The following is a 57,468-nucleotide window of genomic DNA, read 5'->3' as shown; positions in this document are numbered from 1 at the left end:
AAGTACGCAGCCTCGAACGCGATGAAGGTGATGATGGCCGACACCTCCGCGCCGATCGGGCGGCCGATGAACATGGGCACCAGCAGGAAGAACCACAGGATCACCATGACCAGCGGAATCGAGCGCATGCCGTTCACGTAGATGGTGGCGGGCACGTCCAGCCATTTCTTGCCCGACAGGCGCATCAGCGCCAGCACCGTACCCAGCAAGATGCCGCCCGCCGTGGCGATCACCGTGAGGATGAGGCTGAAGTACAGCCCCTTGAGCACGAAGTTGCTGAACAGCTCCCACGTGAAGAAGGACCAATCGATATTCAGGTTCATGTCAGTGCCCTCCCCCGCCCGCGGCAATCATGCCCGGCACACGCGAGCGCTTCTCGATGAAGGCCATGATGCGGTTGATGGCGAAGGCCGAGACCACGTAGAGCGCGGTGACGGCCAGGTACACCTCGACGCCGCGCGAGGTCTCCTCCTGCGCCTGCATCGCGAACATGGTCAGTTCGGCCACCGACACCGCGAAGGCCACGGACGAGTTCTTGAACACGTTCATGGTTTCACTGGTGAGCGGCGGAATGATGATGCGAAACGCCATGGGCAGCAGCACGTAGCGGTAGTACTGGAACGTGGTGAAGCCCAGCGCCATGCCCGCGTAGCGCTGGCCGCGCGGCAGCGCCTGGATGCCCGAGCGCACCTGCTCGGCGATACGCGCCGAGGTGAAGAACCCCAGGGCGAAGACCACCAGCACGAAACCCGGCAGCGACTTCATGGCCGGGAAGATGGCGGGCACCACGTGGTACCACATGAAGATGTGCACCAGCAGCGGGATATTGCGAAACAGCTCGACCCAGGCATTGCCCAGGCGCACGATCCACGGCCTGTCGGGCAGGGTGCGCAAGGTGCCGATCAAGGCGCCGACCACCAGCGCGACGGCCAGCGACAGCAAGGAAACGGACACCGTCCAGCCCCAGGCCGACAGCATCCAATCGAGGTAGGTGATGTCGCCGCCTTTACCAAAACAGCTTTGCCCGACCTCTTGGGTAATGGTGTCCTGGCAGAACACCTGCCAATCCCAATTCATAGGAGCACCCCTTCAGTTCATCAATCCAGGCTACCGCGGTGGTTTCGCATTTTCCCGCAGCAACAACAAAAAACGCCCCTTCCGGCCATACGGCTGAAGGGGCGGCGCATCGGATGCGGCTTACTTGACTTCGTACGCCTCCATGGGCTTGTCGTTGGGGTTGGCCCATGCTTCCTTGGTGGCTTCGGACAGCGGCAGGCCGATCTTCACGTTGGCCGGCGGGATGGGCTGCATGAACCACTTGTCGTACAGCTTCGCCAGCGAGCCATCGGCGATCTGGCGCTTGATGGAGTCGTCCACGGCCTTCTTGAAGGCCGGGTCGTCCTTGCGCAGCATGCAGGCAATGGGCTCCACGCTCAGCACTTCGCCAACGATCTTGAAGTCGGCGGGGGTCTTGGACTTGGAGATGTTGGCGGCCAGGATGGAGCCGTCCATGATGAAGGCGTCGGCACGGCCGGTTTCCAGCATCAGGAAGCTGTCGGCGTGGTCCTTGCCCATGACTTCCTTGAACGTCAGGCCGTCGGCGCGCTTGTTCTTGCGCAGCGTCTGCACCGAGGTGGTGCCCGTGGTCGTGACGATGGTCTTGCCGTTCAGGTCCTTGATGCCGGTGATGCCCGACTTGGCATTCACGGCAATGCGCACTTCTTCCACATAGGTGGTCACGGCGAAGGCCACGTCCTTCTGGCGCGCGGTGTTGTTCGTGGTCGAGCCGCACTCGATGTCCACCGTGCCGTTTTGCATCAGCGGAATGCGGTTCTGCGAAGTGATGGGCTGGTACTTGACCTCCATCTTGGCCAGGCCCAGCTGCTTCTGGATATCGCCCAGGATGCGCTCACCCATTTCGGTATGGAAGCCGACGTACTTGCCGTTGCCCAGCGTATAGCCCAGGCCCGAGGACTCGCGCACGCCCAGCGTGACGGCGCCCGACGACTTGATCTTGGCCAGCGTATCGTTGGCCTGTGCCAAGGCGCTACCTGCGGCCAGGACGGTAATGGCGGCGGCCAGCAAATGCTTCTTCATGTGACATCTCCTTATGGGTGAAGCGAAAAGCGAAGTGTATTGAATCGAAACCGACACCAGGTACTGCAGGTGGCTCCCTCTGCACAGCCCCTCTCCCGGATCCCGATGCAGGCCCGTATTGTGCGTGCTTCAGCGGTCAGAAGGGGACTTTATCGGTAGGGTATTTCCAGAAGTCCCGCAGCAGATAGCTCACCGGCAGGTTCAGTGCGCGGCGGGTGGGCGGGATCGGGCGCATGAACCACTTGTCGTAGATCGCATAGATCTCCTGGCTCACGATCAGGCGCCGCATTTCCTCATCGACCAGGCTCTTGAACTCGGGGTCGTCCAGCGGCAGCATGATGGCCAACGGCTCCGTGGTCACGAAGCGGCCTACCACCTTCAGCGCCTGGGGATCGGGCCGGTTCGCGGCCAGACCGTACAGCAGCACGTCATCCATCACGAACGCCTCGGCCTGCCCCTTTTCCACCATGACCACCGCGGCCTCGTGGTCCGGCGCCTCCAGCATCTGGATGCGCATGAGCCGCTCGCGGTTGGCCCGCTCCGCGGCCTTGAGCGGCGTCGTGCCTTGGTGGACACCAGCTTCTTGCCCTCCAGGTCCTCCAAGCGGCTGACCGTGCTGGCCGCGGGCACCAGCAGGCGGGCCCCCGTGATGAAATGCGGAATGGTGAAGGCCACGTCCTTGCGGCGCTCGGCATTGTTGGTCGTGGAGCCGCACTCCATGTCGGCCTTGCCCGTCTTCACCATTTCGATGCGGTTGGCGGGCGTGACCTGCAGCAGCTGCACCGGCATGTCCTTCATGCCCGTCTTCTTGCGCACCACTTCGGCGATGCGCAGGCACAGGTCAAGGGCATAGCCCACGGGCTTGCCGTTGTCCACATACGAGAACGGCACCGACGATTCCCGGTGCGCGATCACCAGGGCGCCGCCGCCGCGCACACGCTCCAGCACGCCCGCCTGCGCGGCCACGGCGCAGCACAGGGCCGAGACGGCGCCCAGCGCCCTCATCCGATGCATGAATTCCATCCAGAGCCTCCTGTTGCATGCACAAACGAAGCAATCTCTGCGCCAGGCCATGCACATGGCCGCCCGCGAGTGCACTCATCGCAACCCGCTCGCCGCCATTCACATCTGGTTGCAGACGCCCTACTGTCGCACCGGCGCTCAATCCAGCGTCAACGGCGTGGTTTTGCGGGCATGCCGCGCCTGCGCCGCTGCTGGCGGCCCGGGAGGGACGATCCGTTCAGATCGGCTTTTGCCCGCTTTGGGCCTGCAGGTAGGTCCACAGCGACTGCGCGAGGCTCTTGGCCGGCTCCTTGCGCGACGGCTTCTCGCGGTAGGCCCGCACCTCCATCACCATCTGCAGATCCACCACACCGGGCAGCACCGCGCTCACCAGCTTGCGCGCGCGCAGCTCCTTCTTCACCGCGCTGTGCGGCAGGAAGGCCACGCCATGCCCTTCCAGCGCCATGGCCTTCAGGCCCTCGGCCATGTCGGTCTCGTACACCCGTTCCAGGTGGATGGCCGTGCCGGCCTGCTTGAGGATCAACTCCGTCACCCGCCCCAGATAGGCCCCCGGGGCATAGCCCAGGTAGGGCAGCGGCTCGCCCGCGCGCCCCGGCAGGCAAAACAGCGGCTGGCCATCCGGGCCCGCCTTGGAATAGGGCGCCAGCACCTCCTGGCCCAGCGTCACCATCTCGTAGCGGTCCGGGTCGAGCTGGAACGGCTGCGAGGGATGGTGGTAGGCGATGAGCAGGTCGCACCCGCCTTCCACCAGGCGCATCACGGCGTCATGCACGTTAAGCGCGATCAGCCGGCTCTTGAGCGGCCCAAAGTCCTCGCGCAGCCCCGACACCCAGGCGGGAAAGAAGGTGAAGGCCAGCGTGTGCGGCACGGCGAACTCGATCATGTCGGTGCCAGCGCTGGTGTGCGCACGCAGCATGGCGCGCGTGTTCTGCAGCGCCTGCAGCACTTCCAGTGCCTGGTCGTAGAGCGTGTTGCCCGCCGCCGTGAGCCGCGTGGGGTAGGAACTGCGGTCCACGAGATCCGTGCCCGCCCATGCCTCCAGCGCCTGGATGCGGCGCGAGAAGGCCGGTTGCGTCACATGCCGCAACTGGGCCGAACGGCTGAAGCTGCGCGTTTCTGCCAGGCTGACGAAGTCTTCAAGCCATTTGGTTTCCATGCCGCGCATTATCGTGCGGCGCGTCCGCGGGCAATGCCGGCGCCGCCGCCCCCGGGAACACCCTGCGCCGGGTGCTGCAGAGTTTGATAGCACAATAAGGCCTTCCGCGCCCACAGCGCTCCCCCATCGTCCAGGCCCCCGGTGCACAACACTGGCCGGCAGAGTGACCCGTCTTCCATGTTTGACTCATCCGTTCTCTGCCCCCATGTCCTCCCCACCCACACCCGGACCGACCGACGGCACCGGACCGGCTGGCGCGCCCGTCTCTAGCGACGACGCCCCTCGCTCCCTGCGCATCGAGGACTGGCTCACCGTCATCGTCATGGCGGCGCTGGCATTGATCACGTTCGCCAACGTGATCGTGCGCTACTTCACCAGTTCCTCGTTCGCCTGGACCGAGGAAATCTCCATCTTCCTGATGATCGTGCTGGCCCTGGTGGCCGGCTCCGCCGCCGTGGCGCGCGACCGCCACATCCGCATCGAATTCTTCTGCGAAAGCGGCTCGGCCGCCCGCCGCCGGCGGCTGGCGCAGCTCGGCGCGCTGATGGTGGCCCTGTTGTTCGCCGTGATCGCCGTGCTCAGCGTGCGCGTGGTCTGGGACGACTACCGCTTCGAGGAAACCTCGCCCGGCATCGGCGTGCCACAGTGGTGGTACTCGGTCTGGCTGCCCGTCCTCTCGCTGCTGATCACCTGGCGCGCCATCGGCCTGTTCATCCGCCGCTCGCGCCAGCCTGACGTGGAATACCTCGGCGACGATGCGGACGATGCCGCGGGGGAGCGCCAGCCATGATCGCCACCCTGCTCTTCGTCGCCTTCCTGGTGCTGATGTTCGTGGGCGTGCCCATCGGCGCGGCCCTGGGCCTGGCCGGCGCGGCCGCCATCGCGCTGGCCAATGCCGAAACGCAGTGGTTCGGCCTGCTGGCCGTGCCGCAGAACTTCTACGCCGGCCTGGGCAAGTACCCGCTGCTGGCCATACCGATGTTCGTGCTGGTCGGCTCGATCTTCGACCGCTCGGGCGTGGCGTTGCGCCTCGTCAACTTCGCCGTCTCCATCGTTGGGCGCGGGCCCGGCATGCTGCCGCTGGTGGCGATTGCCGTGGCCATGTTCCTGGGCGGCATCTCGGGCTCGGGCCCGGCCAACGCGGCCGCCGTGGGCGGCGTGATGATCGCCGCCATGAGCCGCGCGGGCTACCCCGGCAGCTTCTCGGCCAGCGTGGTGGGCGCGGCGGCGGCCACCGACATCCTGATCCCGCCCTCGGTGGCCTTCATCATCTACTCGGTGCTGGTGCCCGGCGCCTCGGTGCCGGCGCTGTTCGCGGCCGGCATGGTGCCCGGCGTGCTGGCCGGCATCGCCCTGATCGTGCCCGCCGTGTGGATGGCGCGCCGCCACAAGATGGGCGCGCTCGAGGCCGACATGCCGCGCCCGCCGTTCTGGCGCAGCCTGCGCGAGGCCTCGTGGGGCCTGGCGGCGCCGGTGCTGATCCTGGGCGGCATGCGCGCGGGCTGGTTCACGCCCACCGAGGCCGCCGTGGTGGCCGTGTTCTACGGCCTGTTCGTGGGCATGGTGATCCACCGCACGATCAAGGTCCGCGACCTGTTCACCATCCTGCGCGAGGCGGGCGAGCTGTCGGCCGTGATCCTCATCGTGGTCTCGCTCGCGGGCATCTTCGCGTTCTCGCTGTCCACGCTGGGCGTGATCGACCCGGTGGCGAAGGCCATCGTCAACTCGGGTCTGGGCGAGTACGGCGTGCTGGCGCTGCTCATCTTGCTGCTCATCACCGTGGGCATGTTCCTCGACGGCATCTCCATCTTCCTGATCTTCGTGCCGCTCTTGCTGCCCATCATGCAGCACTACCACTGGGACCCGGTGTGGTTCGGCGTGATCCTCACGCTCAAGGTGGCCCTGGGCCAGTTCACGCCGCCGCTGGCCGTGAACCTGATGGTGTCGTGCCGCATCGCCGGCGTGCGCATGGAGTCCACCGTGCGCTGGGTCGGCCCCATGCTGCTGGCCATGTTCCTGGTGATGGTGATCGTGATCGCCTTCCCGCAACTCGCCCTGTGGCTGCCCGCCCGGCTGGGCTATTGATTTCTTTCCAAGGAGACCTTTCCCATGAAACTGCGTACCTTCCTCGCCTCCGCCGTGGCCGCCGCCGCCGCCGTGGCCTTCAGCACGCCCGCGCTGGCACAGAACTACAAGAGCGAGTACCGCATGTCGCTGGTGCTCGGCACGGCCTTCCCCTGGGGCAAGGGCGGCGAGCTGTGGGCCAACAAGGTGCGCGAGCGCACCAACGGCCGCATCAACATCAAGCTCTACCCCGGCGTGTCGCTGATCCAGGGCGACCAGACGCGCGAGTTCTCCGCGCTGCGCCAGGGCGTGATCGACATGGCCGTGGGCTCCACCATCAACTGGTCGCCCCAGGTGAAGGCGCTGAACCTGTTCTCGCTGCCCTTCCTGTTCCCCGACTACGCGGCCGTGGACGCCGTGACCCAAGGGGAAGTCGGCCAGCAGATCTTCAAGACGCTGGACAAGGCCGGCGTGGTGCCCCTGGCCTGGGGCGAGAACGGTTACCGCGAGATCAGCAACTCCAAGCACGCCATCAAGAGCCCCGCCGACCTGAAGGGCATGAAGATCCGCGTGGTGGGCTCGCCGCTGTTCCTCGACACCTTCACCGCCCTGGGCGCCAACCCCACGCAGATGAGCTGGGCCGACGCCCAGCCCGCCATGGCCAGCGGCGCCGTGGACGGCCAGGAGAACCCCGTGTCGGTCTACATGGCCGCCAAGCTGCACACCGTGGCGCAAAAGCACGTCACCATGTGGGGCTACATGAACGACCCGCTGATCTTCGTGGTGAACAAGGACGTGTGGAACAGCTGGACGCCGGCCGACCGCGAGATCGTCAAGCAGGCCGCCATCGACGCGGGCAAGGAAGAGATCGCCATCGCGCGCAAGGGCATGGTCGAAGAAGGCAAGCCGCTGCTCAAGGACATCGCCGCCAACGGCGTGACGGTGACCCAGCTGAGCCCCGCCGAGCGCGAGGCCTTCGTGAAGGCCACGCGCCCCGTGTTCGACAAGTGGAAGGGCCAGATCGGCGCCGACCTGGTGAGCGCGGCCGAGAAGGCCATCGCGGCGCGCAAGCAGTAAGCCCCCGCGGCGCCCGGCCCGCGGGCGCTATCTCCAACAGAGCGGCCGGCGCCCTTCCCAGGGGCGTCGGCCGCTTTGCTTCATTCGCCCCCGGCCCGGGGCGCCGGGTGCTTGACGGCGTTCTTGGCCAGCTTGCGCCGCACGGCCGCCTCCAGGTCCACGCCCGTGTGGTCGGCCAGCTGCAGCAGGTACAGCAGCACGTCGGCCATCTCGTCGCCCGCGCGCTCATGCGCCTCGGGGGCCTGAGTGAAGCTGCGCGACTGCTCCGGCGTGAGCCACTGGAACAGCTCCTGCAGCTCGGCGGCCTCCACCATCAGCGCCATGGCCAGGTTCTTGGGCGTGTGGAACGGCTGCCAATCGCGCGCGGCGGCGAAGGCACGCAGCTCACGCTGCAGGGCGGCGACATCCATGCTCACGGGTCGATACTCCTATTTTTATAGCTTATTGCGCTTGATACACGGGCGCTACATGCCATTTTGACCATCACTTTGCTGCAAGGCCCACATGCGCGCATAGCGCCCGCCCTGGGCCAGCAGCCGGGCATGCGTGCCGCGCTCGATGATGCGGCCGGCCTCCATGACCAGGATCTCGTACGCGTCGACCACGGTGGACAGGCGGTGCGCAATCACCAGCGCCGTCTTGTTCTGCGCGGCGCTGTGCAGCTCGGCCTGGATGGCGCGCTCGTTCGCCGAGTCCAGCGCGCTGGTGGCCTCGTCGAAGATCAGGACGGGCGGATTCTTGAGCAGCGTGCGCGCAATCGCCACGCGCTGCTTCTCGCCGCCCGAGAGCTTGAGCCCGCGCTCGCCCACCATGGTGTCGTAGCCCTTGGGCGTGGCGGCGATGAAATCGTGGATATGGGCGGCGCGCGCCGCGGCCTCGACCTGCGCGCGCCCCGCGCCGGGGCGGCCATAGGCGATGTTGTATTCCACCGTGTCGTTGAACAGCACCGTGTCCTGCGGCACGATGCCGATGGCCTGCCGCACGCTGGACTGCGTGACGCCGCGGATGTCCTGGTCCCCGATGGTGATGCGCCCGCCCTGCACGTCATAGAAGCGAAACAGCAGCCGCGCCAGCGTGCTCTTGCCCGAGCCCGAGGGGCCGACCACGGCCACCGTCTTGCCCGCCGGAATCTCGAAGCTCACGCCATGCAGGATGGGCCGCGCGGGCTCGTAGGCAAAGCGCACCTCCTCGAAGCGCACGGCGGGCTGCGCGGGCAGCGCCAGCGGCTGCGCGCCGGGCGCGTCGGCCACCTCGCGCTCGCGGTCCATGAGGGTGAACATGCGGTCCAGGTCGGTGAGGCTCTGCTTGATCTCGCGGTAGATCACGCCCAGGAAGTTCAGCGGAATGTAGAGCTGGATCATGAAGGCGTTGACCATGACCAGGTCGCCCAGCGTCATGCGCCCCTCGACCACGCCCTGCGTGGCGCGCCACAGCATCACCACCAGGGCCGTGGCGATGATGAGCTGCTGCCCCGTGTTGAGCAGCGACAGCGTGCTCTGGCTCTTGAGCCGCGCGCGGCGCAGCCGCTCCAGGCTCTCGTCGTAGCGGCGCGCCTCGAAGGCCTCGTTGTTGAAGTACTTGACGGTCTCGTAGTTGAGCAGCGAGTCGATGGCCTTGGTGTGCGCGGCCGAGTCGAACTCGTTGGCCTGGCGCCGGTATTGGGTGCGCCATTCGGTCACCGTGACGGTGAAGACGATGTAGATGGCCAGCGCCGCCAGCGTGATGCCGGCGAACCAGATGTCGAACTTCACGGCCAGGATGCCGAGCACCAGCGCCACCTCGATCAGCGTGGGCAGGATGCTGTAGAGCGAGTACGAGATCAGCGACTCGATGCCGCGCACACCGCGCTCGATGTCGCGCGTCATGCCGCCCGTCTGGCGCTCCAGGTGGAAGCGCAGCGACAGCGCGTGCAGATGCTCGAAGGTGGACAGCGCGATGGAGCGCGCCGCGCCCTGCGTGGCCTTGGCGAACACCAGCTCGCGCAGCTCGGTGAACAGCGACGTGGACAGCCGCAGGCCGCCATAGGCCAGCAGCAGCCCCACGGGCACCACCAGGATGGCGGCGGGGTCGCCCGGCTTGAGCGACAGGGAATCGACCAGGTCCTTGAGCAGCACCGGCACGCCCACGTTGGCCACTTTGGCGCCGACCATGAAGGCCAGCGCGGCCAGCACGCGCCACTTGTACTGCCACAGATAGGGCAGCAGGCGGCGCAGCGCCACCCAGTCGGAGCCGCGGGGGGACAGGTCGGAAGGCAAGGGAGCGGTGTGGGAGCCGGCGCGGCGCATGGGCGTGAAGGGAGCGTAGAGGGGGCGTGAAGGTTCGCGCCGATTGTGCCGCGCCCAGCGCGCCGCCGCAGGAGGCGGCAAAACCATGGCGCCCACGGGCCCGCCGGTCTGGCCCGACAATGCAGGGCCCGCGCCGCACCCGCCGGCGCCCCCCAACCCTCCATCACCATGACCGATTCCACCGCCCTCACCCAACTGCCCACCGACAAGGAACTGGTGCTCAAGGTCATCCCCATGCCCGCCGACACCAACAGCAACGGCGACATCTTCGGCGGCTGGGTCATGGCGCAGGTGGACCTGGCCGGCTCCGTGCTGCCCGCGCGCTACATCCAGGGCCGCATGGCCACGGTGGCCGTGAACGAGTTCATCTTCAAGCAGCCGGTGCGCGTGGGCGACCTGCTGTCGTTCTTTGCCGAGGTCACGCGCATCGGCAACACCTCCATGACCGTGCAGGTGGAGGTCTATGCCGAGCGCATCCGCACGCAGGGCCGCTACGTGAAGGTGACCGAGGCGCGCCTGACCTATGTGGCCATCGACGCCTCGGGCCGCCCGCGCCCCATTCCCAAGCAGGCGGACGCCACGGACGGCACGGCCGCCAGCGCGGCCGACTGAGCACAAAAAAACCGGGAGCGCCTGACGGCCTCCCGGTGCTGTGCGGTGGACGCGGGAATGCCCGCCCCCGCCCGCGTGGGCTGCCGCCCTCAGGCCGCAGCGAGTGCCGGCGATGGCGCCGCCGTCTGCGCCTGCGCGGCCTGCGCGCGCGCGCCGCTCACGCCGACCACGATCTCGCCAGAAATCTGGCCGCCCTCCTCGATCACCACCTTGCCGTAGCGGATCTTGCCGCTGACCTTGCCGGTGCTGAAGATCACCAGCTTCTGGCGCACGGTGAGCGTGCCGTCGAACTCGCCGCGGATCTCGGCGATGTCGATCTCCGCGGAGCCGTGGAAGGCGCCCTGCTCGGAAATCTGGATCACGCGCGAGTCCATGGTGGCCTCCACGGTGCCCTCGACGACCAGGGTGTCGCAGTCCGTGATCTCCACGCCCTTGAGCTTGATGTTGGGACCCACGGTGAGCTTGCTGCCGCCTTCGGCGGTGCTGGTGCTGGAGGTGCTGGTGGAAGCAGGCTTGTTCACGGCGGCGGTACTGTTGACCATGCCGGCGGCAGCGCTGCCACCCAGCACGGAAGAAGGTTGACGGGGCTGGAACGCATCGGGTTCGCGTTTGCCAAAGAAGGGGTTCTGCACGGCCATCGGATCGGATCTCCTAGAAAAGACCCGCCGATGCTAGAAGTGGCAGCGCGGCAAAACCGCCCGTGTTACGCAAGAACGGTAACCAAACCGCTCTATCGTTGCATGCGCTTGCAGGGCTTTCAGCATCACACAGCATGTGGCAGCCGCATGACGCGGACGGCCCCGCCCGGCCCGCTGCGCAGCAGCCGCTACGAGACGATGTAGGCCGCCGCGCCGGTCGACAGCAGCTCGCCCTGCGGCCCCAGGAATTCCATGCGCGTGGTGGCCACGCGCGAGCCCAGGCGCAACACCTCGGCGCGCAGCTCGAAATGGCTGCCGATGCCGGGGCGCAGGTAGTCGACGCGCAGGTCGATCGTGCCCAGCCTGGAGAAGCGGTGCAGGCGCTCCATCGGCGCCTCGTCCATGTGCTTGGCGCCGATGGCGGCCATCACGGCCAGGCCGGCCATGGCGTCCAGCCCCGCGCTGATCACGCCGCCATGCAGGCGGTTGTAGGCGAAGTGGCCCACCAGCTCGGGCCGCATGTCGATGCGCCCCGCCACATGCGCGGGCTCCAGCCGCGTGATCTTGAGCCCCAGCAGATGGTTGAAGGGAATGCGTTCCTCGAAGATCTGCTGCAGGCCGGCGATGAATTCGGGTTCGAAGGCCAAGGGTGGCGTAGTGGATGGGCTCATGACAGATGTAACGCTACATTATTAGGAGCAACTTGCGCTTGATGGGCGGGCGCCAGAGGCACTTTTCATTCAAACCAGGCATCGCCCACCGAATGGCAGCGGGCGATGCCCCTGCGGGCAACTCCAGACTTCGGCAGGTGCTGAAGTCCGGGCGGCGCTTGTGGCGAAAACGCTTGCTCCGCTGCGCGGCGCTGCCCCTGCGGGGCAACCAGACTTCAGCAAGTGCTGAAGTCCGGGCGGCGCTTTTCCATGAACGCGGTGAAGGCCTCGCGGGCGGCGGGCTCGCGCAGCATGCGGCCGAAGCTCTGGCCCTCCTCGGCCATGCGCTCCAGCACGGCGGTGGTCTGGCTCTTCTTGAGCAGGCGCTTGGTCTCGATCAGCGCCGACAGCGGCTTGGCCGCGAGCTTGCGCGCCTGCGCCTGCGCCACCATGTTGCATTCGGTGGGCGGCACCACGCGGTTGACGAAGCCCACCTCCAGCGCCGCCTCGGCCATGAAGGGCTCGCCCAGCAGCAGCGCCTCGGCCGCACGGTGGTAGCCCATCATCTGCGGAGCGAGCAGGCTGGACGCCGCCTCGGGGCACAGGCCCAGGTTCACGAAGGGCATGGAGAACGCCGCGTTGTCGCCCGCGTACACCAGGTCGCAGTGCAGCAGCATAGTGGTGCCGATGCCCACGGCCGGGCCGCACACGGCCGCCAGCACGGGCTTGGGGAAGGTAGCGATGGCGCGCAGGAAGCGAAACACGGGCGCGTCCTGCGCGGCCGGCGGCTGCTGCAGGAAGTCGCCGATGTCGTTGCCGGCGCTGAAGATGGCCGCGTCGCCCTGCAGCACCACCACGCGTGCGGCGGGGTCCTGGGCGGCGGCCTCGAAGGCATCGGCCAGCTGCGCATACATGGCGCTGGTGATGGAGTTCTTCTTCTCCACGCGGTTGAAGGTGATGGTGGTCACGCCGTCTTCGGCGTGGATCAGGATGTCGCTCATGGCTGTTGCTCCGGGGTTCATTCTTTGTAGTAAACGATCTGGTGGCTGGTGGCCAGCATGGCGCCGGCCTCGTTCCACAGCTGCACGGTCTGGTCGAAGAAGCCGTTGCGGAACTCCTGCGCGCGCGCCTGCCCCAGCAGGTAGCCGGTGCCGGTGTCCGCCAGCAGGTCGCCGCCCGCGTGGAAGTACACGGTGATGGACACGGTGCCCGCCGGCACCTGGCGCGCGCGGCGCAGCCACACGCGCGGGAAGAACACATCGGCCAGCGCGGCCAGCGCGCAGAAGTCCAGCGGCCGCGCCGGGGCGTCGCGCATCCACAGCTGGGACAGGCTGGTGTCGCCGCTGTCGTCCCACTGCTCGGGCAGCGCGCCGCTCACCGGGCGCATCTCGTAGCGCTTGAGCCATTCCGAACGGAACGCGGGCTTGATCTGCTTGCACTGCGCGGGCCCGGGCACCGCGGGCATGGGCGTATCGGCCGCGCCCCAGGTCTCGCGCCGCGCGGCGGTCACCACCGTGGCCGTGGTGGTCACCACGGGGGCGCCGTCGGCCCCGGCCTGCAGGATGGACAGCGTCCAGTGCTGCGTGGACCGGTTGGTGCGCACCGGCGTGGCCTGCAGCGTGAACGGCCCCTCGGCCAGCGCGCCGGCATAGTTCACCGTGAGCGACAGCGGCTCGCCCAGGCGCTCGGGGTGCTGCATCACGGCCTGCAGCAGCGTGGCCGCGGTGATGCCGCCAAACGGCCCCACCATGTTCCAGTAGGCCGGCGTGGTGTGGCCGGTGTACTGCCCGGCCCCTTGGGGATGGCTGGACGTGAGCGCCAGCGCCTCGTCCAGGGGGTGAATGCTGTGGTGGTGCGAAGTCATGGGACCAAGTGTGCCGCGATTTGCCTCACGCCGTGGTCGCGCCCACGACGCGCTGCCCCGACGCCTGCGCCAGCGCATCGAGCTGCGCCACCGCGCGCGGCCACAGCGTGGCCTGGAAATCGTCGCGGAAGAAGCCGAAATGCCCGATGCGCCGTGCCTGCACGTCCTGCGGCGCGATGCGCTCCAGGCTGCGCGGCGCGTTGGCATACAAGGCCATCAGGTTCTGCGTGCCGCGCCAGGTCATCAGCTCGTCATCGTGCATGGACCAGGCATGCACGGGAAAGCGCACGGCGCCATAGCTGCGCTGCACGGCCTCGCCCTCCGCCCCCACGCTGTAGCGCGGGTGCAGGCACCAGCGGCGCCACTGCAGCATCACGCCCGCGGGCAGGTCGCCCACCGTACGCAGGCGCCGGCCCGGAAAGTAGCCGCACAGCCGCACCGACAGCGGCACCAGCACATGCCAGAAGGCCGGCATGGCACGGCGGATGCGCGGCGCGTTGTCGCGCCAGTAGCCGCTGCCCGCCGCCACGCTGAGCAGGCCGCTCACGCGCGCATGCCCGCGCAGCAGCCCCGGCAGCTGCGCCCCCAGGCTGTGGCCAACGAGCAGCAGCGGCCGGCCGGGCAGCGCCTGCGCGGCATGGGCGATCACGGCGTCGTAGTCGCGCGCCCAGTCGAACAGGTCGGCGCGCACCTCGCGCACACGGCCCTGCAGCGACTCGCCATGCCCGCGGTAGTCGAAGGTGGTGACCCGAAAGCCCTGGCCGGCCATCCAGGCGGCAAAACGCGCGTAGAAGGTCTGGCGCACGCCAAAGGCGCCGCCGATGACGATGCTGGCGCGCGCCGGCTGCGGCGGCTCGTACACACGCAGCGCCAGGGCCGCGCCATCCACCTGCAAGGTCTGCTGTTGCATGCCCGTTGTCTCCTGCAAGGCGCCGGTCTGCGCCGGCTTGCTGTGTCATGACCATCGCCGCCCAAGGGACGGGGCGGCGCCCTGGGGCTAGACCCGCTCGAAGATGCCCGCCGCGCCCTGGCCCATGCCCACGCACATGGTGACCATGCCGTACTTGAGCTGCTTGCGGCGCAGCGCGTGCACCACCGTGGCCGAGCGGATCGCGCCCGTGGCGCCCAGCGGGTGGCCCAGGGCGATGGCGCCGCCCATGGGGTTGACCTTGGCCGGGTCCAGGCCCAGCGTGTTCACCACGGCCAGCGACTGGGCGGCGAAGGCTTCGTTGAGTTCGTACCAGCCGATGTCGTCCTGCGTGAGCCCGGCATAGCGCAGCGCGGCCGGGATCGCCTCGATGGGGCCGATGCCCATGATGGCCGGCGGAACGCCCTTGCTGGCATAGCTCACGAAGCGCGCCAGCGGCGTCAGGCCGAAGCGCTTCACCGCTGTCTCGCTGGCCAGGATGAGCGCACCCGCGCCGTCGCTGGTCTGCGAGCTGTTGCCCGCCGTCACCGTGCCGCGCGCGGCGAACACCGTGCGCAGCTTGGCCAGGCCCTCCAGGCTGGTGTCGGGGCGGGCGCCTTCGTCCAGGGACACCGTGCGGGTCTTGGTGATGACCTCGCCCGTGGCCAGGTCGGCCGTGCGGTCCGTCACCTCGATGGGCGTGATCTCGTCGGCAAACTCGCCGGCCTGCTGCGCGGCGATGGCGCGGCGGTGCGACTCGAGCGCGAACGCATCCTGCGCCTCGCGGCCCACCTTCCACTGCTGCGCCACCTTCTCGGCCGTCAGGCCCATGCCGTAGGCGATGCCCACGTCGCCGTCGCGCTCGAAGATGCTGGGCGACAGGCTGGGCGCGTTGCCCATCATGGGCACCATGCTCATGCTCTCCACACCGGCGGCGATCATCACGTCGGCCTCGCCCACGCGGATGCGGTCGGCCGCCATGGCCACGGCGCTCAGGCCCGAGGCGCAGAAACGGTTCACGGTGATGCCGCCCACACTGGTGGGCAGGCCCGCCAGCACGGCGCCGATGCGCGCCACGTTCAGGCCCTGCTGGGCCTCGGGGATGGCGCAGCCGCAGATGATGTCCTCGATGGCCTTGGGGTCCAGCCCCGGCGCCTGCGCCAGCGCGGCGCGCAGCGTGGTGGCCAGCAGGTCGTCGGGGCGGTAGTTGCGGAAGTAACCGCGGTGCGACTTGCCGATGGGCGTGCGCGTAGCGGCGACGATGTAGGCGTCTTGCACTTGCTTCATGGTCGGTGTCTCTTTCAGTTGCGCACGGGTTTGCCGGTGTTGAGCATGCCCAGGATGCGTTCCTGGGTCTTGGGGTGCTCGATCAGGGCGCAGAACGCCTTGCGCTCCAGCGCCATCAGGTATTCCTCGCTCACCAGCGTGCCGGCGTCCACGTCGCCGCCGCAGACCACCTCGGCGATCAGCGTGGCGATGTGCTGGTCATGCTCGCTGATGAAGCCGCCGTCGCGCATGTTCACGAGCGAGCCCTTGATGGTGGCGATGCCGCTGCGCCCCGCCACGGGGAACAGGCGCTTGTGCGGCGCGCGCCAGCCCCCCTGGGCCATGGCCCTGGCCTCGTTGATGGCGACGAACAGCACCTCGTCCCGGTGCGGCACGATGAGGTCGCTGTCCAGCAGGTAGCCCAGCTTCCGGGACTCGAGGGCGCTGGTGCCCACCTTGGCCATGGCTGCGGCGGTGAAGCCCTCGGTCAGGAAGGGCAGGATGTCCTTGCCCGTGCTGGCGGCGGCGTTCTCGGCCGCGCGGCGGGCGATGTAGGTCAGGCCGCCGGCGCCGGGCACCAGGCCCACGCCGACCTCCACCAGGCCGATGTAGCTCTCCATGTGGGCCACGCGGCGCGCGCTGTGCACGGCCAGCTCGCAGCCGCCGCCCAGCGCCATGCCGTGGATGGCCGAGACCACAGGCACCTGGGCGTAGCGCAGGCGCAGCATGAGGTTCTGCAGCTCATGCTCCACGCCTTCGATGGCGGCGATGCCCGCGACCACGTAGGCGGGCATGGTGGCCTGCAGGTCGGCGCCCACGCTGAACGGCGCGTCGCCCGACCAGATGACCATGCCCTCGTACTCGCGCTCGGCCAGGTCGACGGCCTCCATCAGCCCTTCCATCACGTCGGGGCTGATCGCGTGCATCTTGCTCTGGATGCTGGCGATGAGCACCTTGCCGTCCAGCGTCCAGGTGCGCAGCGCATCCGTGTCGCTGATGGTGGTGCCGGCCTTGCGCCAGTCGGGCAGGTTGTCCTCGCCCAGCAGCCTCTCGGGGAAATGCTGTCGTTCGTACACCGGCAGCTGGCGGCGCGGCACGAACTTGCCTTGCGACGGGCTCCACGAGCCCTGCGCCGTGTGCACGCCGCCGGCGTCGGCCACGGGGCCCTTGAACACCCAGTCGGGCAGCGGCGCCTGGCACAGCGCCTTGCCGGCGGCAATGTCCTCCTGGATCATCTGCGCCACCTCCAGCCAGCCGGCCTCCTGCCACAGCTCGAACGGGCCCTGGCTCATGCCGAAACCCCAGCGCATGGCCTGGTCCACGTCGCGCGCGGTGTCGGCAATCGTTGCCAGGTGCACGGCAGCGTAGTGGAAGCTGTTGCGCAGGATGGCCCAGAGGAACCGGCCCTGCGGCCCCTCGGCGTTGCGCAGCAGCTTCAGGCGCTCGGCCGCGGGTTTCTTCAGCATGCGGCCATAGACCTCGTCGGCCTTGGCGCCGGCGGGCACGTATTCCTCGCTCTCCAGCTCGAAGCGCAGGATGTCGCGGCCCACCTTCTTGTAGAAGCCTGCCTTGGCCTTCTGGCCCAGGTTGCCGAGTTCGATGAGCTTGCTGAGTACGGCGGGCGTGCCGAAGCTGCCGTAGAACGGGTCGCTCTGCTCGTTCAGGTTGTCCTGCAGCGTCTTGATGACGTGGGCCATGGTGTCCAGGCCCACCACGTCGGCGGTGCGGAAGGTGCCGCTGCTGGCGCGGCCCAGCTTCTTGCCCGTGAGGTCGTCCACCACGTCGAAGGTGAGGCCGAAGTTCTCCACCTCCTTCATCGTGGACAGCATGCCGGCGATGCCCACGCGGTTGGCGATGAAGTTGGGCGTGTCATGCGCGCGCACCACGCCCTTGCCCAGGCCGCTGGTGACGAAGGCCTCGAGCTGGTCGAGCACCTGTGCTTCAGTGGTGGGCGTGTTGATCAGTTCCACCAGCACCATGTAGCGCGGCGGGTTGAAGAAGTGGATGCCGCAAAAGCGCGGCTTCACGCTCTCGGGCAGCGCCTCGGACAACTGGGTGATCGACAGGCCCGAGGTGTTGGAGGCCAGGATGGCGTGCGGCGCGACATGGGGCGCGATCTTCTGGTACAGGTCGAGCTTCCAGTCCATGCGCTCGGCGATGGCCTCGATCACGAGGTCGCACTCGCCCAGCAGGGCCATGTGTTCCTCGTAGTTGGCCTGCTGGATCAGGTCCGCGTCTTCGGCCACGCCCAACGGCGAGGGCTTGAGCTTCTTCAGGCCTTCCACGGCCTTGGTGACGATGCCGTTCTTCGGGCCTTCCTTGGCGGGAAGGTCGAACAGCACCACCGGCACCTTCACGTTGACGAGGTGGGCGGCGATCTGCGCGCCCATCACGCCTGCGCCGAGCACGGCGACTTTCTTGACTTGGAATCGGGACATGGTTGATCTTCGATGAGTGGTTACTGCATGCGCTGCCAGGTCTGGGTGCGCCAGAAGGGGCCGAGGTAGCCGCGCACTTCCAGCCGCTTGCCGCCGTCGATGGGCGTGAGGCTGGCGCGGTATTCCTTGCCGTTCTCGGGGTCCAGGATCTTGCCGCCCTCCCAGACCTCCTTGCCCTCGGCCTGCTGGCCGCCGCGCAGGATCTCCAGGCCCGCGATGGGCTTGTCCTTGCGGTCGTCCCTGCACTCGGTGCAGGTAGCGGCGGGGTCGGTATTCTTCTTGAGCGACTTTTCGATGCGCCCGCTCAGGGCGCCGCCGCTGTCGCCGATGCGGATCTCGGCCTTGGCCTCGCCCGTCTTGTCGTCCACGCTGCGCCACAGGCCCGCAGGGGTCATCTGGGCCCACGCGGGGCCGGCAATAGCTATTAAAACAATAGCATTTAGCGCTTTCCTCATAAGGGCTCCAGTGCTAAAACGTTCAAAACAGGCCGGGACCGTCAGCGTGGCGCTCAGGCCAGGGCCGCGTCGGTGTCCATAAGCACCTTGGAGCCAGCGCGGGCGGTGCGCATCAGCGTGGCCGTCTCGGGGAACAGCTTGGCGAAGTAAAAGCGCGCCGTCTGCAGCTTGGCCACGTAGAACGGGTCGGTGTTGCCCGCCGCGATCTCGCGCAGCGCCACCTGGGCCATGCGCGCGAACATGTAGCCGAACACCAGGTGGCCGGCCACGCGCAGGTAGTCCACGGCGGCGGCACCCACCTCGTCGGGGTTCTGGAAGCCGCGGAAGCCGATCTCGGTGGTGAACTTGGTCATCTGCTCGCCCAGGTAGGCGATGGGGTTGATGAACTCGGCCATCTTCTCGTTCACGCCTTCCTCGGCCACCAGCTGGGCTACGAGCTTGCCGAACTTCTTGAGCGTGGCGCCGTTGTTGCCCAGCACCTTGCGGCCCAGCAGGTCCAGCGACTGCACGGTGTTCGTGCCTTCGTAGATCATGTTGATGCGGTTGTCGCGCACGTACTGCTCCATGCCCCATTCCTTGATGAAGCCGTGGCCGCCGAAGACCTGCATGCACGCGTTGGTCGCAACATGGCCGTTGTCGGTGATGAAGGCCTTGACGATGGGGGTCAGCAGGGCGACGAGTTCGTCGGAGTCCTTGCGCACCTTCTCGTCGGGATGGTGGTGCGCCTTGTCCAGCAGCAGCGTGCAGAAGATCTGCAGCGCGCGGCCGCCCTCGGCGTAGGCCTTGGCGGTGAGCAGCATCTTGCGCACGTCGGGGTGGACGATGATGGGGTCTGCCTCCTTGTCCTTGGCCTTGGTGCCGCTCAAAGAGCGCATCTGGATGCGGTCCTTGGCGTAGGCCAGCGCGTTCTGGAACGCCACCTCGGTCAGGCCCAGCGACTGGTTGCCCACGCCCAGGCGGGCGGCGTTCATCATCACGAACATGGCGGCCAGGCCCTTGTGGGGCTCGCCCACCAGGGTGCCGATGGCGCCGTCGATGGCGATCTGCGCCGTGGCGTTGCCGTGGATGCCCATCTTGTGCTCCAGACCCGCGCAGTAGATCGGGTTGCGCTCGCCCAGGCTGCCGTCGGCATTCACCCGGAACTTGGGCACCACGAACAGGCTGATGCCCTTGCTGCCCTTGGGCGCGTCCGGCAGGCGGGCCAGCACCAGGTGCACGATGTTGGCGGTGAAGTCATGCTCGCCGGCGCTGATGAAGATCTTGTTGCCGGTGATCTTGTAGCTGCCGTCGGCCAGCGGCTCGGCCTTGGTGCGCAGCAGCCCCAGGTCGGTGCCGCAGTGGGGCTCGGTCAGGCACATGGTGCCGGTCCACTCGCCGCTGGTCAGCTTGGGCAGGTACAGCTTCTTTTGCTCTGGCGTGCCGTGGGCGTGCAGGGCCTCGTAGGCTCCGTGCGACAGGCCGGGGTACATGGTCCAAGCCTGGTTGGCGCTGTTGAGCATCTCGTACAGGCACTGGTTGAGCACGAAGGGCAGGCCCTGGCCGCCGTATTCTGGCTCGCACGACAGCGCGGCCCAGCCGCCTTCCACATATTGCGCGTAGGCCTCCTTGAAGCCCTTGGGCGTGGCGACCTCGTGGGTCTGCTTGTCAAGCGTGCAGCCCTCCTCGTCGCCACTGATGTTCAGCGGAAACGCCACGCCCGCAGCAAACTTGCCCGCCTCTTCCAGCACCGCGTTGACGGTGTCCGCATCCACCTCGGCATGCCGCGGCATGGCCTTGAATTCATCGGTCACCGCGAAGACCTCATGCAGGACGAATTGCATGTCGCGCAGCGGCGGCGTGTAAGTAGGCATAGCTTGGCTCCTGAGATGTGGGGAAGAGAAAACGGGTGAGGTCGAAAAACGGGGGGCGGCTCAGCCGCCCCTGAAAGACGGGTCGGCGCTGTAGCGCGCCAGGATGTTGTCGAAACCGGTGTGCGCGCGCTCGATGGAGCCCGGCGTGTGCAGGAAGCGCGCCTCGTAGTGCAGCGCCAGGATCAGGCCGTGGATCTCGAAAAGCATCTGGTCCTCGCTCACGTCGGCACGGATCTCGCCGCATTCCTTGCACTGCTGGATGGCGCGCTTGATGGCCGCCTGCCAGGTCTGCACCGAGTTGGCCAGCGCATCGCGCACGGGGCCGGTGCGGTCATCGAACTCGACGGCGCCGCTGATGTAGATGCAGCCGGAGTCGATCTCGATGGAGGTGCGCTGCATCCAGTTGCCGAACAGCGCCCGCAGACGCATCACGCCGCGCGGCGCCTGCAGGGCGGGGTAGAACACCTCCTGCTCGAAGCGATGGTGGTATTCGCGGATCACCGAGATCTGCAGTTCCTCGCGCGAGCCGAAATGCGCAAACACCCCCGACTTGCTCATGCCCGTCACGTCGGCCAGCGCGCCAATGGACAAGCCTTCCAGACCGATATGCGTGGCCAGGCCCAGTGCCGCGTCGATGATGACGGCCTTGGTCTGCTGCCCCTTGTGCAGCGCCCGGCCGTCACGGCGGGGTGCGCGGGTGGCCTTGGGAGAGGGGGTCGATACCGGCATGGGTCAAAATAAAACGAACGATCGTTCTATTTTGCACAAAAGTATCCGGCAACACCAGTTTTTCATCGAACGCGTGAAGCGCCCAGGGGTAAATACCTAGCCGTGCGGCGCCAGTCCGCCACATCCGCTTGCACCGGCGCCCGCCAACGAACGGCACTTCGCCGCGTCGGCGGTGGGTCTACAGCATCAGCGCGAGGGTGGCGTCCAGATGCTCGGTGGGCAGACGGCGGAAACCCGTACGCGCGTAATGCTGCAGGCGCCCGCGGATCAGGTCGCCCAGCGCGGCAGCACGTACCTGCGTCAGCACGGTGGGCGCGGCAACGCCGTCGGCCTCGGCCATGGGGCGCAGGCACTGGCGCAACGTGGCCTCGATCTTGTCGAAGAACAGGTTCATGCGCTGCTGCAGGCGATCGTTCTCGAACACCAGCGCATCGCCCACCATCACGCGCACCATGCCGGGGTTGCGCTCGCCAAACTGCAGCACCATGGCCGTGATGCGCGCCGCGCGCTGGGCTCCATCGGTCTCATCGCCGCGCTCCATGATCTGGTGGACCAGGGTGAACACGCTCTGCTCGATGAAGTCGATCAGGCCCTCGAACATTTGCGCCTTGCTGGCGAAATGGCGGTACAGCGCCGCCTCGCTCACCGACAGCCGCGCCGCCAGCGCCGCCGTGGTGATGCGCTCGGCGCCCGGCTGCTCCAGCATGGCCGCCAGTGTCTGCAGGATCTGCTCGCGCCGCTCGCCGGGCCGCGGGCGGCGACGTGCAGCGGGCGCGTCGTCGGACGTGGAGGGCTCGGCGGTGACTGGCATGAATTCAGACATGGAGGGCAACAAGTGTGTGCAATTGATTCTCGCACAGCATAACAACTCCCCCAAAGGCAACGAAAAGCCCCTTCCTTGCTCACAAAAAAATAGCTGCACACGCCCTATACATGGGCGTTGCAGCCATATTTCTTGGTGCGAGAGGTCTCTTGGCCTCTCCCCGGCCCGTACCGGGACAGAGGAATCCGCAGGTCAGTGGCTGCGGATCATGGTGCCGTAGGCCTGGTCGGTCAGGATTTCCAGCAGCATGGAATGCGGTACGCGGCCGTCAATGATGTGCACCGCGTTCACGCCCGCCTTGGCCGCGTCGAGCGCCCCACTGATCTTGGGCAGCATGCCGCCCGAGATGGTGCCGTCGGCGAACAGCGCATCGATCTCGCGCGCCGTCAGGTCGGTCAGCAGGTTGCCGGCCTTGTCCAGCACGCCGGGGGTGTTGGTCAGCAGCACCAGTTTTTCGGCCTGCAGCACCGTGGCGAGCTTGCTGGCCACCACGTCGGCGTTGATGTTGTAGCTCTCGTTCTCTTCGCCGAAGCCAATGGGGCTGATGACGGGGATGAAGGCATCGTCCTGCAGCGCCTTGACCACGCTGGGATCGATGGCCACGATGTCCCCCACCTGGCCCACGTCGTGCTCGACGTTCGGGTCCTTGTTGTCCACCATCTTGAGCTTCTTGGCGCGGATCATGCCGCCGTCGCGCCCCGTGAGGCCCACGGCCTTGCCGCCGGCCTGGTGGATCAGGCCCACGATGTCCTGCTGCACCTCGCCGGCCAGCACCCATTCGACCACTTCCATGGTCTCGGCGTCGGTCACACGCATGCCCTGGATGAATTCACCCTTCTTGCCCAGGCGGTTGAGGGCCTGCTCGATCTGCGGGCCGCCGCCATGCACCACCACCGGGTTCATGCCCACCAGCTTGAGCAGCACCACGTCTTCCGCGAAGTCCGCCTGCAGGGCCGGATCGGTCATGGCGTTGCCGCCGTACTTGATCACCATGGTCTTGCCATGGAACTTGCGAATGTAGGGCAGCGCCTGGGCCAGGATTTCAGCCTTGTCGCGCGGGGCAATCGAAAGAAGGTCGGTCATGTCAGCGGGCTAGTGCGGCAACGTGGAACAAAGAGGTCCGAATTGTGCCGCATCTGCCGACTACGCCCACGCTCAGAACCGCAGCCAGTCCGGTACCTTGAAACGCACGATGCCGATGTAGGCCGCCACGTAGGTCACACCGAACAAGCCGCAGAACGCCATGAGCACCGGCGTGTTGTTCCAGAACAGTACGGCCGGCATCACCGTGAGCATGGTGAACGCCCACAGATAGGGCGATGTGCGGTTGTTGCGCTTAAGCATGCGCCGTGCCTCGTCCTCGTGGAACACGCCGCGCACGATGCGCCGATAGATGAGTTGGTGGAAATGCAGTGCATCCGCCATGCCCGGCGAGGCACCCCGGGCCAGCTTGCGGTAGATGGAGAACATGGTTTCCCACACCGGATAGATCAGCAGCAGCATGGGGAACCAGGGCGACACCTCCGCATTGCGCTGCACCAGCGACAGGCTGGCCAGTGCGATCACCACGCCCCAGATGTAGGCCCCGCTATCCCCGGCGAACAGCATACCGCGTGGGTAGTTCCACACCAGGAATCCGACGGTGGCCGCTGCCAGACACACAAGCAGCGAGGCCAGCGCGCGGTCCCCCACCTGCAGACACACATGGGCAAGAGCCAGGCAGATGATCAGGGCCACCATGCCCGCCAGGCCGTTGTAGCCGTCGATGATGTTGAAGGCGTGCGGCAGCCCCGCAATGGCCAGCAGCACGATACCCACCCCCAGCCAGGGCACCTGCAGCAGCAGGGCGTCCAGCCACGGCAGGCCCAAGCGCGTCACGTTCAGCTCCAACAGCCACACCGCCAGACCGCCGGAAATCAGCGTGAGCAGCAACCGGTAGCGCACCGACAGCCGCTGCGTCATGTCCTCGGCGATGCCCCCTAAGGCGGCGGGCAGCAGCACCGCTATCCAGGAAATTCCCCAGAGCCCCAGGCGCAGCGAACCCGGATCGCCTGCCCGCGTCTGCCAAATGCCCAGCAGCCAACTGACCACCATGCCGACCAGCAAGGCCAACCCGCCCAAACGCGGCACCTCGCCCACGTGGAAACGCTGCGGCATGGCATCGCCGTATTCAACGGTGCGCCCCCCCAGCCACCGGATAGTGGCCGCCGCAACGACCACGGTGACGATGAAACTGACGAGAGACAACCAAATCATGAGACGCCGATGTTAAGTGCCGCTTCGTCGCAGGCGGGTATCACAATGCAAAAAAACACAGGTTTACACCCCCAGCACTCGGAAATACTCCGCACCGACCCGCTCCCAGGTGTAGTGACTCCGCGCCAACGTGCGCATGCGATCGCCCACCGCCTCGGCCTGCTCGCCCCCCAGACCGTCGACCGCCGCCGCCAGCCCGTGCGCATCCGCAAAATACCAAGCCTGTCCCTGCGTGGTGTAGCGGTTGAAGAGACAGTCATAGGCCGCCACCGGCACGCCGAAGTGCATCATTTCCACCAGCGAGGGATTGGTCCCCCCAGCAGAGTGGCCATGGACATACAGGCTGGCGCCCTCCCGCAGCGTCCGGAGGGCCCCCGGGTCGTATTCGGGATCGGCCAGCGTGATGTGGCCGTACCCGCCATAGCGCTTGCGCATCTCCCGGCCAAAGGCGCTGGCGTCCCAGTTGCCCACGAAGACCAGGGGCAGCACCGGGTGGCGCGCGAACGCCTCGAGAATCATCTCGACGTTGTTCTCCGGCTCGATGCGGCACAAGGCCAGCGCATAGCGGGACGGCAGCACCGTGCGCCAGGGGCGGCGCGGGGATTGCACCGCGTGGTCGCCCCCATAGGCGATCACCGTGCAGGGCCGGCCGTAGCTGCGCGCAACATGCTCTGCCACGCCTTCGTTGTCCGCGACCACCACATGCGAACAGCGCACGGCCAGCCACTCTGACAGGCGCAGGAAGATCCCGGCCAGGCGCCCCCATTTGGCCCTGCGCCACTCTATCCCATCGATGTTGGTCACCACCTTGGTATGGCCCAAGCAGCGTAGCAGAGGCAGGGCCACGGCACCCGAAACACCCAGCAGCAGCACGGCATCCGCCCGCTCCCGCCATGCCAGCCACAGCGACCACGCATCGTAGGCAATGCTCGACACCCCGTTGGCAGACAGCGGCAGATGACGCAAACGTGCGCCATGAAAACGCCGCGCGCTCTCCGGTGGCACGGGTCCGCTGCAAAAGATCGTCAGCACCACCTCCAGGCCCTGCCGTTCCCGATGCACGGCCAGGTTCTCCGCCAGCGTCTCAAACCCGCCATAGGCCGCCGGCACACCGGCGCACCCCACAACCGCCACCGTGCGCGTCACGCTTGCCCTCCGAGTACCGCCGCACGGATGGCTGCCTGGAAGGTTTCCGGGGACAATTCCCGCGCCCTGCTCCGGCAGGCAGCCGAAAGCCGCATGCATAGCGCTGCATCGCCCGCCAACTGCGCCACGGCAGCCCGCAAGGCCTCAGCATCGCGCGAGTCCACCAGATAGCCCTGCGCCCCGTCCTCCACCAATTCGGCAGGCCCTCCCACCGGCGGGGCAATCACGGGAACGCCGAAGCTCATGGCCTCCAGCAGCGTCAAGCCAAAGGTTTCCTGACATACGTCCACACGCGACAGGTTCACCACCAGCCCCGCACGGGCATAGATGGCGGACACATCCGCAGCGCCCGGCACGATCTGCAGATTGCCCGGCACGTCACGCCCTTGCAGGTAGGCGCTCACGGCTGCGGCATCATCGCTGGCCGCCAACACAAAGTGCAGCCGGCTGTCGCCCGCAAAGGCCCGCGCCAGCTGTAGGAACTCGGGCACGCCTTTGTAATCTCGCAGGGAGCACAGCATGCAGACCCGAAACACGCCGTCGCGCCTGGGTGTATACGCGCTGTGCATGCCCTTGGCGAACAGCACCTCGTCCACCGCGTTGTGCACCACGCGAGCCTCCGGCACGCCCAGAGCCTGTCGCTGGAACTCCGACACGCAGATCACCGTATCCGCCGCCCATCGTGCCACCGCCAGCAACAGCCACTGCAGCAACCGCGGCTGCAGCGAAGCCTCATGCACATGCCAGACCACGCGCCGCCCGCTCAGCCTGCCATACAGAGCGGCAGCGAACGGCAGCAGCGTATTCACATACAGCACCGCATCCCGCTCGATGTCCCGAGCCCGGCACAGCTGGCACAGCAAATCGGTCTGGCTGGTCAGCCAGCGCCACAATGTTGCCCAGCGGTTGCGCCCCCGCCGGTATGCATAGCGCCGCGCCTGCGGTACAGACTCCCCCAGGAAGCCATCACCACCACTCCCCAGGTACAGCACCTGGCGGGGCTCACGCTCCGCGAGGGCTGCCATCACGCCCCCCAACACCCGCGGGCTGCCGGAACGGTCATTCAGCAGGTGGGCGAAAACGATCATGGAAACCTGGTTGGCGGGGCATGGCACCCGATTATCGGGGTGCGGGGCAGGCCGACCAGCGTTGCGATAATCCAGCGATGACACAAAACATCGAGGATCTGCACGTCTACCTGCGCAGCATTCGTCCCAATGAACGCACCTCCCTCTCCGTACTGGCCAGCCTGGTGCATGAAGGCGCCACGGTGCTGGACCTGGGCTGCGGCAGCGGCGCCCTGGGGCAGTATCTGCGGGAAACCCACCGCTGCACCTGCGACGGCCTGACCTGGAGCGAGGCGGAGGCCGCGCTGGCGCGCCCCCACTACCGTCACGTTGTGGTTGCAGACTTGGAAGCATGCGATTTGCTTACAACATTTACTGCGCAGCACTACGATTACATAGTGTGCGCCGACGTGCTGGAGCATCTGCGCGCCCCCGAGCGTGTTCTCGCTGCCTGCCGAGACCTGCTCAAGCCCTCGGGTCGGCTATTGATATCGGTCCCCAATGCGGGCTACGCCGGCTTGGTGGCCGAACTGCTGCAGGGCGAGTTTCGTTACCGCGAAGAAGGCCTGCTGGACCGCACCCACCTGCGCTTTTTCACCCGCCGTTCGCTGGCTCGCTTCATGGGAGAACAGCGCTGGGCCGTGGACTCGCTGGACACTATCCACCGGGAGATGCCCGAATCGGAATTCAAGACCCAATTCGACCAGTTGCCCCCCTCCGTTGCCCGCTACCTGCTGGCGGCGCCCGATGCACTTACCTACCAGTTCGTTGGGGCAGCCCACCCGGTGGACATGGCAGCCCCAGAACAACTGGACACGCCCCCAACCGCCGAAGCCCAGGCGCTTTTCACAGCCCAGCTTTATCTGGGCCAGGGCGGCAGCTACGCAGAAGACCGCAAACTCACCGCCCGCGGCATCATTGGTCAGGAGCGCCAGACATTGCGCTTTCCCATTGCCGCGGCAGAAGCACCCACGACCCATCTGCGGCTCGACCCCGCAGACCGTCCCGGTTTCCTGCATCTCTACGCCATCAGCCTGCGCGACGACCAAGGTGTGGAGCGCTGGCGCTGGGATGCATCCAGCGCAACCGGCGAGCTTCTAAGCGAAGCACTCCATCGCCAGATGGAATGGCAGTCACCGCTGGCCCCCGCCGCCCCCGCGTCGCTTCTGCTGCTCACCGGCGACGACCCATGGTTCCAGCTGCCTGTCGATCCCCAGACCGTGGCGGACGCCACGACCGCCGGAGGCTCCCTTGAAGTGGAAGTCGGCTGGCCCATGTCTGCGGACTACCTGGCCCTCTCTGCCACGGTGCGGCCATTGCAGGACCAGATCGACCAAACCCAGCGACTGGCGCACGCCGCGCAAGACCGCCTGAAGGGTGAGATGGGCCACCTCGAGAGCCAGCTGAGCGAAACTCGCGACGCCCTCGCAGTCGCCCATGGCGCCAATGCGCGCCTGCACGAGACGAACGATCTGCTCATGGCGCAACGGTCCGAACTGCGCGAGGAGTCCTCCCGGCTTCAGCGCAACGCCGCACGCCAACACTACGACCTCGCTCGCCTGCAAAATGACTTCTCGCGCCTGCAAGCCGAACATGGCGCACTGGTGGCCCAATTCAAAACCCTGGAAAACTCGCTCGTGTACCGCGCCACCCGCCCGCTTGCCTCCGCCAAACGGGGACTGAACCAGCTTCTGGGGCGCACGGCCGCCCCTTCCCCAGCTGCCGCCCTGCCCAGCCAACACCCCCTGCCTCCCACGCCCCACCCCGTGGATGTGATCGTGCCCGTCTACCGCGGCCTGGCAGATACCCAGCTGTGCATCGACTCCGTGCTCGCCTCGCCCCTGCGCGCGGCCTACCGGCTCATCGTCATCAACGACTGCAGCCCCGAACCCGAGGTGACGCAATGGCTGCGCGAACGTGCGGCACAGGACGCGCGCATCACCTTGCTGGAAAACAGCGAGAACCTGGGCTTCGTTGGCACCGTCAACCGCGGCATGGCACTGTCGGACAGCAACGACGTGCTGCTGCTCAACAGCGACACCGAGGTCGCCAACGACTGGCTGGACCGCATCCGCGCCGCCGCCTACGGCGACGCACGCATTGCCAGCGTCACCCCCCTGTCCACCAACGCCACCATCTGCAGCTACCCGCGCTTTTGCGAAGACAACCCCCTGCCACCGGGCTACGACACCGCGCGGCTGGACGCGCTGTGCGCCCGCACCAACCCTGGTGTCGTGGTGGACGTACCCACCGGCGTGGGCTTTTGCATGTACATCCGCCGCGACAGCCTGCACGCCCTCGGGCTGTTCGACACCGAGCATTTCGGCAAGGGCTATGGCGAAGAAAACGACTTCTGCCAACGCGCGGTCCATGCCGGCTGGCGCAACCTGCACCTGCTCGACACCTTCGTGCTGCACACCGGCGGGGTGAGCTTTGGCGACAGCAAGAGCCCGCGCGAGCGCGCCGCCATGGAGACCCTGGCGCGCCTGCACCCGAACTACGCCCGCGACGTCCATGCCTTCGTGCAGGCCGACCCGGCCCGCCCCTACCGGCTGGCGCTGGACGTGGCGCGCATCCTGGACGGCCATCTGCCCGTAGTGCTGGCCGTGCTGCACGACCGCGCCGGTGGCACGGTGCGCCATGTGCGCGAGTTGTCCACGCATCTGGCCGCTCACGCGCAGTTCCTCACCCTGACACCCGCCCCCGGCCACAGCGTGGCGCTGCGCATGGCCTCCGAGCGCGAAGGCTTCGAGCTCTGCTTCCGCCTCGACGACCAGTTCGACGAGCTGCTCGGCGTGCTGCGCAGTCTTGGCGTGTGCCATGTGCATTACCACCATCTCCTGGGCCATGGCCAGCAGGTGCGCGACCTGCCCGCCCTGCTGGACGTGCCCTACGACTTCACCGCGCACGACTTCTACAGCTACTGCACCCATATCACCCTCACCGGGGACGAGGAGCGGTTTACGGGCGATGCCGCGCCCGGCCAATGCAACTGCTGCACGCCCGACATGGCATCCCCCATGGGGGGCAGCGTCGCCCAGTGGCGCAGCGCCAACGCCCTGCTGCTCAACGGCGCCCGCCATGTGTTCGCCCCCAGCCACGACACCGCACGCCGCATTGCCGGCCTGGTGCCGGCGGCCAAGGTACTGGCCGTACCACATACGGACGTGGCGCCCGATACCGACCTCCCGGCGCCGCAGCCGCGGCCGCTGCCCGCAACGCAGGCCCTCAAGGTCGTGGTGATCGGCGCCCTCAGCGTCATCAAGGGCGCCGATGTCCTGGAGGCCGTGGCCCGTGAGGCCGCTAAACGGCAAGCTCCCGTGGAATTCCACCTGCTGGGCTACGCCTATCGGCAACTGCAGACGCAGCCCAAGGCCCACCTCACCGTACATGGCGCCTACACGGAGGAAGACCTTCCCAGGCTGCTGGCCTGGCTACAGCCCGACATCGTCTGGTTCCCCGCGCAGTGGCCCGAGACCTACAGCTACACACTCAGCGCCGCCCTCCAGGCCGGCCTGCCCGTGGCCGTGCCCGACATCGGAGCCTTCGCCGAGCGGGTGGCCACGCGCCCCTGGAGCTGGGTATGCGACTGGAACCTGGACACCAAACAGTGGGTGGAGTTTTTCACCACCCTCCGCACCGAACATTTCGCACAGGCCATCCCCCCCGCGCTGCCGGCGGTGCAGACAGTAGATCCCGTACAAAGCCAGCCGGACGCCTGGGGCTACCGCAGCGATTATGTGACGGACCTGCCCCCGCGCCGCGCGGAGGGCGCCGGCCTGGACCACGCACAGCTCCTGCGCTATCTGCCGACCCCCACGCCCACGGCGGCGGCACGCTCCCGATTGTTCAGCGCACTGGTCTATCTGCGCAGCCTGCCGGTCCTGCGCAGCGTGGCTCGGCGCATCCCCGCGCATTGGCAACGCAAGGTGAAGAGCAGGCTCATCGCCTGACTGCGGTCGCCATCAAAAATATAGCTGCATGCGCTTATGGAGCAAGGGATTAACGAACAAACCAGCTCGAATTCCTTACCCAGAAAGCGCAAGCAGCTATTTAATTAATAGCGAAACTTACTTACTCAACAGCAGAAAGACCTCGTTGTTGAGCAACCAGTCATCGGGGTACTGTCCGCGTAGCGCGGGCGGAATTTCCATGTCCACATGCCGGCGCTCCTGGCGAACCACCCGGAAGCCCACGCCGGTGGCGTAGTCCACCAGCTCGTCCGCCGTCAGGCGATTCAAGGCCTGGTATTCCTTGAACACGAAGCGCTTGTAGCCCTCCACGCCAAAATCCGCGAACCCGAAGTCCACCTCTGCGGCATCGATAGGCCCCTCGTGCGCCTCGATGATCTTCCACAGCTCGTCCTCGGACGCCGTGAGGTGGTGCCAGGGTACATCGTCATAGCGGCGCAGGTGGGAACCGTAGGGCGAATAGAACAGCGGCTCGATCTGAATGAAGAAATAGCCTCCCGGCCGCAGGCAGGCGTGCAGATCCCGCAGGATCGGCGTCAGCTGCTCGCGCTGCACATGCTCGAAAGTGGACCAGCTCATGATGCCGTCCACCCCTGCATGGCGCCCCGCCAGAGGGGCGCCCGGGCGGATGGTCTCGAAAGTCAGCGCCGCCGGCACCCGCGACATGCCCAGCTGCTCGCGCGCGATGCGCGGCAGCTTGGCATATTCCTGGCGGATATCCACGCCGTGGATGGCCGTCGCACCCCGCCGCAGCACCAGGGCCAGGTCGGTGATTCCGTCGCCACAGCCGAAGTTGAGCAAACGCGCCCGGGGCCAGTCCAGCACGTCGCCCATCCAATGGTTCACGACATCGGCGGCATACTCGAAATGGGCGCGAAACCACTCATCGGTGATCCTCCCCGCGTCCCAGGGAGCCTGGCCCCACAGGCGTTCCTGCCAACGATTCCACCAGTTCGTCAAGATACCCTCCCTGTCAGGCCTGCCCGCATACGCGTCCATTCAAAGCCTGCGCAGCACATAAGCGTCCTGATGGTTCCAGAAATGCACGAGCGACCGGTGCACCAGAGCGTCCGGCCCCCATGTCTCGGCAATGCGGCCCAGCACGAAAGCCTCCGACGTGAAGGCCGTTCCGTACTCCTGCGCATCGATGGCCTTGGACTCGCTGGACGGAGCGAAGAAAAAGCCCTCCCCATCCAGCGCCACGCTGTCAAAGCGGGCGGCCTTCTCCCCATGGGTGCTGAACACCAGCAAGCCCCCGGGGGCCACCGCATTGCGCAGCACCTGCAGCCAACGCGACCAGGTACTGCGCGGCAAGTGGCTGAACAGCGACAGCACGAAAACCAGATCGTATTGGCGCGGCCACTGCACCGCCTCGGGAAGGCTGGCGGACAAAAAGCCCTGCACGCCGAACGTCTCGCGCGCGAAAGCCACGGCGTCCGGCACCACATCCGACACCGTGATGCGCTGCGCCCCCATGGCCTTGACCAGATGCCGGGTGAAGCGGCCGTGCCCGCTGGCGAACTCCAGCATGTTCTGCGTCTGGAGCAAGGGCTGGTCCACCGCCTCCAGCAACAGCATCAGTTCACTGAGAGTGCGCCACCCGTCTGCAAAATAGTCACGCAGCGGATTCACGCTGGAGGGATGCCCAGCGAAGAAGCCAAAAATATCGTCGTTGGGCGAAATGCTGCAATCCAGTCCCGTCATGTTGGAGAAGGACCCCACAAGTCCCTCCCGCTCGATGATGGCATGCGCCTGCAGCAGAACATCCCGCTCATCCCGTGCACGCGCCAGCACCTGCGCCGCGCCGGCGCGGTCACCACCCTCGAGCAATTGCTTGGCTTCCAGCAAAAGCCTTTGACCGGCGCTTGAGCCAGTCTCACCGCCAACAGAGATATCAGTCGTCATAGGAAAAAACAGCAACCGCGCCCGCCGTAGCAAGGCGCACAACACATCAACTCACCAGCCTGCGCACACCCGGCAGATGAAACAGGCACAACGATGTCGCAACCGACAACGCATATACCAAGACAGTGTGCCCCACCCACCATGAGCCAGCGTCGCTCAACCCATACCCCCAGCGTGCCAGCATGTCTATCCAGAACGGGTGAACGGCATACACCCCCAGAGTGGATGCCCCCAGGCGGTCCACCCAGGCAGGAAGCCTCTCACAAGGAATGCGCATCACCAGCAAGAACAGGCTGAACGTCAGCGCCATGGCGAACGGACTGCGATTGCTGTAGAACAGCACAAACGCCCAATCCTTCAGCCACGGATAGGACCACGCCACACCCATCGCCATGCAGACGACGGCCAGCACCGCCATCCCCACCAGCCCCCCCGTCGGCACCCGCACGGCCTTGCGCAGAAAGTAGTACCCGGCCAGCAGATACACCACGAAGAAAGGCACCAGCCCCAGGAAACTGGCATGTGACAGGCCCTGCAATGTCTGCGCAGCGGAAGCGCACCAGGTCAGCACTGCGGCCACCACGACCACATACCGCCAGCCAGCCCCTTCGCCCACCCCCAGCACCGCAAAACGCACGGCGGGCAATATGCAGTACAGCCCGAGCATCATGAACAAAAACCACAAGTGGTACCACGGGCTGCCCAGCAGCAAATCCCGCGCAATCACTCCCGCAGTAACACCGCCCCACATCCATTGGCGCCACGCGAAATAGAACGCCGACCAGAAAATCACGGCCGGCAACAGCCGCCCCAAACGCTGGCCCACGAAACGGCATGGCGCCTGCTCAGAAGAGCGCCCCAACAGCACCGCCCCAGCCACCATGGCGAACATCGCGCTGCCGAACCGCCCCGCGGCATCGCCGACGTTGGCCATCCACCAACCCAGACTGTGCACATCCACCTGGGATGCCCGCCAGACAGCCGTGTGCACGACAATCACCGCGAGCGACGCCAGGACCTTCAACAGGCTGAGCCGCCGGTCCACCCCCACGCCGCGCGCCGCCACCATCGCCGTACAAGGCCTCGCCGTCGCGCCGCCGCTCACTCCCCTCAGCTCCAATGGTGGGGCAAGCGCACCAGCCCCGGCAACGGCTTGGGGAAGACAAAGCGGAAATGCAGGAACTGAAACCACTCGTCGTACACCGCCAAGCCCGTCGCATCGAATAGGAACGCGCTGATCACATAGTCACCGCTGTGCAGCGGCAAGTCGGGAAACGTCAATACCGACCGCCAGCTTCCATCGGGCTGCCGCTGAGGAAACGCGCCATCCTCATGGGTGGCCAGTGACGTGATGCCCACCCCCTTGGACTGCTCGATCATGAAGCCAATATGCGGGCGCTCCTCGCCGCGTCCACGGGCCGTGATGACCACCACCAGATCGTTGCCCTGCAGCAGGGGAGGCTGGCCGCCCTCGGGTTGGCCCAGGTTCTGCACGTCCACCGACAAGATGCACGCGGCTCCCTGGTCCACAGCCGCCACAGGTGCTGCAGGTGGCGGTGCTTCATCTGGCTGCGCAGCCACAGTCGCGGCGTCGGGCCGTGCAAAGGGCACAGGCTCTACTCCGTCACCGTCGGCCAACGCCTGGCGCTGGCGCGTATGCAGGTCGTAGGCCGCCAACACCGGCTCGGTCGGCCCAAACTGCGCCACCTCGCCATTGCGCAGCCACAGTGCTGCATCGCACAAATGGCGGACATGGTAGGGGCTGTGCGAACAAAAAAGTATGGTGCAGCCATTGTTGCGGAACGCCATGATGCGCTCTACGCATTTCTTCTGGAAATGCTGGTCTCCCACGGCCAACGCCTCATCGATGATGAGCACGTCGGGCTGCACCGCCGTCACCAGCGCAAATGCCAACCGCACCGTCATGCCAGACGAATAGGTCTTCACCGGACGGTCCAGCGCCTCGCCCAGTTCGCAAAACTCGACGATCTCCGGCTCCAGCCGCGCCATCTCCGCGCGATCGATGCCGATCAGGCTGCCCCCGAAGTACAGGTTGTCGCGTCCGCTGAAGTCCGGATGGAATCCTGCCCCCAGCTCCAAAATGGCAGTCACCCGCCCCACACGGTGCACAACGCCAGACGAGGGCTGCAAGGTACCCGCCAACAACTTCAGCAGCGAACTCTTGCCAGCACCGTTGTCACCCACCACCCCGATGCACTGCCCCCGGTGCAGCTCGAACGACACATCGCGCAACGCCCAATGGCTGCGGTGCGTCGCCTTGCCCGTCAGCAAAGCCTTCAGCCGCGCACGCGCCGACGGGTACAGCTTGTACTCCTTGCAGACGTGCTCCACCCGCAGTACTGCTCTCGCGGCCTCATTGGCCGTTGCCACGGAAGCGGTTCCGTCCGTCATAGCCAATCCACCAACTGATCACGGCTGCGCGCCACCAGCACATTCAATACCAAGGCAATTGCGCCCACCCAGGCCAGGCCCACCCACCACACGCTGGCAGGCGGCCACGCCCCCAGCAACAGCACCTGCTGATACCCCTGTACCAGCGCCGTCATAGGATTGAGCCACAGCACCCAGCGCCAGCCCTCCGGAAACAGATTCAACGGAAAGAGAATGGGCGACAGGTAAATACCCACCGACAGTAAAAAACCCACCATTTGCACCGTGTCGCGCAGCGCTGCCGCCAAAATGGCCAGCAGATAGCCCAGCAGCCAGCTCAACAGCAGCTGCAGTGCCAACAAGGGCACAAACGCCGCCAGCGGCAGTCCCAAGCCGTGCACCGGTGCATAGGCGGCGGCCAATGCCAGCATCAGGGGCCCGAAGATCACCGCACTGGCCAACACCGAGCGCGTTGTGAACAGAATCGGCGGCAGGGGATTCTTCTGCAGCAAGCCGCCCGCCTCTATCAGGCTGTTCATGCCGCGCGAGACCGCATCGCAAAATGCCATCCACGGCAGGGCGCCCACAATGAGAAATGTGCCCACCGCGCGCGCGGGGGCACCCTCTGCAAGACGCATGGCAAACACAATGTCGAACACTAGGTAATAGGCTGCCACCGTCAACAAAGGCTGCAGATAGAGCCACAGAATACCGACAGCCGTGCCAGCGTGCCGCGCCGCCACTTCACGACGCGTGAGTACGCGCACCAGCCCTCGCGCGCGCCATACGGCACGCGCGTCACTCCAAAGATAAGTCAGCATTCCATCCAGGCGTTGCCGCAACAAAAAAGGTCCGCGAAGTTACCACGCCCGTGGCAACTCCGCGTATCTTTCATTCAGGGCTGCTAGCGCGCTCCTGACAGCGTCTTACTTGCCGGTCGCTGGAGCCGCCAGCTTGCCTGCCGTGGCCGGCTTGGGCTGCGCCTCGTAGGTCGCCGCCAGCGCCTTGATCGCCTCGTCGTTCACCTGGGTCTGGGCCTGCAGTTTCTGCGCCTCGTTCACACGGCCCTGCTGCATGGCCGTATCTTTCACCTCTTGCACGAGCTGGTCGCGCACCTCTTCAAACGGACGCTGACCGGCGGGGCGGCGCGCCTGCAACTGGATGATGTGGTAGCCGAACTTGGACTGCACCACATCACTCAGCTGACCGGGCTGCTGCAGTGCGAACGCAGCTGTCTCAAACTCCGGCACCATGCGGCCACGGGCGAAAAAGCCCAGATCCCCGCCCTTGGCGGCGCTGCCCTTGTCGGCCGAGCGCTCCTGGGCCAGGGCGGCGAAGTCAGCACCCTTCTTGATATCGTCCACCAGCTTTTCGGCCTGCGCGCGTGCAGCCGCATCGTCACCCGCAATCAGGATGTGGCGCGCATGCACCTCTTCGGGCGACTGGAAACGCTCGGGCTTGGCCTTGTACATGCTGCGCGCCATGGCTTCGGCGGCCTCATCCGTGGGGGCGTTGGCCCGGTCCAGCTTGGCCAGAAAGGCATCCGACAGTACCTTGTCGCGCGCAATGCGCAGTGCCGCCGCCGTGGCTGGGTCTTGGTCCAGCCCCTGGGCCTGCGCCTGATCGGCCATGGCCCGGCGCACGAACAGGTTGGAGGCAATCTGCTTGACGGACTGCGGCTTGGAAAGCACCAGCCCCCGCATTTCCAACGGCATGCGCAGCGAATCGGCCTGAATGTCGATTGGCGTGATCGCGACACTGGGGCTCTGGATCAGGGCCTGCTCTTCGGCATGCAGTGGCAATGCGGCAGCCAGGGCCAGGCACAAGGGGGCAAGAACACGTTTCATGGTTGTGAGCTTCAACGGTAGTCAACAGATATAAAAAAAGGCGGGGGTCGCCCCCCGCCTTTTTTGGATCGCATGGCTGCGATTAAGTGCCCACGAATTACTTCGTGAAGCGGTGCGGCCAGGTGATGCCGTACGTGCCGGACATGCCTTGGCTCACAGCGCTGTTCGTCAGCTTGATGAACGAAGCGCCGAGCAGCGGCAGGCCAGGCGTAGCCGTGGCTGCAGTAGCCGGCGTCGTCTTAGCCTTGTTGCCCGTGGTCACCACACCCCAGCCGTTCTTGTACAGGATGGAGGCAGCGGCCGTCTGGCGAGCGATACGCTCGCTGGCGCCCAGCACGGAAGCACCTGCGTCCTTGAATGCCAGCACGCTGACTTCACCGCACAGCGAGAACTTGGCGGCTTGGCCGGGCTTGGCGGGCGAGAACACGGAACCGTTGGTCACCGTGTATTCGCTCTCTTCGCGGTCGTAGAACTTCTGGTTGTCCACGGTCACGCAGATGTTGCCGTTCTCGTCCACCGAAGTGTTGGTCACACCAACCAGAGGACCGGTGTTGGTAGCGACGTCTGCACCCGTTGCAGGACGGAACCAAGTAGCTTGCCACTCCGTAGCCACCGTAGCTGCCGACAGGTCGGAGAACAGACGGTATTCGTCGTGACCATAACCCTTGGTGTTGCTAGCATCGGCCAGGATGGCGTAGTTGGCAGCCACGCTGTAGCGGCGCGTAGGCATGGAGAACACCCAGTCGGTCTTGGCCTGGATGGGCTCGTCCAGCGTGTACTGGTTGCTCACCGATTGCACAGCCAGGGCGTTCGTCAGGGCCACGGCCTGGTCCAGAGGATCGGTAGCAGCGATAGGAGCCGTCAGAGCCAGGTAAGGCGTAGACAGGTCGGGCAGGTCATAGTTGCCAGCATCCAGGGCCGGAACGATCGTGGCAGCCGTCACACCCTTCACATCCAGCACATTGGTGCTACGGAACAGCGGGTCAGCAGTGAAGTTGTCGATGCCTGCAACCGCGCCGTCATCCTGCGGGAAGTGCACGAAGTTACCGCGAGCCACGGTTGCACCAACAGCCGTCGTCGTTGCGCGCACAGCCGTAGCACCGCCGGAGAAGGTGGTGGTCTGGGGCACATTGATGATGTACCAGTCACCGGCCAAACCGCCCGTGGGAGTGTCGAAGCCGACAGCCACAGCGGACTGTTCGTCATGGTCTTCAATGGCGATCTGCTCCAGGGCAGACCAGTTGGTGCCACCGTCAGAGCAAGGCGCCACGCCGTTCTTGTGCTTGGTCAGCGTGTAGAGTTCGGAGAACTGGTTAGCCTTGGAGCCCCAAATCTTCTCGCCGGAGATGTCGGCGATGTTGAAGATTTCCACATAGCCTTCGCGGGTCTGCTCGGCCTTGTCGCTGTTGGGGTTCACGCGCGTCGTCACGAAGGACTGGGGCTGGCCGGGGTTCAGGCGGGGCACCGTGCAGGTGTTGTCGGCCGTCACGATCTGGGCCACGCCGTCAGCGCCTTGCGACACAGCAGCCGTCCACACGTCTTGGGGCGACAGGAAGACCTGGAAGTCCAGCACATCGTCAGAGTTGGAAGCACCGCGGAAGCGCACCTTGATGGCCTTGCCGTTCTTGGTGTCGGTGTTCACCACGTGCAGCACGGTCATGTTACCGTTCTGTGCACTGTAGTAAGGCACCAGCAGCATGTGGCCCACGCCGCCTTCTGCGAACTCCAGGCCGTCAGCATTCGCGCCGGTCAGACGGTTGTTGGCAGGCGTACCGTCGCTAACGACCAGGGGACCACCGGCAGTGCCGGACAGCACCGCAGCCGATGCGGCGCCAGCGAAGCCCAGGCCACCAATCATGGCAGCAATGCTCAGGGCCAGAACATTCTTTTTCATACAAAAAACTCCAGTTGAAAAGTTGGTAAGCGCAACTACCACGATTGATTACGCTGGTTGATGGTAGCACAGCGCCTTGAGGACTCGTCCAGCAGAGAGGCTGTAAAAAATCCCTCTGTTGATGAAATGCAACACTGATGGGCTATTGACCGGCCTAGGCTGCTCCCTCCCCGGATGAGTGGTGCGGAACCATCATGGTCACGGACTCTGATAGTGCCACCATTGGCCGTCCTCGAGCAGCCAAATCTCGTCGATATAGGTGTCGATGGTACCCAGGTTCATGGCCGCCAATGCGGGGGCCGCACTGATTTTGACCCTGGCTGTGCACTTTTCCGCCTGGCACTTGACCTGCGTTGTTTCCGCGCCCTTGATGGCGGCACCCGCGCCATACTGCAGGCGGAACTGATCGACGGACTTCAGGCTGCGATAAGAGGGCGTGGACATGTCGTACGCCTTCTTGTAGTTGGCCTCCATGCGTGCCTTCCAGTAGTCATTGGACCGCTTATGGACGATATCTTCCGGCGTTCCCATGCCCAGTGAGGCACAGCCGGCCATCACGACTGCAAGGCCCGCGACCGCCAGCAGGCGCCCCAAGGGCCGCGGCGAATGGATTGGTAGCTTCACGTCTGCTTTCTCCTTGTTGAAATCAACGACCTTATGGTTCACTGCGCCTGCAAAGGTTGCATGGTTGCCGCAGATTCCTGCGCTGCCGTGGCCCCAACGCCACGCTGCGCCTTGAGGTCGAATGCCTGCAACCCCTTGAGGCGATCACGCAACTCTTCGCTGACCTCCCGGATTTCGGGGTCTGTACGGGCCACGCGCGGGGTAATAACAACCAGCAACTCGGTCCGAGCCCCCGTGCGCCCGTTGGTGCCGAACAGGTTCCCCACCAGAGGCAGGTCCTGCAAGATGGGCAGGCCACTCTTTTCCCGGCTCTGCCCGTCCTTGATGAGCCCGCCCAGCACGATGGTCTCGCCGGTGCGTACCGCCACCTTGCTGCTGATCTGGCGCTGCAGGAAGACGGGCTGCGTGTCGCTTGACCCGCTCCCCCCCACCGTGTCGGTCACGGTCTGGTCGATTTGCATGGTGACCAGATTGCCTGCATTCACCGATGGAGTCACAGACAGGTTGACACCGGTATCGCGGTACTGCACGGTCGTGGTGGTGGCATCCGTGTTGTTGATGTAGCTGGTGGTTGCCGTCCGAACCGGCACCTGGTTGCCCACCGCCATCTGGGCGGTGTGGTTGTCCAGCACCATGAGCGACGGATTGGAGATCATCTTGACCGAGGTCTTCGTGGCCAACGCGCTCAGAGCAAGCCGTATCTGGTTCGCCGAGTTGGTGAGGGAGTAGGTAAACCCCTGCGCCGCGGCGCCTGCCAGGGTACCCGTAAGCGCAGCGACGGGCTTGCCATTCGAGCTGAGTTGGCCCAGGCCCTGATACCCCCCACCAACGCCACCGTCGAATGCCCATTGCAATCCGTAGTTGAGGCTGTCGTCCAGGGTAACCTCAATGATGGCGGCATCTATCAGAACCTGCGTTGGCGGCAGATCCAGGCGCTTGAGCGTGGCTTCGATTTTCTGGAATTCGGCACGGTTGCTCCATACCAAAATGGAGTTGTTGAGCTCGTCCGCCATGACGCGCACCCCCCCCAGATTGGTCGCGACCACGCCCTGCCCCTGCAGGCCGGCCTGGTTCTGCTGCCCCCGCCCCTGTCCGCCGATACCTGAGCCGAAGCCCTGCCCCCCACCGCCCAAGGAACCACCTCCGAACGCATTGCCCTGGCGGTTGAAGCCTCCACCCGCAAGGCCGCCACCCGCATTGAAGTTGTTGTAGCCAGAATTCACCAGCGCCTGACCAAAGGAGTTGAACGAGCCTGACGTCAGCCCGGGCGCCACGCCACTGTTGGCCACCGGAGTTGGCGCTCCCGTTCCTCCAAAAATGCCGCTCAACACGCTCGCCAGATGCCTGGCGTTGCCGTTTTGCACCTTGTAGATATGCAGCTGCGGCTCTGCACCATTGTCGCTGGGCTGGTCGAGCTTCTCTATCCATCGGCGCGCTTCTTCGAGATAGGCCGCGCGCGGGGTAACAACAAGTATGCTGTTCAGTCGCTCTATGGGCATGATGCGCAGGGCGCCAAAGAGAGGATTACCCTCGCCCAGCATCGCGGCACCAGCCCCACCCGCCCCAGGTGCCGCCGCCCCTCCCGGCGCTGCGGCTGGCGCGGTTGTCGCTGCCACCGCGCCGCCGGCCGCAGCCACGGCAGGCGCACCGCCGCCGCTCACAAGGCGCAATGCCGTTTCCACCTCTTGGATGGATGCATGCTTGAGCGGGAATACGCCGACCGACATGCCCTTGAGCAGGTTTACGTCAAAAGTATTGACGATATCCAGCCAGCCTTCTGCCTGCGTGCGCGTGCCGGACAGCACCAACAGATTGCGCACATTGTCCACCCTGACAATGGCTTCCGGCGAGGCCATGGGCCGCAGGATGTTGGCCATTTCCCCAGCGCCAATGTATTGAAGGGGAACAATGATGGCGCCGTAACCCGGGGGCAGCGGATCACCCGTACGGCCGACCTGGCGAATGGCCCCGCCTATGCCCTTGAGCATGTCCGGCCGCCCGACGTGATAGGTGCCCCGCGCGTCCCGCAGCAGTGCCAGTCCGTTGGCTTGCAAGGCACTTTCCAGCAAGAAAACGGCTTGATCCGGCGGGATGGATGAACGCGATGCCAGAGTGACCGTCCCGCTGATGGGAGGATGCAAGACGTAGGGAGCCTTAAGAATGTCCGACAGAATGGTGCGCACCACCTCTGCGACGGGCGCTTCTTCAAAGTTGAAAGTGAGAGGCGCACCGTCCAGACGCTGAACGGTCTTCGGAGGCGCGATGACCTGATCGTTGCCGCGGAGATAGCGCGGCTGGGCGGTCTGCGCCTTGGTCGCACCGACGTCGGGCGTAGTTACCTGGGATGCATCCACGGCACCGCCAGTGGCACTCTCCCCTGACACGGCCGCCCCCTCTGGCTGCTGTGCCAAGGACAGATGGCACACGGCCAGCGCAATCACGGATAGTGCGAAACGGAATGCAGTCATGGTTCTTGCCCGCGATGGGGAAGGTGTTCGGATATTGAAGAAAGGCGCTTTCACTCACGGCCTAGCGACCGGCGAATGACGCCCGCCTTGGCGCGCGTTGCGCATCAGGTTGCGATTGATTTATGGCAGATCGCCCTGCGGTCCGTCCTGCCGGAGGCGCTCGTCTGTCCACGCCGGCATTCCCATTCGCGTTCTGCACAGAGCCAGCGGCACTGCCTCCCGGCCCAATGCCGGAGTATGTCGTCAGAGCAGCCCGCGGCAGCTGGAGTTCACGGCTTTTTCCTGCGCGCATGAAAGTCACACTGCGCTCCTGAATGGATTGCAGGGTCCACCCCTCAACCACATCCTTGAGCTGCATCCGGCGGTTCTTACCGGCAATCTGAATAATTGCACCGCCTGCCCCCTCTCCTTTATAGAGGCCGGACAACTGCGCGGTGCTCAGATTGTCCTCTGGTGGCTTTTGTTCACTTTCTGGTGGCGCGGGCGGCGGCGGGGGCCTGCGACTCAGGGAGAACACAGGGCGATCCAACATCGCGATGAACTGGCTGGTGTCGGCGGGTGTCACGCCCGGGAGCGGCGGCATGATGGCGGCGAAGTCCGTAGTCTGCGGCTGCGGAGGTTGCCAGTGCACATTGCGCAGTTGACCCTCCTGCCCAACCCAGAGCCAAGCCAAGCACACTGCCAACGCTGCATTGAGCCCCCCCAGGAAAGGCAATGCGTATTTCTTCATGCCTGTTCCCGCAGCACGCTCAGGTTGAACTGTATGGTCAGTTTGGGAATAGTCTTGGGGGTATGGTTGGCGATTCCACCCTGCACCTGCACATCGAGATCGTTGATGATGATGATGGGTTGCTGACTATTGATCACGGCCAAGGCGCTTTGCAACCCCAGAAGCTCGCCCTCGGCCCGCAGCGTCAGTGGTATGCGGTCAAACCCCTTTTCATCCTTGGCAGGCAAGACTTGGCTGCTGATCACTTGCAGTCCCGCCGCGGCCAGAATGTCGCGCACCTTCTGCTGCGCCTGATTACCTGTCTGGGTCGCATCCTGCGCTGCAGGGTAGACATACTGCTCGCGCAATGCAGCCGCTTTTACCTTAAGGGTTTCGATTTCTGCTTGCTGCGCTTCCAAGCCCACCAGCCGCGCATAGCGCGGCTCCAGTTGATCCAAGCTTTCCTGCACACCATAGTGGTATTGCAGTACATACCAGCCGCCCAGCACCACAAGTGCAATAGCGGTCACCAGCGTCGCTACAACGATAGCTGCCTGGCGCGAAATTGTTGTTTTCATGACGCTTTGTTAATTGGCAGTACTTGAGGCTGGTTTCGCAGGAGAAGCGGCACGAGCACCGCCAAAGGAGGAGCGGCCGCCTCCAAACGAGGATTTCGGAGACGCCGCCGAAGCCGGCGCCTTTGGCTGTGGCGCGGCAGCTTGCGTGGGCGTAGAAGCAGGAAGCGTGGGTGCCGCCAGCGGCACAGCAGGCGCCACTTGAGACATATCAGGCACATCAGCGGTGCTTGCTTGCGACAAGACTGGCCCAGCCCCTGAAAAAACACCATATACCTTCGGATCGAGCATGAACTCAATGACGAAGTTCTCCTTGCTTGTACCCGAAAGACGCGTGACCGCGGAAGGAGCCCTCACATCTTTGACTCCTGGCTGCTCACCCAGCAGTTGCATCAGCGCAGCAGCATTGGCCGTCACCCCGACAAGAGTGAGCTTTTGTCCCTGCAGCTTGAAGCTCTGCAACGCAGTTTCATCAGGCAGTGCTTTCGTCAGTTGATCCAGGACACGCAGAGGCTCCACTCGCCCGCCAACCACCTCGGACAAGGCCGCCAGCTTTTCAACAGATTGCATCAACTGCTCCCGCTCCCGTGTCACGGGAGAGACTCGCCGCATCACATCGGCATTAGCCGCCACGGCCTCTTGGGCCTGAAGTCGCAATTGCAGGGTTGGCGTGCTCGCAATCAGGCCGGCCAAGACCACCGCAGAGCCCAGCAGCGCATAGCCCCAACGGCGCATCCGCCCTGCATGCACCTTGCGGGCATTCTCGCCATACCCCTGTATCACGATGGGGGAGCCAGCCGCACGACGCACCCAGACTTCCGGATTTGCCCGCGGATCTAAACGACTAGCCTGTGCCAGGAGATATTGCGCCACTTGCCGACGCGAAGCCAAAGCCATATCAACCTGGATACCCCCGGCAGCCTTGCGCGACGCACGATAGCCCCAGACCAAATCCTGCCCTTGGAACGGGCTGACTGCCCGAGCTTCAAGTGCGGCGGCATTTGATACGTCCAGTTCAGCCATGGCCGGCAAAGCCAGTGTTTTGCGCAACACGAGTTCCTCGGGCAACTCAATGGCAGCGAACCTGATACCAGAATCAGCAGCGCGGCGTACAGGCTCAATGTCATTCACCCAGATGGATTGCGCCCCATCTGCTTGCAGCAGACGCACCAGCGCAGGCGGTGTTAGCCAAGACAGCAGGGGCCACTCGTTGGCGTCAGACCACGCACTGCGTATCTCAAGCCACAGCGCACGTATATCGACCCCCAGAAATCGAGCATCGGAAGTGAGGGAAGGCATGTGATGGTGTTTCAGAAGTTCTAGCGCTGCCCAGGCTCTACGCCCGAAGCAACGCGAAATGTATGCCAGGGCAGCCCCTCATTGACCCGCGTGCCGAAATCAACGCTGCGCGACGTACGGATGACAGAGCCATCCGCCATGGGCACATAGGCTGTGATGCGGATGCGGCGCACAATGGACGAATCCAGCAATGCGCCGTCAAGGCCCGCTGTATCAACTCCAACCCGGTTGGCGGATCGACTTGAGGCGATGCGCGCTGCCACACCTGCATTGCCCCCTGCCAAAACATTGAGCACCTCTACTGGCGCAGCCATCGGATTGACCTTACCCGCCCCTCGCACATCTGCTGTCAAAAGCGCGGCGAGTCTAGCATAGAGGTCATAGCCCATCCCTGGCACCCTCATGAGATCCTCTTCCGCTTCGAAGCGCTGCGGAGCACCTTTTGCGTCACGCGTCTCGCGCGCCTGGACAATGGCCTGAGCCATAGCTTGCGCCGCCTGCGGCGCCATCCCTCCGGCCACAGTGAGCAGTCGCTCCAGCAACATTGGCGAAGCAGAGTTGATATCGATCAAGCCATTCAGCGGCATCGCCTGCACCGACATGGAGACACCGCGGTAAACAACGGCTGTCTGCTCCATTTGCTCCAGCGGCTTCCCGTTTGCGACCAAGGTTTGCAAAACGATATGAATGGCGGCGTCACCCAACGCCTGCGCTTGCACCTCCTGACGGGCAACATTCATCAGACGCGCTTCATCGCGCACTCCATGGCTCATACCTGTCACGCTGATGCTGAGAGCAACCACGATCCACAGCACTGCAATCAAAGCAACGCCCCGATGCTCTAGCTTGATGAGTGAGGCGGGTGAATGGGCTCTTGCGGACAAGAACCTCCTGACAGGCGTCATCTGCGCCCTCCCCCCCCGAAAGTGGAACCGCTTGAGCGCTGATCGCTACCGGGCAGAGCACGCAAGGGAATGATCAGGGGCGGCCATACCCCGGCAGCTGTCTGCAATGAAATCATGACCCGTCCCGGCAAACGATCTGTGACCACCCAAGGCGCCCCCCAAGCCGACACCTCCTCAGCGTTGTCCTCATACTGAAACGAAATACCCGTAACTCCGGTAAGAAGCGTCACACTCTCAGCCAAAGCCCAGTCTGGCTGCGCGGAAGCATCCGCCCAGGGCATGAATTGGAGCATCAATGCCTGTCCGCCCTGCCCAGTGCCTGCCAACCCCAAACGGAAGTGATGTCGCCCCCCCGCCCCATAGCGAGCCGGCATCACACCAACCCACCACATATCTTCAGGCGCTCCCCTGAAGAAATATGGACTGGAGCCAACCGCTGCAATCCCCTCCATTTTCTGCGCAGAAATACGCTCCATGACGGAACGCAGAAAACCGCCGGCAACACGCAAATCGTCCACTCGCTGCAAACGCGCATCCACACGCAACTCCGTCTGCGCCGAAGTACGCATGACGGATGCCATGGCCAACATCAGCAAGGAAAGCAGAGCCATGACGACCAGCAACTCCAGAAGGGTGAACCCCCTCGAACGGAACTTGGCGCTGCGCATCTCGCATCCCTGCCGAAGCATAGGCATACGACGGTTCATCTACGCACTTTCGAATCAGTTGCCGCCCGTTCGGGCCGCAGCGTGGTCAATGCGAGACTGCGCGCCTGCAAGCCGTCAGACCATGTAATGGAAATTCCCACCTCATGGAGCCGAGGGATGGCAGGCCCTTCGACTCCTGTATCGAAAGGCACAGAGGTAATGTTCCATTGAAACCCTGCCGATTCCCCCGCCTGATTCCACCCACGCGCAGGAACGTCATCACGCAAAGAGAGCAACGACTCTGCGAGTACGACTGCTTGCTGGTAGCGATCGATATCACCTGCACTGCGTGCATTCCCCCCCATGGCTCGGTACAGCATGCCCAATGCCAGCGCCATGATGGCAAATGCCACCAGCAACTCCAACAGGGTTAGCCCACGCTGACCTGAAGCTCTGCTCATAGAGCCAGGGCCTCTTGAGTCACACGGCCCGAGAGCCAATCCACTCGCAGACGCGTACCAACACCTGGTGCTCGAAGTATCTCGATACTCCCCCCTGTGGCACCGCCTGAAGGCAAGAAGCGAATGGATGCCTGCCCACGCGCATCCAGTTCCCGGTCAGCCACCGTAGCGCGCAACTGCACCGTATCAGGCAAAGGCTTAAGCGATTTGCCCTCCACACCGTAGCGCCTACTAGTGAAGTCCACAACGAAGCGCACCTCTCGTCCATCTGTCACCGCCACAGTACGTGCAGTCCGCAATTGGGCAAACATGGTGCGCACGACGTCTCGATATTGAGCACCCTCACGCATTCGCTCGAAAGCCGTTGGCGCCAATCCAACAACCAGAGCAAGAATGGCAAAAGCCACCAGTAGCTCCACCAACGTAAAGCCCTGTATGCGCCGCACACTGTCTCTCACCCGCACTCTCTACTCAAGATGGACTACTGTGTATTATGGACATCCCCAGCTTCACCCTCTCCACCAGGTGCACCGTCCGAGCCTAGCGACAGTATTTCGATCCCGCCACTAGCGCCTTGGTTCGCGTAGCGATACGGATTGCCCCACGGATCGGAGGGAACCCCCCCTTTGAGATAAGGACCCGTCCAGCCGTTGGCAGAGCCCGGCTTCTTCACCAACGCGTCCAACCCCTCTTCAGTGGTTGGATACCGCCCGACATCAAGCTTGAACAACTCCAGGGCTTTGTCCAAATCCGCGATCTGTACCGCAGCAGTCTTGGACTTGGCTCCGCCCAGTTGATTAAGCACACGCGGGCCGACCAAACCTGCAAGCAATGTCAGGATGGCCAAAACCACTAGCAACTCAATCAATGTGAAACCACGCGGTGCCCTGCCTTTCACTGCGCCAACACGGCGCCACGCTCCAAATTGAGTCATGGCTTCAGAATCCTTATAAGAGTAAAAAAATTAAACGGCGAGATCATTGACGGAAAGGATGCCCAACAAGATCGAAACAATGATGGCTGCAATCAATACACCGAGCACAAGAATGAGTGCAGGCTCTAGCAGCGTAAGGAGGCGTTTGATACTGGTTTCCACCTCTCGGTTCAATATATTCGAAAGCTCAAGCATCATCGGGCCTATGCGCCCCGTCTCCTCACCAACACGGACGAGATTGACCGCCAGGGGCTCAAAAACACCTGTTACAGTCATCGCTTGCACCATCTTGCCGCCTTCTTTGACTATCGGAGCTATCTTGGACAGTGCTTGGTGCAGCACTGTGTTGTCCACAGTATCAGCCGCAATATGCAAGGCCGTCAGCATAGGGACACCATTTCCCAGCAAGGTTCCTAGCGAGCGAGAAAACAGCGTCAACTGATACTTGAGGGCCAAGCGCCCCACCATAGGGACCCGCAGTAGACGCGACTGCCACCAATGCCTCCCTGCGTTGGATTGCAACCACCGTCGGAACAATACCCCAACGCCGAGCATCGCTACTGCGATGACAACACCATAGCTCTTGAATCCATGTCCCAGCGCCATCACCCATTGGGTCGGCAATGGCAAGGCATCCCCCATGTCGGTGAACAGTTTTTCAAACTGAGGCACAACGAAACCAAGCATGGCGACAAGGGATAACACCGCGACACCCAGAAGAATGGCCGGATAGATCGTCGCAGAAACCACACTGTCGCGCAGAGCGCGCTGGCGTTCCATATGCTCGACCAAGCGCTCAAGCACAGCTGACATCTGGCCGCTCACCTCACCCGAGCGCACCATGTTGATATAGAAGTCGCCAAACAGTCCCTTGTGTGCGGACAGTGCACGGCTGAGCGGCGTGCCGCCTTTGACCGCATCCAAAACACCCTGAAGCATCACTGCAACGCTGGGCTTGTAGCTCATGTCTATGAGCACACGCAGCGCATTGTCCAACGCCAATCCGGCACGGAGCATGATGGACAGTTCAGACGTCAATGCCAGCACATCGGCCGCCTTGACTGGCCCCCTGACGGCTCGACTTTTGGCAGGAGCCAATGCCCCCGATGCGGGCGCACTGCCATGCTTGGCCGCGGCAGAAGCCAAGCCCTCGGTGATCGCCAGTGGCGTCAACCCCTGCTCGCGCAATTGCCTAAGTACCGCCGCCTCACTCACAGCACTCAGATGACCTTCGGCATGTTTGCCTGCCGCGGACACGGCCCGCCAAAAAAAATCAGGCATCGGACTGGTCCTGAGTCACCCGTGCCAACTCATCCAACGAGGTAACACCCCCCGCAACCTTGCGCAGGCCATCCTCGTGCAGGCTCAGCATTCCACTTTGCGACGCGAGCGCATGCAGTGCATTGGCGTCGCGGCCATCGATGATGGCGCGACGCATGGGCTCGTCAAGCACGAACAATTCATGGATGCCGGTGCGCCCCCGGTAGCCCGTTTGGCGGCATTGCTCGCAGCCCACGGCCCGATAGATGGGGCTACCCACGGCGGAGAAACGCGACAGGCCCGTGCTTTCGCGCACATGCGGGCCAGGATCGTATGGTTCCTTGCAATGGCTACACAGTGTGCGCACCAGCCGCTGCGCCAACACGCCATTCACAGACGACGTGATCAGATAGCTTTCCACCCCCATGTCCTGCATGCGGATCACGGCGCCCGCTGCGGTGTTGGTGTGCAGCGTGGAGAGAACCAGGTGCCCCGTCAGCGCCGACTGAACGGCGATCTGCGCCGTTTCACCATCGCGCATTTCACCGATCATGATGATGTCCGGGTCCTGGCGCAGGATGGAGCGCAGGGCATTGGCGAACGTCAGGTTGATCTGCGGATGCACCTGGATCTGGTTGATACCCTCCAGTTGGTATTCGACCGGGTCCTCGACGGTGATGATCTTGTTCGCTTCCGAATCGATCTTGGAAAGCGCCGCATACAGCGTGGTGGTCTTGCCCGAGCCCGTGGGGCCCGTGACCAGCAAGATTCCATGCGGCCGCGCCAGCAGTTCGTTGAAACGTGCGAGCGTGTCCTGGGCAAACCCCATGGTGTCGAGGTTGAGGCGCACGCTGGCGCGATCCAGCACCCGCATCACCACACTTTCGCCATGGACCGTGGGCACGGTAGAGACACGCAGATCGAGCTCGCGCCCCTTCACCCGGGTTTTGATGCGTCCGTCCTGCGGCAAGCGGCGTTCGGCAATGTCCAGATGCGCCAGCAACTTCACACGCGAGCCCACGGCTGCCGACAGCCGCGGCGGCACCAACTCACCGCGATGGATCACGCCATCGACCCGGTAGCGCACATGCAGGCCGTCGTCGAAGGGCTCTAGATGGATGTCGGAAGCGCGCAGGTCAATGACGCGGCCGATGATGGTGTTGACCAGTCGGATGACGGGCGCCTCGCTCGCCAGATCCTTCAGGTGTTCAACAAAGTCGCCACCGTCGGCCCCGTCACCGAAGAGGCCGTCATCGTCCTCATCCTGCGCCTCTTCCACGGGCTCTGCCAGCGCCTTCTCGATGACGCTCTCAAGCGCCAGGTGCGGAACGATCTCTCGCCCCGTGGACAGATGCAGCGCCTTGACAACGAATGGGTCCTGCGGTGTGGCCATGGCCACATGCAGCACGCCATCACGCAGCGCCAGCGGAAACACGTTGTTGGTGTGCAGGAATTCCGGCAGCAGCCCCTCTACCTCGGGCATCAGCTCAGGGAAGTCATCCGCAGGCACGAAGGGAATGCCCAACTGCCGCGAGAGTGCCAAAACCACGTCGATTTCGGACACCAGCCCCAGCCGGATCAGCACGCGGCCAAGCAGCCCCCCCATCTCCTGCTGCGCCAGCAAGGCCCGTTCGATGTCGCGGGCGCTGACCTTGCCCTCCTGGACAAGCAGCTCACCCAATCGGGGGCGCACGGCGGCAGCGGCCTCTGCCAGCAGGGGGGCGGTGTTCTCGGTCACGGATGGAATCGTCATGAAATGGGCTGCAGCGACCCACATTCTCCACGACGGCATCGGCTCGCAAGGCAATGGGGCAACGCCATGAAGTGTAGCCTGCGCACCCTGACCCCAGCCACACGCCTTGCCACCAGGGAACGGCCGCGGCCATTGGGGCCGCTGGACTGGCTTACAGTCACGCGCACGCCCCGTCTGCCGCCATACCTCAACACCCCATGCACGTCCCTACCAGCCATCTCTCCACCCGCGTCGCAATCATCGTGGTAGCCGGTGCCGTGACGGCCGCTGGCGTATGCGGCGCCCTGTGGTTCCAGCGCGCTGCGGCACTGCCCGGCACGCCGCAGCGCATGTTCCTGGCGCCCATGATCGGTGTGATGGAGCCCTGCATAGAGCAACCACCCGCAGGCTCCGATACCCCCCCGTCGCTGACCGAGCGCTGCTCCGCCAGCCAGGGATCGGCCGGAGCGCTGGTGGAGTCCTCGTTGCAGGCACTGGCACCGCAATCCAGCCTTGCGGAGGGGTACGAGGTTGGCTACACCCTTCCCATTCCCCTGCTGAAGTTGTTCAAGCCAACGCCGGCAGGCTGGCAGATCGACGACGCCATGGTGAAGCGCCTGGTGCACACGGTCCGCGACGTACAGCGGCCCGTGGTCATGTACCTTTTTTCGACGCATTTCGAGGCGCACGCCCCCATTGAGGCAGAGCTGGCCCGCGACCCCGGCAACATGGCGCACACCACCGACGGCGCCCTCGGCGAAGACACCTACTACGACGCCCATGTCTACAACTGGAGCCTTTCCACCACGCGCAACACGCTCACCGCGCGCCGCGTGGAGGCCGTACGGGCCGTGCTCGACGCCACCTGCCAGCTCACGCCGCAAGACAGGAGCCGCATCCGCGGCGTGACACTGCTGGGAGAACTGCACCACCTGTTCCCGAACTTCCAGGCAGGCATGGGCTTTGACGCACCCTACCGCATCACGGATTACTCGGCGGCCTCGGTCCAGGGCTTCCGCGCAGAGCTGGCCCGGGAGTTCGGCAGCATTGACCTTCTCAATCGGCTGTTGGGCAGCGACTATGCCTCCTTCGACGAAGTGCAGCCCCCCTCCAAAGACATACGCACCGAGCCTCTGCAGCGCTTCACCGAGCATATCGACGCCTATGCCCACGGCAGTCTGCCCATTTCCGGCTGGGCCCATGTACGCGGCTCGCCGGTGGGCCACACGCCCCGTGTCCACGCCTATCTGAACGGTCAGATCATGGGCCGCACGCCGGTGGCGCTCAGCCGCCAGGACGTTCTCGCGGCCAAGCCGGAGTTCGGCGACGCCAACACCGGCTGGCGCATGAATCTGGACTTCCGCAGGCTGCCCGCCGGCCTGCACCAGCTGGACCTTTTCCTGGAGGACCGCCCGGGCCGCCTGGTGTCCATGGGTTCGCGTCATATCGCCATCATGGACCGGCGGCAAAGCACGCCCCAGGATCAACCGCAGAGGCCGCTGCCAGCCGCCGCGCCACCCGCGGCGGCGCCGGATGCCGCGTTCCATATTGATTTCCCGCGGGACCGGTCGTCGTACTACTACAACCCGCTGGTCCCGCTGTGGCACGCCTTCCGGGAGCGGCAGATCACGCGCTACCTGGCCTTCTTTGACGATCAGGTGCGCCAGTCGTGCCTGGCCGATGTGCCGCGCTACACGCACCAGATCATTCCGTTCACCAACCCGAGCTGGGATGCCTCCCGTTTCGCCATCCAGGACTCGCTGCGCCCGCACGGCTCCCTGCGCCTGGGCGTGAGCCTGTACGGCGAGCCGACCTACGGAACGTCGTTTACGCAATGGCTGCGCCGGTCCGGCCAGTCACGCTACGGCGTCACGGAATTCCATCCGCTGAAGGCCATGGATCCCCAGGCACTGACCCAGGTGTTCGACATGCACGCGCGGCAGGGTGCCGAGTTTCTGTCGTTCTTCATCGAGCCCGAATGGGAGGGCCAGCGCGTCCCGCGTGGGCACAACATCTTTTCGTTCGACCCGCACAACCGCCAGTTCGGCTCGGATGTGCTGTACCGGTCGGTGCAGACCGGCCTGCGCCGGTAGGCTCAGTCGAACATGTCGACCACCGCGAAGGGCGCCCCCTTCGCGTCCTTGGCCGACAGGCTGGGCTCGCCCTCATACGGCCAGCAAATCGCGAGTTGCGGGTCGTTCCACGCGATGCAGCGCTCATGCTCGGGCGCGTAGTAGTCGGTGGTCTTGTACAGGAAATCCGCACTCTCGCTGAGCACCACGAAACCATGCGCGAAGCCCGGCGGCACCCACAGCTGGCGCTGGTTGTCCTCGGAGAGTTCCGCGCCCACCCATTGGCCGAAGGTCGGCGAGCTCTTGCGGATGTCCACCGCCACGTCCCACACCGCGCCACGCACCACGCGTACCAGCTTGCCCTGGGGTTGCTGGATCTGGTAGTGCAGGCCGCGCAGCACGCCGCGGCTGGAGCGGCTGTGGTTGTCCTGCACGAAGCTGTGCTGGGTGCCCGTGGCCTCGTTGAAGGCCTGCTGGTTGAAGCTCTCAAAGAAGAAGCCGCGTGCGTCGCCGAACACCTTGGGTTCGATGAGCACCACGTCGGGGATGGACAGGCGGGTGGCTTGCATGGTTTTCAGTAAATCTTGTCGCGCAGCACGCGCATCAGGTATTGGCCGTAGCCGCTCTTGGTGAGGGGCCGGGCCAGGCGTTCGAGCTGGTCCGCGTCGATCCAGCCATAGCGCCAGGCGATCTCTTCGGGGCAGGCGATCTTCAGGCCCTGGCGGTGCTCCAGGGTGGCGATGAACTGGCCCGCCTCGAGCAGGCTTTCGTGCGTGCCGGTATCCAGCCAGGCGTAGCCACGGCCCATGATTTCCACATGCAGCTGACCCTGCTCCAGGTACAGGCGGTTGAGGTCGGTGATCTCCAGCTCGCCGCGCGGCGAGGGCTTGAGCCGCTTGGCCAGCTCGACCACCTGGGCATCGTAGAAGTACAGGCCGGTGACGGCGTAGCTGGACTTCGGGGCCTGGGGCTTTTCCTCGATGGAGAGCACCTTGCCGGCCTGGTCGAACTCGGCCACGCCGTAGCGTTCGGGGTCGTGCACATGGTAGGCAAAGACGCTCGCGCCCTCGCCGCGGGCCATGGCGTGGTCCAGCAGCTCGTGGAAGTCGTGGCCGTAGAAGATGTTGTCGCCCAGCACCAGCGCGCTGGGACTGCCGGCGAGGAACTCCTCACCGATCAGGAAGGCCTGCGCCAGGCCGTCGGGACTGGCCTGCACGGCGTATTGCAGGCGAATGCCCCACTGGCTACCGTCGCCCAGCAGTTGCTCGAAGCGCGGCGTGTCCTGCGGCGTGCTGATGATCAGAATCTCGCGGATGCCCGCCAGCATCAGGGTGCTGAGCGGGTAGTAGATCATGGGCTTGTCGTACACCGGCAGCAGCTGCTTGCTGATGGCCAGCGTGGCCGGGTGCAGGCGCGTGCCCGAGCCGCCGGCCAGGATGATGCCCTTGCGGGGGGTCTCTCGTGCTGTCGTGGTCATTCAGAGAATCTCGTTGAGCATGCGCGCCACGCCCTGCTGCCAGTGCGGCAGGGTCAGGCCGAAGGTGGCCTGCAGCTTGGCGGTGTGCAGGCGCGAATTGTGCGGCCGCACGGCCGGCGTGGGGAAGGCGCTGGTGGGCACGGGCAGAATCTCGTTTGCTATTATTTTCATAGCATTTTGCACTTTACCCGCTTGTGCTATCACGTATTTTGCATAGGAATGCCAGGTCGTCTCCCCGCCGGCCACGCAGTGGTACAGCCCGCCGTCCTGCGGCTGGCGCTGCAGGTGGCGGATGGCGTGGGCCGTCACATCGGCCAGCAGGTCGGCCCCGGTGGGCGCGCCCCACTGGTCGTCGATGACGGTGAGGCGCTCGCGCTCCTGCGCCAGCCGCAGCATGGTCTTGGCGAAGTTGCCGCCGCGCGCGGCGTAGACCCAGCTGGTGCGCAGGATCAGGTGGCGGCAGCCCGACTGCGCGATCAGCTGCTCGCCCTCCCGCTTGGTGCGGCCATAGACCGACAGCGGCGCGGGCGCGTCGGTTTCCACCCACGGGCGGCTGCCGCTGCCGTCGAACACGTAGTCGGTGCTGTAGTGCACCAGCCAGGCGCCCAGGCGCGCGGCCTCCTCGGCCAGCACGCCGGGCGTGGTGGCGTTAAGCAGGCGGGCCCGCTCGGGCTCGCTCTCGGCCTTGTCGACGGCCGTGTGGGCCGCGGCGTTGACGATCACGTCGGGGCGCAGCGCGCGCACCGCGTCGGCCACGCCCTGGGGGTTGGCGAAGTCGCCGCAGTGGTCCTGGCTGTCATGGTCCAGCGCCGTGACATGGCCCAGCACGGACAGGCTGCGCTGCAGCTCCCAGCCCACCTGGCCCCTTCGGCCCAGAAGCAGGATGTGCATGGTCATGCCGCCGCGTACTGCTGGGCCACCCATTGGCGGTAGGCGCCGGTCTGCACCTGGGCCACCCATTCGGGGTGGTCCAGATACCACTGCACGGTCTTGCGGATGCCGGACTCGAAGGTCTCGGCCGGCTTCCAGCCCAGATCGCGCTCGATCTTGCGCGCGTCGATGGCGTAGCGCCGGTCATGGCCCGGCCGGTCCTGCACGTAGGCGATCTGCGTGGCATAGCTCTGGCCGTCGGCGCGCGGGCGCAGCTCGTCGAGCAGCGCGCAGATGGTGCGCACGATGTCGATGTTGGGCTTCTCGTTCCAGCCGCCCACGTTGTAGGTCTGGCCCAGTTCGCCGGCCTGCAGCACGCGGCGGATGGCGCTGCAGTGGTCCTTGACGTACAGCCAGTCGCGGATCTGCATGCCGTCGCCGTACACGGGCAGGCCCTTGCCGGCCAGCGCGTTGACGATCATCAGCGGGATGAGCTTCTCGGGGAAGTGGTAGGGCCCGTAGTTGTTGCTGCAGTTGGTGGTGAGCACGGGCAGGCCGTAGGTGTGCGACCAGGCACGCACCAGGTGGTCGCTGGCCGCCTTGCTGGCGCTGTACGGGCTGTTGGGTTCGTAGTTGTGCTCTTCGGTGAACGCGGGCGCATCGGGATCGAGCGTGCCGTAGACCTCGTCGGTGCTCACGTGCAGGAAGCGAAACGCTCCTTTTTCCGTAGCTGGCAGCGCTTGCCAGTAGTGCCTTGCGGCCTCCAGAAGCCTGAAGGTGCCGACGACGTTGGTCTGGATGAACTCCCCCGGGCCGTGGATGGAGCGGTCCACATGGCTTTCGGCGGCGAAGTTGACCACGGCGCGCGGACGGTGCTCGGCCAGCAGGCGCTCGACCAGGGCCGTGTCGCCGATGTCGCCCTGCACGAACACATGGCGCGCGTCGCCCGCCAGGCTGTCCAAGTTGTGCAGGTTGCCCGCGTAGGTGAGCTTGTCGAGGTTGACGACGGGCTCGTCGGAGCCGGCCAGCCAGTCGAGCACGAAGTTGGCGCCGATGAAGCCAGCGCCGCCAGTGACCAGAATCATGGTGGGATCTTTCGCCAGATGTGCCGCGGGGGCAAAGCCGCAAATTATCCCACCGGCCCACGGCGCCGCGTAACCAGCTGTCCCGGGCCGGGCGCCTCGCGCCGAATCAGCGCCCGCCGCCTACACCGAGGCACGCGCCTCCTGCCCACAATGGACGCATCGCAACCCCATGGCCAAGGATCCACCATGCCCCGCCCACCCGACGACGACACACCCCGCCCCGCCCACGAACTGCCGCGCATGGCCCGGGACTCGGCCCAGCAGATCTGGCTGGCCGGCCTGGGCGCCTTTGCCAAGGCGCAGGAGGAAGGCGGCAAGGTCTTCGAGACCCTGGTGCGCGAGGGCATGGCCCTGCAGCGCAAGACCCAGAGCGCCGCCGAGGAGCACCTGAGCGGCGCCGCCCAGCGCGTGAGCCACCTGGCGTCGGACCTGGGCGAACGCGCGGCCGGCCAATGGGACCGGCTGGAAGGCATCTTCGAGGAGCGCGTGTCCAAGGCCCTGCAGCGCCTGGGCGTGCCGACCGCCGATGACCTGGAGGCGCTGCACGAGCGCATTGACGCACTCGAGCAGGAATTGCAACAGTTGCGGGCGCAGCAGGATGGCACCGAGCCGCCCCCCGCCGCCAAGCCCCGGCGCGGCCCCGCGGCCGGCGACTGAGCGCCCGGCCAGGCCCCCGGCGACAACCCGGCTGGTGCGCCGGCCGGGGCCTGGGGTAGAGTCTGCGCCAGCCCGCAAGAAAAACCGGGACGACAACCAGCCAACGGCCACCGGCCACCGGCCACGACGATGGGAGGAGACAGCCCATGGCGAAAAAAGCACCACGCCGCACCGCCGAGCGCATCCTGGAGGCGAGCCTGGCGCTGTTCAACCGCTTCGGCGAGCCCAATGTCTCCACCACGGCCATCGCCGCGGAACTGCACATCAGCCCCGGCAACCTCTACTACCACTACCCGGCCAAGGACGAGATCGTCAACGCCCTGTTCGCGCACTACGACGAGGCGCTGGGTGGCCTGCTGCGGGCCGGCGACGACGTGGCCGACGTGGAGGACGCGTGGTTCTTCCTGCACACGCTGTTCGAGCTGATCTGGCAGTACCGCTTCTTCTACCGCGACCTCAACGACCTGCTGTCGCGCAACCGCCGGCTGGAAACGCAGTTTCTGGCGGCCCTGCAGTCCAAGACCGCGGCCATGCGCCAGTTGCTGGCAGGCATGCGCCGCAGCGGTGCGCTGCGCATGGAGCACGTGGACGAGGCGCAGACCACGGCCACCAGCATGGTGGTGGTGCTGACCTACTGGCTCAGCTTCGAATACGTGCGCGACCCGCGCCGCGCCATGGAGCCCGAAAGCGCCCAGGCCGCGCTGCTGCGCGGCGCGCGCCATGTGCTGGGCCTGCTCGCGCCCTACCTGGAGCCCGCGCAGCGCGCGCACCTGGCGCGCCTGGCCGGCGCCTATGCCGCGGTCGAGGGCAGCGCCTAAGCCACCGCGGCCGCGAAGCGGCGCGAGGCGATTTCCAGCAAGCCGTCGAAGATCAGGTTCTCCACCAGATCGAACGGGCGCGTCATGCTGGGCGCCATCTTCCAGCCCGCGCCGCCCGTCATCATGCAGGCCGGCTCCTGGCCGCAGTGCTGCAGCAGGTGCTGGTACATGCGCTCCACCGCGCCGGCGATGGCATAGGTGCCGCCGCTGGTCAGCGCGTCGCTGGTGTTGGACGGAAACAGCCGCACCTCGCCCGTGGGCACATGCAGGCCCGCCGTGCCCGTCTCCAGCGCGCGCAGCATGATGCCGTGGCCCGGCAGGATCAGGCCGCCCAGGAAGCGCCCCTCTGCGTCCAGCGCCTCCACGGTGACGGCCGTGCCCACCATCACCACGATCAGCGGCCGCGCCGGCCCCTGGGCTAGCATGCGGTGGCGCGCGCCGATCATGGCCACCCAGCGGTCGGC

General features: G+C 65.4%; 53 protein-coding genes and 1 pseudogene (2 of these 54 only partly in view). 8 read left to right on the top strand and 46 right to left on the bottom strand.

What is annotated here, in order from left to right; genetic code table 11:
• The 5 genes and pseudogenes from BP68_RS12740 to BP68_RS12720 all read right to left on the bottom strand — a co-directional run.
• Positions 1–323, bottom strand: partial view of an amino acid ABC transporter permease gene (locus BP68_RS12740; protein ID WP_496372295.1) — the start only. It extends 349 nt beyond the left edge of the window; the window shows 323 of its 672 coding nt (coding positions 1–323); its start codon is at positions 321–323; the stop codon falls past the left edge of the window.
• A 1-nt stretch (position 324) separates the two neighbouring features.
• On the bottom strand, positions 325–1,077 hold the full coding sequence (locus tag BP68_RS12735; protein WP_496372293.1) for an amino acid ABC transporter permease: 753 nt from the start codon (positions 1,075–1,077) through the stop codon (positions 325–327).
• A gap of 120 nt (positions 1,078–1,197) precedes the next feature.
• A complete protein-coding gene (locus BP68_RS12730) occupies positions 1,198–2,097 on the bottom strand; it encodes a transporter substrate-binding domain-containing protein (RefSeq protein WP_496372291.1) in 900 nt (299 codons plus the stop codon).
• Positions 2,098–2,233: 136 nt separating this feature from the next.
• Positions 2,234–3,111, bottom strand: a pseudogene (locus BP68_RS12725) (amino acid ABC transporter substrate-binding protein).
• A gap of 226 nt (positions 3,112–3,337) precedes the next feature.
• On the bottom strand, positions 3,338–4,276 hold the full coding sequence (locus BP68_RS12720; protein WP_496372289.1) for a LysR substrate-binding domain-containing protein: 939 nt from the start codon (positions 4,274–4,276) through the stop codon (positions 3,338–3,340).
• A gap of 205 nt (positions 4,277–4,481) precedes the next feature.
• Here BP68_RS12720 and BP68_RS12715 point away from each other — a divergent pair, with 205 nt between their 5' ends.
• The 3 genes from BP68_RS12715 to BP68_RS12705 are packed head-to-tail and all read left to right on the top strand — an operon-like array spanning position 4,482 to position 7,417.
• Entirely contained in the window at positions 4,482–5,066 is a 585-nt protein-coding gene (locus tag BP68_RS12715; RefSeq protein ID WP_496372287.1) for a TRAP transporter small permease, read from the top strand.
• Positions 5,063–6,361 carry a TRAP transporter large permease gene (locus BP68_RS12710; protein WP_496372285.1) on the top strand — a complete coding sequence of 433 codons (1,299 nt, stop codon included), beginning with the start codon at positions 5,063–5,065 and terminating at the stop codon, positions 6,359–6,361. The genes BP68_RS12715 and BP68_RS12710 overlap by 4 nt, the downstream gene beginning before the upstream one ends.
• A gap of 24 nt (positions 6,362–6,385) precedes the next feature.
• A complete protein-coding gene (locus BP68_RS12705; RefSeq protein ID WP_496372283.1) occupies positions 6,386–7,417 on the top strand; it encodes a DctP family TRAP transporter solute-binding subunit in 1,032 nt (343 codons plus the stop codon).
• 80 nt (positions 7,418–7,497) lie between these two features.
• On the opposite strand, the gene BP68_RS12700 is transcribed toward BP68_RS12705, so the two are convergent.
• Together BP68_RS12700 and BP68_RS12695 are read right to left on the bottom strand one after the other, a co-directional pair.
• Entirely contained in the window at positions 7,498–7,827 is a 330-nt protein-coding gene (locus tag BP68_RS12700) for a nucleotide pyrophosphohydrolase (protein WP_496372445.1), read from the bottom strand.
• Positions 7,828–7,881: 54 nt separating this feature from the next.
• Positions 7,882–9,702, bottom strand: coding sequence for an ABCB family ABC transporter ATP-binding protein/permease (locus BP68_RS12695; protein ID WP_496372281.1), 1,821 nt, complete (start codon positions 9,700–9,702; stop codon positions 7,882–7,884).
• A gap of 168 nt (positions 9,703–9,870) precedes the next feature.
• Between BP68_RS12695 and BP68_RS12690 the strand changes: the two genes are divergently transcribed.
• Positions 9,871–10,314 carry an acyl-CoA thioesterase gene (locus BP68_RS12690; RefSeq protein ID WP_496372279.1) on the top strand — a complete coding sequence of 148 codons (444 nt, stop codon included), beginning with the start codon at positions 9,871–9,873 and terminating at the stop codon, positions 10,312–10,314.
• A gap of 89 nt (positions 10,315–10,403) precedes the next feature.
• Here BP68_RS12690 and BP68_RS12685 read toward each other — a convergent pair whose 3' ends face one another.
• The 15 genes from BP68_RS12685 to BP68_RS12615 form a co-directional block, all read right to left on the bottom strand.
• Complete coding sequence (locus BP68_RS12685; protein WP_496372277.1) at positions 10,404–10,952, bottom strand: bactofilin family protein; 549 nt, start codon at positions 10,950–10,952, stop codon at positions 10,404–10,406.
• 188 nt (positions 10,953–11,140) lie between these two features.
• Positions 11,141–11,623: a thioesterase family protein gene (locus tag BP68_RS12680; protein ID WP_496372275.1), complete on the bottom strand. Its 483-nt coding sequence runs from the start codon at positions 11,621–11,623 to the stop codon at positions 11,141–11,143.
• A gap of 215 nt (positions 11,624–11,838) precedes the next feature.
• Positions 11,839–12,603 carry an enoyl-CoA hydratase gene (locus BP68_RS12675; RefSeq protein WP_496372273.1) on the bottom strand — a complete coding sequence of 255 codons (765 nt, stop codon included), beginning with the start codon at positions 12,601–12,603 and terminating at the stop codon, positions 11,839–11,841.
• Positions 12,604–12,620: 17 nt separating this feature from the next.
• Entirely contained in the window at positions 12,621–13,466 is an 846-nt protein-coding gene (locus BP68_RS12670) for an acyl-CoA thioesterase (RefSeq protein WP_496372271.1), read from the bottom strand.
• 25 nt (positions 13,467–13,491) lie between these two features.
• Positions 13,492–14,376, bottom strand: a complete 885-nt coding sequence (locus BP68_RS12665; RefSeq protein WP_496372269.1) for an alpha/beta hydrolase family protein — start codon at positions 14,374–14,376, stop codon at positions 13,492–13,494.
• Between the two features lie 87 nt (positions 14,377–14,463).
• Complete coding sequence (locus BP68_RS12660) at positions 14,464–15,660, bottom strand: acetyl-CoA C-acyltransferase (RefSeq protein WP_496372267.1); 1,197 nt, start codon at positions 15,658–15,660, stop codon at positions 14,464–14,466.
• A gap of 14 nt (positions 15,661–15,674) precedes the next feature.
• Positions 15,675–18,077: a 3-hydroxyacyl-CoA dehydrogenase/enoyl-CoA hydratase family protein gene (locus BP68_RS12655; protein ID WP_496372265.1), complete on the bottom strand. Its 2,403-nt coding sequence runs from the start codon at positions 18,075–18,077 to the stop codon at positions 15,675–15,677.
• A gap of 20 nt (positions 18,078–18,097) precedes the next feature.
• Complete coding sequence (locus BP68_RS12650; RefSeq protein ID WP_496372263.1) at positions 18,098–18,532, bottom strand: DUF2147 domain-containing protein; 435 nt, start codon at positions 18,530–18,532, stop codon at positions 18,098–18,100.
• A 53-nt stretch (positions 18,533–18,585) separates the two neighbouring features.
• A complete protein-coding gene (locus tag BP68_RS12645) occupies positions 18,586–20,382 on the bottom strand; it encodes an acyl-CoA dehydrogenase C-terminal domain-containing protein (RefSeq protein WP_496372261.1) in 1,797 nt (598 codons plus the stop codon).
• 60 nt (positions 20,383–20,442) lie between these two features.
• Positions 20,443–21,111 (bottom strand): TetR/AcrR family transcriptional regulator, encoded by a 669-nt coding sequence (locus BP68_RS12640; protein ID WP_496372259.1) that lies wholly within the window; start codon positions 21,109–21,111, stop codon positions 20,443–20,445.
• 178 nt (positions 21,112–21,289) lie between these two features.
• Entirely contained in the window at positions 21,290–21,934 is a 645-nt protein-coding gene (gene slmA, locus BP68_RS12635) for a nucleoid occlusion factor SlmA (protein WP_496372257.1), read from the bottom strand.
• Positions 21,935–22,126: 192 nt separating this feature from the next.
• Entirely contained in the window at positions 22,127–23,017 is an 891-nt protein-coding gene (argB, locus tag BP68_RS12630) for an acetylglutamate kinase (RefSeq protein ID WP_496372255.1), read from the bottom strand.
• A gap of 72 nt (positions 23,018–23,089) precedes the next feature.
• On the bottom strand, positions 23,090–24,190 hold the full coding sequence (locus BP68_RS12625) for an MraY family glycosyltransferase (RefSeq protein WP_496372253.1): 1,101 nt from the start codon (positions 24,188–24,190) through the stop codon (positions 23,090–23,092).
• Positions 24,191–24,253: 63 nt separating this feature from the next.
• Positions 24,254–25,336 carry a DUF1972 domain-containing protein gene (locus tag BP68_RS12620; protein WP_496372251.1) on the bottom strand — a complete coding sequence of 361 codons (1,083 nt, stop codon included), beginning with the start codon at positions 25,334–25,336 and terminating at the stop codon, positions 24,254–24,256.
• Entirely contained in the window at positions 25,333–26,424 is a 1,092-nt protein-coding gene (locus BP68_RS12615; protein ID WP_496372249.1) for a glycosyltransferase family 4 protein, read from the bottom strand. Before BP68_RS12615 ends, BP68_RS12620 begins: the two co-directional genes overlap by 4 nt.
• A gap of 77 nt (positions 26,425–26,501) precedes the next feature.
• Here BP68_RS12615 and BP68_RS12610 point away from each other — a divergent pair, with 77 nt between their 5' ends.
• A complete protein-coding gene (locus BP68_RS12610) occupies positions 26,502–30,356 on the top strand; it encodes a methyltransferase domain-containing protein (protein ID WP_496372247.1) in 3,855 nt (1,284 codons plus the stop codon).
• 117 nt (positions 30,357–30,473) lie between these two features.
• Here BP68_RS12610 and BP68_RS12605 read toward each other — a convergent pair whose 3' ends face one another.
• From BP68_RS12605 to gspE, 19 genes are all read right to left on the bottom strand, one after another.
• Entirely contained in the window at positions 30,474–31,373 is a 900-nt protein-coding gene (locus tag BP68_RS12605) for a class I SAM-dependent methyltransferase (RefSeq protein WP_496372245.1), read from the bottom strand.
• Positions 31,374–32,279 carry a class I SAM-dependent methyltransferase gene (locus BP68_RS12600; RefSeq protein ID WP_496372243.1) on the bottom strand — a complete coding sequence of 302 codons (906 nt, stop codon included), beginning with the start codon at positions 32,277–32,279 and terminating at the stop codon, positions 31,374–31,376.
• 46 nt (positions 32,280–32,325) lie between these two features.
• Positions 32,326–33,384, bottom strand: a complete 1,059-nt coding sequence (locus tag BP68_RS12595; protein WP_496372241.1) for an acyltransferase — start codon at positions 33,382–33,384, stop codon at positions 32,326–32,328.
• Positions 33,385–33,389: 5 nt separating this feature from the next.
• Positions 33,390–34,691: an ABC transporter ATP-binding protein gene (locus tag BP68_RS12590; protein ID WP_496372239.1), complete on the bottom strand. Its 1,302-nt coding sequence runs from the start codon at positions 34,689–34,691 to the stop codon at positions 33,390–33,392.
• A complete protein-coding gene (locus BP68_RS12585; RefSeq protein ID WP_496372237.1) occupies positions 34,688–35,491 on the bottom strand; it encodes an ABC transporter permease in 804 nt (267 codons plus the stop codon). The genes BP68_RS12590 and BP68_RS12585 overlap by 4 nt, the downstream gene beginning before the upstream one ends.
• Positions 35,492–35,596: 105 nt before the next feature.
• Positions 35,597–36,517 carry a peptidylprolyl isomerase gene (locus BP68_RS12580; RefSeq protein ID WP_496372235.1) on the bottom strand — a complete coding sequence of 307 codons (921 nt, stop codon included), beginning with the start codon at positions 36,515–36,517 and terminating at the stop codon, positions 35,597–35,599.
• A gap of 97 nt (positions 36,518–36,614) precedes the next feature.
• A complete protein-coding gene (locus BP68_RS12575) occupies positions 36,615–38,411 on the bottom strand; it encodes a cell surface protein (protein ID WP_496372233.1) in 1,797 nt (598 codons plus the stop codon).
• A gap of 198 nt (positions 38,412–38,609) precedes the next feature.
• The gene (locus BP68_RS12570; protein ID WP_496372231.1) at positions 38,610–39,077 is read right to left on the bottom strand and encodes a hypothetical protein; all 468 of its coding nucleotides are present in this window, start codon (positions 39,075–39,077) and stop codon (positions 38,610–38,612) included.
• A complete protein-coding gene (gene gspD, locus BP68_RS12565; RefSeq protein WP_496372229.1) occupies positions 39,074–41,503 on the bottom strand; it encodes a type II secretion system secretin GspD in 2,430 nt (809 codons plus the stop codon). Before gspD ends, BP68_RS12570 begins: the two co-directional genes overlap by 4 nt.
• 61 nt (positions 41,504–41,564) lie before the next feature.
• Entirely contained in the window at positions 41,565–42,233 is a 669-nt protein-coding gene (locus BP68_RS12560) for a hypothetical protein (protein ID WP_496372227.1), read from the bottom strand.
• Entirely contained in the window at positions 42,230–42,790 is a 561-nt protein-coding gene (gene gspM / locus BP68_RS12555; protein ID WP_496372225.1) for a type II secretion system protein GspM, read from the bottom strand. Before gspM ends, BP68_RS12560 begins: the two co-directional genes overlap by 4 nt.
• Before the next feature lie 9 nt (positions 42,791–42,799).
• Positions 42,800–44,086 carry a PilN domain-containing protein gene (locus BP68_RS12550; protein ID WP_496372223.1) on the bottom strand — a complete coding sequence of 429 codons (1,287 nt, stop codon included), beginning with the start codon at positions 44,084–44,086 and terminating at the stop codon, positions 42,800–42,802.
• Positions 44,087–44,106: 20 nt separating this feature from the next.
• Complete coding sequence (locus BP68_RS12545) at positions 44,107–44,970, bottom strand: type II secretion system protein GspK (RefSeq protein WP_496372221.1); 864 nt, start codon at positions 44,968–44,970, stop codon at positions 44,107–44,109.
• 17 nt (positions 44,971–44,987) lie between these two features.
• Positions 44,988–45,659, bottom strand: a complete 672-nt coding sequence (locus BP68_RS12540) for a prepilin-type N-terminal cleavage/methylation domain-containing protein (RefSeq protein ID WP_496372219.1) — start codon at positions 45,657–45,659, stop codon at positions 44,988–44,990.
• Between the two features lie 35 nt (positions 45,660–45,694).
• Positions 45,695–46,099, bottom strand: a complete 405-nt coding sequence (locus tag BP68_RS12535; protein ID WP_496372217.1) for a type II secretion system protein — start codon at positions 46,097–46,099, stop codon at positions 45,695–45,697.
• Positions 46,096–46,545 (bottom strand): GspH/FimT family pseudopilin, encoded by a 450-nt coding sequence (locus tag BP68_RS12530; RefSeq protein WP_496372443.1) that lies wholly within the window; start codon positions 46,543–46,545, stop codon positions 46,096–46,098. The genes BP68_RS12535 and BP68_RS12530 overlap by 4 nt, the downstream gene beginning before the upstream one ends.
• A 35-nt stretch (positions 46,546–46,580) precedes the next feature.
• The gene (gene gspG, locus BP68_RS12525) at positions 46,581–47,033 is read right to left on the bottom strand and encodes a type II secretion system major pseudopilin GspG (protein ID WP_496372215.1); all 453 of its coding nucleotides are present in this window, start codon (positions 47,031–47,033) and stop codon (positions 46,581–46,583) included.
• Between the two features lie 30 nt (positions 47,034–47,063).
• Positions 47,064–48,314 carry a type II secretion system F family protein gene (locus tag BP68_RS12520; RefSeq protein ID WP_496372213.1) on the bottom strand — a complete coding sequence of 417 codons (1,251 nt, stop codon included), beginning with the start codon at positions 48,312–48,314 and terminating at the stop codon, positions 47,064–47,066.
• A complete protein-coding gene (gene gspE, locus BP68_RS12515) occupies positions 48,307–50,046 on the bottom strand; it encodes a type II secretion system ATPase GspE (protein WP_496372211.1) in 1,740 nt (579 codons plus the stop codon). The genes BP68_RS12520 and gspE overlap by 8 nt, the downstream gene beginning before the upstream one ends.
• Before the next feature lie 197 nt (positions 50,047–50,243).
• On the opposite strand from gspE, the gene BP68_RS12510 reads away from it, so the two are divergent.
• On the top strand, positions 50,244–52,118 hold the full coding sequence (locus tag BP68_RS12510; protein WP_496372209.1) for a hypothetical protein: 1,875 nt from the start codon (positions 50,244–50,246) through the stop codon (positions 52,116–52,118).
• Positions 52,119–52,120: 2 nt separating this feature from the next.
• Here BP68_RS12510 and rfbC read toward each other — a convergent pair whose 3' ends face one another.
• The 4 genes from rfbC to rfbB are packed head-to-tail and all read right to left on the bottom strand — an operon-like array spanning position 52,121 to position 55,529.
• Complete coding sequence (gene rfbC, locus BP68_RS12505) at positions 52,121–52,666, bottom strand: dTDP-4-dehydrorhamnose 3,5-epimerase (protein WP_496372207.1); 546 nt, start codon at positions 52,664–52,666, stop codon at positions 52,121–52,123.
• A 5-nt stretch (positions 52,667–52,671) separates the two neighbouring features.
• Positions 52,672–53,574 (bottom strand): glucose-1-phosphate thymidylyltransferase RfbA, encoded by a 903-nt coding sequence (rfbA, locus tag BP68_RS12500; RefSeq protein WP_496372205.1) that lies wholly within the window; start codon positions 53,572–53,574, stop codon positions 52,672–52,674.
• Complete coding sequence (gene rfbD / locus BP68_RS12495) at positions 53,575–54,465, bottom strand: dTDP-4-dehydrorhamnose reductase (protein ID WP_496372203.1); 891 nt, start codon at positions 54,463–54,465, stop codon at positions 53,575–53,577. It lies immediately after the preceding gene.
• 2 nt (positions 54,466–54,467) lie between these two features.
• The gene (rfbB, locus tag BP68_RS12490; RefSeq protein WP_496372201.1) at positions 54,468–55,529 is read right to left on the bottom strand and encodes a dTDP-glucose 4,6-dehydratase; all 1,062 of its coding nucleotides are present in this window, start codon (positions 55,527–55,529) and stop codon (positions 54,468–54,470) included.
• A gap of 186 nt (positions 55,530–55,715) precedes the next feature.
• On the opposite strand from rfbB, the gene BP68_RS12485 reads away from it, so the two are divergent.
• Both BP68_RS12485 and BP68_RS12480 read left to right on the top strand, forming a co-directional pair.
• Positions 55,716–56,186 (top strand): phasin family protein, encoded by a 471-nt coding sequence (locus tag BP68_RS12485; protein ID WP_496372199.1) that lies wholly within the window; start codon positions 55,716–55,718, stop codon positions 56,184–56,186.
• 146 nt (positions 56,187–56,332) lie between these two features.
• On the top strand, positions 56,333–57,004 hold the full coding sequence (locus tag BP68_RS12480) for a TetR/AcrR family transcriptional regulator (protein ID WP_496372197.1): 672 nt from the start codon (positions 56,333–56,335) through the stop codon (positions 57,002–57,004).
• Here the strand turns inward: BP68_RS12480 and BP68_RS12475 are convergent.
• Positions 57,001–57,468, bottom strand: partial view of a type III pantothenate kinase gene (locus BP68_RS12475; RefSeq protein ID WP_496372195.1) — the 3' portion only. The gene runs 309 nt beyond the window's last position; the window shows 468 of its 777 coding nt (coding positions 310–777); its start codon lies off the right edge, out of view; its stop codon occupies positions 57,001–57,003. The genes BP68_RS12480 and BP68_RS12475 overlap by 4 nt on opposite strands.

The organism is Diaphorobacter oryzae DSM 22780, from assembly GCF_059568935.1.
The sequence above is the reverse complement of the archived record's forward strand: the minus strand, read 5'-3'. Positions and strand labels throughout refer to the sequence as shown.

Coding starts and splice junctions, on each gene's coding strand:
- BP68_RS12700 (WP_496372445.1), bottom strand. CDS start 7,827: ATGGATGTCGCCGCCCTGCAGCGTGAGCTGCGTGCCTTCGCCGCCGCG.
- BP68_RS12485 (WP_496372199.1), top strand. CDS start 55,716: ATGCCCCGCCCACCCGACGACGACACACCCCGCCCCGCCCACGAACTG.
- BP68_RS12600 (WP_496372243.1), bottom strand. CDS start 32,279: ATGACGACTGATATCTCTGTTGGCGGTGAGACTGGCTCAAGCGCCGGT.
- BP68_RS12665 (WP_496372269.1), bottom strand. CDS start 14,376: ATGCAACAGCAGACCTTGCAGGTGGATGGCGCGGCCCTGGCGCTGCGT.
- BP68_RS12645 (WP_496372261.1), bottom strand. CDS start 20,382: ATGCCTACTTACACGCCGCCGCTGCGCGACATGCAATTCGTCCTGCAT.
- BP68_RS12650 (WP_496372263.1), bottom strand. CDS start 18,532: ATGAGGAAAGCGCTAAATGCTATTGTTTTAATAGCTATTGCCGGCCCC.
- BP68_RS12670 (WP_496372271.1), bottom strand. CDS start 13,466: ATGACTTCGCACCACCACAGCATTCACCCCCTGGACGAGGCGCTGGCG.
- BP68_RS12610 (WP_496372247.1), top strand. CDS start 26,502: ATGACACAAAACATCGAGGATCTGCACGTCTACCTGCGCAGCATTCGT.
- BP68_RS12720 (WP_496372289.1), bottom strand. CDS start 4,276: ATGGAAACCAAATGGCTTGAAGACTTCGTCAGCCTGGCAGAAACGCGC.
- BP68_RS12575 (WP_496372233.1), bottom strand. CDS start 38,411: ATGAAAAAGAATGTTCTGGCCCTGAGCATTGCTGCCATGATTGGTGGC.
- slmA (WP_496372257.1), bottom strand. CDS start 21,934: ATGTCTGAATTCATGCCAGTCACCGCCGAGCCCTCCACGTCCGACGAC.
- BP68_RS12540 (WP_496372219.1), bottom strand. CDS start 45,659: ATGCGCAGCGCCAAGTTCCGTTCGAGGGGGTTCACCCTTCTGGAGTTG.
- BP68_RS12680 (WP_496372275.1), bottom strand. CDS start 11,623: ATGAGCCCATCCACTACGCCACCCTTGGCCTTCGAACCCGAATTCATC.
- rfbB (WP_496372201.1), bottom strand. CDS start 55,529: ATGATTCTGGTCACTGGCGGCGCTGGCTTCATCGGCGCCAACTTCGTG.
- BP68_RS12705 (WP_496372283.1), top strand. CDS start 6,386: ATGAAACTGCGTACCTTCCTCGCCTCCGCCGTGGCCGCCGCCGCCGCC.
- BP68_RS12615 (WP_496372249.1), bottom strand. CDS start 26,424: ATGATCGTTTTCGCCCACCTGCTGAATGACCGTTCCGGCAGCCCGCGG.
- gspG (WP_496372215.1), bottom strand. CDS start 47,033: ATGACTCAATTTGGAGCGTGGCGCCGTGTTGGCGCAGTGAAAGGCAGG.
- BP68_RS12510 (WP_496372209.1), top strand. CDS start 50,244: ATGCACGTCCCTACCAGCCATCTCTCCACCCGCGTCGCAATCATCGTG.
- rfbA (WP_496372205.1), bottom strand. CDS start 53,574: ATGACCACGACAGCACGAGAGACCCCCCGCAAGGGCATCATCCTGGCC.
- BP68_RS12550 (WP_496372223.1), bottom strand. CDS start 44,086: ATGCCTTCCCTCACTTCCGATGCTCGATTTCTGGGGGTCGATATACGT.
- BP68_RS12560 (WP_496372227.1), bottom strand. CDS start 42,233: ATGAAGAAATACGCATTGCCTTTCCTGGGGGGGCTCAATGCAGCGTTG.
- BP68_RS12520 (WP_496372213.1), bottom strand. CDS start 48,314: ATGCCTGATTTTTTTTGGCGGGCCGTGTCCGCGGCAGGCAAACATGCC.
- BP68_RS12735 (WP_496372293.1), bottom strand. CDS start 1,077: ATGAATTGGGATTGGCAGGTGTTCTGCCAGGACACCATTACCCAAGAG.
- BP68_RS12585 (WP_496372237.1), bottom strand. CDS start 35,491: ATGCTGACTTATCTTTGGAGTGACGCGCGTGCCGTATGGCGCGCGCGA.
- BP68_RS12660 (WP_496372267.1), bottom strand. CDS start 15,660: ATGAAGCAAGTGCAAGACGCCTACATCGTCGCCGCTACGCGCACGCCC.
- gspE (WP_496372211.1), bottom strand. CDS start 50,046: ATGACGATTCCATCCGTGACCGAGAACACCGCCCCCCTGCTGGCAGAG.
- BP68_RS12715 (WP_496372287.1), top strand. CDS start 4,482: ATGTCCTCCCCACCCACACCCGGACCGACCGACGGCACCGGACCGGCT.
- BP68_RS12480 (WP_496372197.1), top strand. CDS start 56,333: ATGGCGAAAAAAGCACCACGCCGCACCGCCGAGCGCATCCTGGAGGCG.
- BP68_RS12730 (WP_496372291.1), bottom strand. CDS start 2,097: ATGAAGAAGCATTTGCTGGCCGCCGCCATTACCGTCCTGGCCGCAGGT.
- BP68_RS12535 (WP_496372217.1), bottom strand. CDS start 46,099: ATGAGCAGAGCTTCAGGTCAGCGTGGGCTAACCCTGTTGGAGTTGCTG.
- rfbC (WP_496372207.1), bottom strand. CDS start 52,666: ATGCAAGCCACCCGCCTGTCCATCCCCGACGTGGTGCTCATCGAACCC.
- BP68_RS12695 (WP_496372281.1), bottom strand. CDS start 9,702: ATGCGCCGCGCCGGCTCCCACACCGCTCCCTTGCCTTCCGACCTGTCC.
- BP68_RS12625 (WP_496372253.1), bottom strand. CDS start 24,190: ATGATTTGGTTGTCTCTCGTCAGTTTCATCGTCACCGTGGTCGTTGCG.
- BP68_RS12580 (WP_496372235.1), bottom strand. CDS start 36,517: ATGAAACGTGTTCTTGCCCCCTTGTGCCTGGCCCTGGCTGCCGCATTG.
- BP68_RS12605 (WP_496372245.1), bottom strand. CDS start 31,373: ATGGACGCGTATGCGGGCAGGCCTGACAGGGAGGGTATCTTGACGAAC.
- BP68_RS12655 (WP_496372265.1), bottom strand. CDS start 18,077: ATGTCCCGATTCCAAGTCAAGAAAGTCGCCGTGCTCGGCGCAGGCGTG.
- rfbD (WP_496372203.1), bottom strand. CDS start 54,465: ATGCACATCCTGCTTCTGGGCCGAAGGGGCCAGGTGGGCTGGGAGCTG.
- gspM (WP_496372225.1), bottom strand. CDS start 42,790: ATGAAAACAACAATTTCGCGCCAGGCAGCTATCGTTGTAGCGACGCTG.
- BP68_RS12640 (WP_496372259.1), bottom strand. CDS start 21,111: ATGCCGGTATCGACCCCCTCTCCCAAGGCCACCCGCGCACCCCGCCGT.
- BP68_RS12710 (WP_496372285.1), top strand. CDS start 5,063: ATGATCGCCACCCTGCTCTTCGTCGCCTTCCTGGTGCTGATGTTCGTG.
- gspD (WP_496372229.1), bottom strand. CDS start 41,503: ATGACTGCATTCCGTTTCGCACTATCCGTGATTGCGCTGGCCGTGTGC.
- BP68_RS12590 (WP_496372239.1), bottom strand. CDS start 34,691: ATGACGGACGGAACCGCTTCCGTGGCAACGGCCAATGAGGCCGCGAGA.
- argB (WP_496372255.1), bottom strand. CDS start 23,017: ATGACCGACCTTCTTTCGATTGCCCCGCGCGACAAGGCTGAAATCCTG.
- BP68_RS12690 (WP_496372279.1), top strand. CDS start 9,871: ATGACCGATTCCACCGCCCTCACCCAACTGCCCACCGACAAGGAACTG.
- BP68_RS12685 (WP_496372277.1), bottom strand. CDS start 10,952: ATGGCCGTGCAGAACCCCTTCTTTGGCAAACGCGAACCCGATGCGTTC.
- BP68_RS12675 (WP_496372273.1), bottom strand. CDS start 12,603: ATGAGCGACATCCTGATCCACGCCGAAGACGGCGTGACCACCATCACC.